We start from the raw sequence: 57,671 nt of genomic DNA on the forward strand, positions 1-57,671 counted from the left end.
TTGTTGTGATCGACGAAGATTTTTTCGAATTGTTTCGCGCCTTCGTCGCCATAGACTGAAGCGATTGCCGGTGTCATGTCGAGTGCGTTCTGTTTGAGTGCCGCTTCATAATACTCAGCATCTTTTGAACCGTCATATTGTTTTTTCATGTCCATGACAGCAAGCACGAAGTGCTCAGAAAGCAATTGGTCGAGTGTCGCACGAAGATCTGCTGCTTTCGTTTTGACCGTGACGTTTTTTGCTTTGTCCTCATGCATCATCGTGTCGTCCGATGCGCCGCCTGATGCGAATGCCGCCGTTCCTGGTAATACGAGTGCTGCTGCCATTGCTGATGCTGCGAATTTTTTAGTATGTTTCATCTGTAATCATTCCTCTCAATTTTTAGTAGTTTTGGTAGTTTCTGTTTCATCCTTCTGAAAAGCCTACGAAGGAGTGAGGCATTTGGATTTAAAAAAGTTTTAAAAAGTTGAAAAAATCTTAAAACGTAATTTTGATGCGTTTCAGTAGTCGTTCTGTTTGCCGTTCTGTGTAGCTTACGCGCAAGGATATGAATTGGATTTAAAATTTGTGAAAGAATATCGAAAAATATGGGGAAGTGTTTTTTCTTTCCTTATATACACAATGCGAAATTTTTTTATATGTTGTTTGATTCCTCATGTTACACTTGGAAAAAGAGCAAACTTGTAGCTAAATCGGAACTATTTAATACCAGGTACTAATGTGCTATACTGTTCTTTAGACTGACTCAATGAAAGGTGATCAAGATGGTACAAAACCAAGCAGGAACGGGTCAACCGACACGTGAACGTCTGAAACGGCATCAAAAAGAGCCGAATCAGGAACATCAAGAAAACCCGGAGCAGAAGCAGCGTAAACGTCTTCGCGAGTATTCCTCTCGTCGTGTACCGATTCTTGTACGATTACTGATAGTATTGGTTCTCGTCGTGATTGCACTCGTCGTAGGCGCGATGGTTGGATACGCGACGTTTGGTGGTGGCGAAGCGATGGATGTATTGAAGCTCGATACGTGGACCCGCATCACCGATTTTTGGATGAAGGCTTAGATTAATCAGTGATTGGAGCTGTAGATATGTATACGATTGAACAGATAAAAGAAGTGATTCCGCACCGTTACCCGTTTTTACTCGTTGACCGGATTCTTGAAGTCGAAGAAGGTAAACGAGCGGTTGGCATCAAGAACGTCACGGCGAATGAAGAATTCTTCAATGGCCATTTTCCGGATTACAATGTCATGCCTGGCGTACTGATCGTCGAGGCGTTAGCGCAAGTCGGTGCATTCGCTGTACTGAAAATGGAACAAAACCAAGGAAAACTCGCATTTTTCGCAGGTATTGAAAATTGCCGTTTCAAACGTCAAGTCGTACCCGGTGATCAGCTCCGACTGGAAGTCGAATTGACGAAACTGCGTGGACCGATCGGTAAAGGGCGTGCTACAGCTACGGTCGATGGGGAAGTCGCCTGTACTGCTGAACTAACTTTCGCGATTAAGTGACCTGCTGATGAAACGCTGGTTGATCCCCCTTGCCATATCCTTACTCATCATTCCGGGTTGTCAGCGTGCTGACGTGGTGAAGACGGCTTCCCCGACGGTCTTCATTGATCCTGTCAAACGTGCCGGACAAACGGAAAACATTTCCGCTCAAGTCTCCTTGACGGAAAAGGACCGGATGCGCTTGACGATTCGAACGGCGAATGACATTCGTCTTGACGATCAACAAGTCGACATCCGACTCGATGTCGCCAATCAATCGATTCCGTTCCCGTTCGTCTCGTTCGAAGCGAAGAAGATGGGCGAAGTTCGGACCTATACGGCAGATACGACGATTGAAGAGGATATCTTTGATGAAGAACGACTCCCTGTGTTGATTATTGATGCGGGAGCCGGGCGTGGCATTGAGATTCCGCTCGAAATCGTCCGTTAAACCAAATGAGAAGCATACGAGAGCCACTTTGGATTCCCCGGTTCTCGCATGCTTCTTTTTTGATGTTTGTGATGAAGATGTTAGGGAAACTAAATAAGAGTAGTACCTACTATACGTATAGGGAGGACTTGGATGATGTCTGAAAACCATCAAGCTGTCTTAACAGAACTGAATGCTTGCATCATGGCCTGCAACGCGTGCTTCGATGCCTGTTTGAATGAGGAACACGTCGCGCATATGACGGGCTGTATCCGACTCGATCGGGATTGTGCCGATATATGTGGTCTGCTCAGTCAAGCGATTGCTCGAAACAGTTCGAACCTATCTGTACTCGCGAAAGCCTGTATCGAGATCTGTCGTGCGTGTGCGAAAGAATGTGCCGGACATGATCATGACCATTGTCAAAAATGTGCTGAAGCGTGTGAAGCATGCGCGACAGCTTGCGAGCGACTCGTCTAAACGTCGAGTGAACGGGACTGCTTTCTTCCTGAAGGGAAGGGGCAGTCTCTTTTTTTGAAAAAAGATAATGCAATTTAAAGTTTTAGGTGGTTTATTTTTCCTGTATTGTTTAAAATTTAGGCAGAACATATTTTTAGAATGGAGCGAATACTTACATAATGCGAAAACTTAGCATGTATCTTATTGCACTGGTACTGAGCTTTAGTGTCATTCTTCCGGTACAAGCAGCACCGGTGAGTTGGGACGTCACGGGAACGGGGACGAATCCGTACACCCTGACCTTCACAGGGGAAGGACTCGTCGATCTCGAATCAGAAATGATGCTCGTCTTCGAAGGCGAAGTGACGGGGAAAAACATCGATATCGCGAAAACACCGGTCGTGACGTTCACGGCTGAAACGGCACCGACGATCAATATCGTTGCGGTCGATCAATCGAAGAACATTCTCGTCGAGTTCGGACGTGTCGTGACAGAAGAGCCGGCAGCAGAAAAACCGACGGCGGAAGAGCCGGTAACGGAAGAGCCGACAACAGAAGAGCCACAAGTCGATCCTGCGACTGAAGAACCAGTAAAAGAAGAGCCAACAAAAGAAGAGCCAACAAAAGAAGAGCCGACTAAAGAAGAACCAACAAAAGAAAAGCCTGTCAAAGCAACAACGGGAACAATCAGTGGAACCGTCTGGTATGACGAGAACATGGACGGGATTCGTCAAAGTGGCGAGTTGTTACTCGATGATATTCCTGTATTGCTGTTGAATCATGATGAAGATGTCGTCGAGGAAGTGTATACGAAGGAAGGCCGCTACACGTTCTCGAACCTGAAGCCGGGTGAGTACGACGTCGAGATGGACGGATTTGACATGGGGTATTACTACAACTCGCCTCAAAACGTCGGTGACGATCGACTGATCGATTCGGATTTAGATGAAGAGGACGGTTACCTTTATTTAAGGCTGAAAGCCGGTCAAACGGCAGAGATTGATGCAGGGCTGTATGGCGGTGAGGAAGAAGAAGACTTCTCAAACCTTTTGCTCGTCACAAACTTCTTTGACGCGGATGCGAATCAACGACCGGGCTATACAGAAACAGGCGTGCCTGCGACGTATACGGTGACGGACACGATTACGGGAGAAGACGTCTACAAAGAAACAGTCGGTGCGAATGAAGCGATGATGATTGAACTCGAACCGGGGACGTACTCGGTTAAAACAGAAGTGAAATCAGGGTATCTTGTAAAAGCGATGCATCATTTGGATTTAGATGCGTTGCTTGACTTCGAAGATTTTTCAGGTGCCATCACGAAAGCGGACATGAAAGCGATGGCTGAAGATCAGGGCGAAGAACTCGACGAAGAATTCCCGGAGCTCGAGGAATTCATGAAGTTGTTCAAACGAAAGCCGGTCGAAGCCACCTTTACGATGACGGAAGAAACGCTCGGCTTTTTCTTGGCGGCTGAAGTCGTCCGTGCTGAACCGGTCGAACAAGCGAAACCGACGCCGGTCAAAGCGAAAACGGAGCAGACGCCGGACGTGACCCGTTCGACCAAAATGTCTGGAACGTTGCCGCAAGCAGGGGAAGAAACACCATTCCCATTTGCTGCGACAGGTGCCGGACTTGCAGTTGTCGGACTGTGGTTTCTCTTACGCCAAAACGGATAAAATGAAGGCCTTCTGAACGATTATGTTCGGAAGGCTTTTTCATGTGTGTATCGGTTGACACACACGCACACACGTGTGTATAGTTGTAGTATCAAATGAACAGAAAGAGGGATGACGATGCTAACGACGAAACAAATCAGTGAATTGTTACGTGTATCGGAAGAGACGGTCCGTCGCTGGATCCGGACAGGCGAACTGCATGCGGAACAGGATGGAAAAGGTTACTTGGTCGATGAACTGGCGCTGAAACGACTGGTCGATGAAAAGTCACAAATCCCGGGAACGGCGATGAATAAAATCCTCCCGATCATCAATGACATGTTTGGTCCGGAAGCAGCGAAGTTTGCGAAATCGAACTTGTTCGACCCACTCCGTCAATCGATGGATCAGACGCAAAGCGAGTCGGTGCCACCAAAACAGGAAGCGACGGCTGAATCAATTGCTGAACAAATCAGTCAGCTCAAACGTAAAAAACGTCGCCTTGAGCTTGAACATGAACTGAAATTGCTGGATGTTGACGAAAAAATCGCCGCACTCGAGCATAAAGCGAACGGTTTATAACCAGGAAAGACTACCTTCTACGCATGAGGTAGTCTTTTTTTGACGAAAAAAAGACAAAGTTCACGAGCTCGTGAGCTTTGTCGGCAGGCTAGTCCATCATGAGGAAGATGGCGGTGTCGTTGTGTTTTGTTTTTTCTTACGGCGCCAGTACCAATACCCGAGTCCGAGTGTGATCGGAATCGCGGCTAGATACGGATTGGCTTCTAGATAACTGATGATCTCAAACAGCGCGAACCATCCACTGAATAACCCGAGGATGAGTAAGATCGTCCGGATCGCTTCAGGAAGCTTCCGGATACGATATGCGAAGAGACAGACGAGGCAAAAGATGATAATCGCCACGGACATTCCTCCCATTCCCATGACTAGTATAGCGTATTCGAAAAGCTTTTTCGATGCACAAATCTTTCGTCCTCCCGTATAGTGAAGACAGAGAAACTAACGAAGGAAGTGATTGTATGCATTTGACGGTGATTGGGACCGGTTATGTCGGTCTTGTGACAGCGATTGGACTAGCGGACACGGGACATGAAGTGACATGTGTCGATTTGAATAAAGAACGGATGGAACAGCTCAAACGGGGCATCGCGCCGATTACGGAGTATGGCATTGACGAAGCCTTGACGATAAATCAAAGTCGATTGACCTTCACGACGGAGTACCCCGTCTCGGACCTCTACCTCGTCGCCGTCGGTACTCCGGAACGGGCGGATGGCAGTTGCGATCTTTCAGCCGTCGAAGCCGTCGTCCGGTTGATTGAATCGATCAGTCCCGGCGCATCGGTCGTCTTGAAATCGACCGTTCCTCCGGGGACGACGGAGCGGTTAAGTGCGGAGCATCCGTCCCTCCGCTTCGCGATGGTCCCGGAATTTTTGCGGGAAGGAACGGCACTCGCCGATATGCGTCAACCGAGCCGGATTGTCATCGGGACGCGTGACGCGCTACTTGCGCCCCGGCTCGAGGAATTACTCAAGACGACGGACGCACCGGTCGTCCATGTCGATCCGACGACAGCCGAATTGACGAAGTACGCGGCGAATAGTTTCCTGGCCGTCAAAATCAGCTTCATCAATGAAATCGCCCGGCTTGCCGACCAGGTCGGGGCGAACGTCGACGACATCGCCCACGGGATCGGTCTTGATCCACGGATTGGTCCAGCCTTTCTCCGGGCAGGGGCCGGCTACGGCGGATCCTGTTTCCCGAAAGACATCAAAGCCTTGACGACACTTGCACGCACACATGATACGCACCTTCACGTCATCGAAGCAGCGGACCGGACGAATGAAGCCCAGCTCGCATACGTGCTCGAAAAGATTCGTCCCGAGCGTGACATGCATGTCGCCCTGCTCGGACTTGCCTTTAAACCGGGCACGGATGATTTACGGGACGCACCGGCGTTACGATTGGCCGAACGCCTGCAACAGCTTGGGGTGAAGGTGACAGGCTATGACCCGGCAGCGAAGACCCTGCTCGACCAAAAAACGACGATGGCTGAAGCAGTAGCGGGAGCGGACGTCGCCGTCATCATGACGGAATGGGATGACATCAAGTACGTCTCACCGCAACTCTTGCAGGAACACATGCAGACGCCGCGTTTGATTGACGGACGGAACTGCTGGCAACATCTCGAGGCACCGGGTGGCGTCCAGTATGAAGGCATCGGGCGACCGCACCACACATTTTCGAACAATCCATCTAACTGACCTGTTATATAGGGTGAATCCATCAGTGGGTTCATCCTATTTTTTTTGTGGAGGAGACGGATGATGAAAATTGAGTATTTCACGGTGCAACCGAGTGGACCTAAAGGAAAGCTTGAGACCGTACCGTTGATGAACGGGTGGGAGCAGCATGTCGACGAGGAGTGGTCGCGGGCGATTCATTACGGCGCAGGGTTGATTCGGGTGACGGACGACGGCGTCGAGCTCCGGATTCCGATCGAGTTTGGATTCGGATACGTCTTGCAATACATCCGTCAGTTCGTCGAAGCGGAACGAAAGACGAAGCGGGCGCGTCATTTGTTGCAGCGGCAACTGGACTGGATCGGGCGTGGCTTACCGATTCAGCTCCGACGAGTCGGTGAACGGATTGAAGTCATGGCGGATTCGCGACATCAGTTCGATCGGACGGATTTTTTGGAGGCGATGGACGTCAGAAACCGGAAGCGGATGTAGTACGGACGAGATTGAGACAAAAGCCGGTCACGCTCGTGCTCTGAAAACCAGCTTGAGCGTGGCTACGTTTAAAGGTTCATCTTCGTCTGTGACCCTCGCTAATTATTTGACCAGGGAGAGTGTTGTTTTTTAATTTTGTAAGCGTTTTCAAATTTAGGGGAGTTCAGATTTTTAATTTCCATATACAACCTATTAATATATTTATCATGTTACTACTATTCCCCTTTTTTTTACATAAAACCTATTGTCCTCTGATTCTGAGTTTTGTATATTTGACCTGTAGCTTACTTACTCACGTATATTAAGCAGTGAGAAGGAGCACGGACCTACAGCACGGGGAATTGTTTGAATAAAGGAATTTCAACAGTTTTCTCTTGTTCATCCCGAACTGGATACATATGAATCACTGACGATCGCCTCGACGTTAGGCGAAGGTCGACGTGTGAAACAGAACGTACTCCTCCAAAGAAGAATAGAGAATTACTGCGTGTTTTTAAGTAAATATATTGAAATATTTTACTTAAAATGTAGGTTATCTAGTTGGGGTTGTCACATTTGGTATTGAAAGATAAGAGGAGGAATCGTAAAAATGGCTCACACGAAAAAATCGAACAAATTGTACGCTGCTGCCGCTGCCCTCGCAGTCACGGCATCTGTCGTCGCACCGGTTGCTGCTGACGCAGCTTCGAAGGTCTCTGTTAAATACATCTCTCCCATCTTGATGAAGCATGCAGGTGGTTCGAAGTATGCGACTAAGAAATTAGTCTTACCGACGAAAGTCAAAGTCAAACTTTCAAACGGTAAATACGAAATGCGCTCTGTCAAATGGAGCGGTTCAATCAAGTTCGAGAAAAAATACATCAACAAATATCAAGTCCTTTACGGTAAAGTCGCCGGAACGACGAAAAAAGCCATCCTCAAAGTCGAACTTCAAAACTATCCAGTCGACGTCCTCGAACCAGAACTCGCACCAGTCGCTGTTGGCGAAAAAGTCGTGCTTCCGAGCACGATCAGCATCCGCTACAAATCAGGGATCATCGTCAAGCGTCCAATCAGTAAATTCAACATCAAAACACCGGATACTTCTAAACCGGGTAACTATAAAATCGCCTATACGTACAAAGGGGCAAACTCAGTCGTAACCGGTTCAATCAAGTATGAAGTCAAAGCGGCCGACATCTCGAACGTCATGGGAAGCGTTGATGATCAGACACTTTCTGTTAAAGCGGACGTCATGTATGCTTCAGCTGACGCGATGGCAGAACTCATGATTTACCCTGGTAAAGACATGTCAGCGACACCAATCGTCGCGAAAGGGATGCTCAAAGACGGTAAATTCATGGCTTCCCAATCTGGTATTCCTGAAGGGACACACAGTTACGTCGTTAAAGTCGGTGATATGAAGTCTCCGGCAATGGAATTCACAGTCGCGAAGACGATGTTGACATCTGCTAAAGCAATGGGCAAAGAGAAAGTCGAAGTCTCCTTCTCACGTGCCGTTGATGGTGTCTCAGCCGACAACTTCAAAATCGCAGGTGGAACGGTTACTTCAGCGACACTCAGTGCTGACAAGAAATCAGCAGTTCTTGAAGTATCAGGTCTTGAGTATGATAAAGACTACACGGTCGATGCGAAAAACATCATGATCGGTGGCGTCGCGCGTGACCTCGGTTCAATGAGCTTCATGACACAAGGTGTTGAAAACATCTGGATGCTTGAAGTCTCACCAAAAGCATCGACAATCGTTGCGAACGGTGGCGACAACACGGAAGTGACGTTCTTACTCAAGAACAAAGCGACAGGTGAAGTCGACATGAACGCAGACGACATCGTTCTTAAATTATCAACGTCGTTCGGTGCACTTTCAAAAGAACGTGTGACGATTCAGGACGGGAAAGCAACGGTCATCCTCACATCTGAGTTCAGCAACACGGACCTCGATGCGATGATCAGCGCGGAAATCATCGAAACAGCGAACGGCGACTACAAAAACCTCATCGGTAAGATTTCTGGTGAAGCGAAAGTCAAGTTCAGCACGATTGCCGTCACGCCGGCTCCGATCGAAATGATCAACATGCTCGCAGCGGAATCGAACCAAGCAGATCGCATCACGATCTTCCTTGATAAAGCCGTCTCGCGTGAGTTACTCCTCAAATCGTTCGGACTCGATAAAGTCCGTCCTTCGCTTCATGAAGAAGAGTATATGGCGAACGACAACATTCAAATCGAACAATTCGATGGTATGAAAAATGTCATCGGCGTCAAAGCGATTCCTTCGAATCCAAAAGCGTTCGAATTGATTCTTGATAAAGAAACACCACTTCAAGACAACGCAGTTGTTAAAGTGGTAGCGAAAATCACGAGTAACACGGATACAGAAGTGAAATCAAAAGCAAGCTTCAAGTTGACGGATGCACGTCCTGCTGAAGTAACGTCTGTCAAAGCAATTGGCTTGAACCAACTCGAAGTGAAATTCTCTGAAGCAATCGATACAGCGAACTTTAAAATCGATGGCCAGTATGGTGGTAAGTACTTCACTGTCATTCCTTACGGCTTCGATAACAAAATGGGTGTCGATCGTCGCGATACAGTCAAAATCATGTTGAACGACAACTACCCAGGAGTGAAAGAAGGCTACTTCGCAGCCGGCAAACATTCACTTCAAGTATGGGATACGATGGACTTCGCAGCGCGTTCGGATGAAATGAACATCGGTACGACACAAAACCTCGACTTCACAGTCGCAGCAGATACAGTCAAACCGACAGCTGGCGTCGTCGTCGAGTCGCCTGAGCAGTTCCGCGTCATGTTCAGCAAGAACCTGAAAAAAGCAGACATCGAAGCTCTGTATGGTTCGAAAATGAAGCTCGAACGCTACAACTCAACATCTAAAAAATACGAAGACATCAGCGAATATGCTGAAGTGACATCGTATGATGCAATGACTGGCGAAGCGGTTGTCGAGATGAAACAAGACTGGACAGTCATCTACGATACCGTCAATACGAAAGAGAACTACTACAACGATAAGTTCAAAATCACGCTCGAAAAAGGTGCGATCCAGGCAGAAGCGAACGGTGAGAAAAACGATGCCCTTGCACTCGACTTGAACTATGACGGATCGCCACTCAACACTCCGGATGTGAAGAGTGCTGAAATCACAGCAATCGATCGTGTGATGATGTCAACAGACTTCCACGTCATGATGAGTGAGCCGGTGAAATTGCTTGGGAAAGATCAAGCAGATACACCACTCGAAAATGCTGACGGCTTAGTCAACCCGCCGAAGACGACGGTTGAATTCATCGGGAAAAACAAAGACGGCAAAATCGTCACAGTCGACGGTTCGGTTGTCGGATATACAGATACAACAGATAAGAACTTCCGTGTTAAAGCGAACGAGAGTCTCCAGTATCTCGTCGACATGAAAGGGTACGGCGAAGACTGGAAAGTCGTCGTTAAATCACTTTCAGATGATGTCGGTAACACAGTTGCGACAGCGACACATGACTTCAAACTCATGAAAACACCTGTCACACCGGTCGCTTCACCATTCGAAATCGAAAAAGTGACAGCGAACGCGAAGGATGAAAAAGACGTCATCCGCATCAAGTTCTCTGAAGGCGTCCAGTACGCAGGTATGTATGATGCGACGAGCACGGCGCAATACATCTTCAATGGAAAAGCCCTTCCGGTCGGCACGAGCATCTCGCTTGCTGACTCGGATAACAACGTATCAAACGGACTCGACATCGTGAAAATCAAAGTTCCAGCAGGGACGATCAAAACATTGTCGAACGTCATCACAGTCAACAAAGATCTTCAGTCGTATGACAACTCTGTCTTGACTGGTGGTTACGAGAAAGCAGTTCTTCTCGGATTAAACTAATCACGACACGGACCCTCAATTCAGAAATGGATTGAGGGTTCTTTTATTTGTTGAATCAAGTTAGACAATAATCTTTTAGTAAAGCACAAAATAATATTCAAATAGATGTAAAAAAAGCGAGAATAAGCTAGAAAAATAAATAGATTTTATAAAATTTTCCATTATAATTATACGTGAGGGAGATCCTAAATAAAGGAGTGAAGAGATGCAAAAATGGTTACTCAGTCTGACGATTGTCGGACTGCTTGCAAGTGGACTACCGGTACATACAGAAGCGGCGGGCACGGGCGCGAAAAAAATGCCGACGCCGGGTGCGAAAACGCATAAAGGGTACTTGAAAGGAACGTTCGACCAAAACGGAAAAGCGTTATTTTATTTCGACTCAGCGAACTATGTTAATGAAGGAACACATATCAAATTCGCAGCGGACGAGACAGAAGACGTCACGGTCTACGAAACGCAAAGTGATTACTTGAAACAACTGGTCTACGAACGCTATGACGCAGTGAGCGGTGAATCATTATTCTTCCCACTGAGTTGGAAAGGGCGGCAATACATCGAAGTCAATGGACGTAAAAACACTTCGTTCACGGTCCCGTTCAAACTCGAACGCTTGCAACCGATGCGTGATGTCGTCGCGAAGAAAAAAGCGACGGGACAATCGACGAGCTTGATCGTCAAGATGCGCACGGCGGATAGTGACCATGCGCAGTTGTCGCGCAATACGAAGGCAATCGCCAGTGAGACGATTGATGCAGGACTAAAGATGGAGAAGTTCACGTATTCGTCCGTCTATCAAGCGCTTGCGGCGAAGGCGAAACTTGCGAAGTCAGCGGACGTCACCTACGTCGAACTTGACGGACAGATGCAGGGACTCGGAGTGGACCCGTTCAAGAAATACCAGTGGTCGCTGAACAATACCGGGCAACGCGGCGGCGTCAAGGGAGCCGACATCAACTTTGAGGCGATGAAACGACGGATTGCCGGAAAAAACTTAACGACGACGCGCGTCGCCGTCATCGATACGGGCATCAATCCGACCTATGCCGATTTCGCAGGACGGGTCCGGATGGATCTCGGTTATGACTTTGTCCATAAACGGAAGCTTGCCATCGACGACCATGGTCACGGCACGCATGTCGCAGCAATCATTGCAGCGAACAGCAACAATACGTATGGGATGTCGGGCATCAACGCCAAGGCATCGATCATTCCGATTAAAGTCATCGCGTCGAACAATACGGGCTCGAACTCGAACATCGCGAAAGGCATCATCTATGCCGTCAAGAAAAAAGCCAAGGTCATCAATATGAGTCTCGGTGGCGGTTTCTCGTCACTCGCGATTGAAGATGCTCTCGCCTATGCGAAGAAACAAGGTGTCCTCGTCGTCGTCGCGACGGGAAATGACGGGACGAACCGCCTGTCGTATCCGGCACGGTCGAAGTATGCCTTGTCGGTCGGTTCGACGAATCGGTTTGATCGCCGGTCGACATTCTCGAATTATGGCGACGGACTTGACCTCGTCGCACCGGGGCAAGACATTCCGAGTTACCTCAGTGACGGCGAATCGGCCTTTTGGAGCGGGACATCGATGGCAGCACCGCATGTCGCCGGTGTCGCAAGTCTCCTCTACAGCCTGAAGCCGACGCTCAAAGCAACCGAAGTCGAGTCGGTTCTAAAAAAATCAGCCCAGGACCTCGGGAAGACCGGTTATGACAAAGCGTACGGATACGGACGACTTGATGCCGATAAAGCCGTACGCTATATCAAATAAAAACAACTTAAACAGAAAGTGGGACAGATTCATGAAAACAACATTTGCTAAACTGACACTCGCCACATTGATCGCCGGTTCGACATTGATTGCCGGAACAGCTGAAGCGGCAACGACAACGGAAACGAAGGCGACGACACAATACAATGCATTGACACCAGGGATGACGATTGCCCAGGCGGCAAAAGTCATTTACGGGAAAGACTACAAAAAGCAATTGACGAAAAAGGGCAGTTCGACGGTCTTGAAACAAAAGGCAGAGGCGACGAGCACGTCACAAGGACAAAAGACGACACTCTACAGCATCTACGATAGAAAAGCAGACTTCCCATCCGCGATGACGACGTTGATGTTCATGACGAAGAAAAATGATTCCGTCTACCGGCTGACTTCAAAATCGCTCGATTTGTATCGCGGGACGACAACGTCAGGTGCACGGGAAAGCAAGATGAAGCTCGCGAAGGGTGCGAAAATCAAAACGGGGATGACAGAAAAACAACTCGATGCGCTTTTATCCGGAAAAGGTCTTGGGGAGTGGACGGGTCTTGATACGATTGATTTAACGTCTGTTCAAACGAAACAAGAACTCGAGTTAGGTCTTGCGATTAAAGGTAAGTCGAAAACGTACGTCTTCCAGACGGCAACGAAAACAAAAAAACTCGTCATACTCGATTACAATGCGAAAAAGAAAACGTATGTCGTTTCTGGACAAGCATCGTTATAAAGATACGTGAGAGTCTGTAAGCAGCCTTTTTAGCGTATAGACAGTTGTAGTTTATAGCTAATGTAAACGCATGTTTCTTCTCGTGCTTTCCTCGGGCGAGGCGCAAGCCGTTGCTCCTTGACTCTGACGAACAAGGAGCAGGGTCTCGCCTGCCTCTGACAGCGCGAAACGCGCTTTTCCCGTAGGAGTCACGAGAAGCAATGCGTTTTTCGGGCAATTTTTTTTAAATTCGGAACACCCGTTAATAATACCAACGACGAGTAAGGGATAAATAAGCTTTTAGAAGGTCCGTCAATCGTTTAAAGAGTCTGTCAATCAGGCTCTTTTTTTCATTTTTTTCCGTTTTGACAAAAAGGGAGTTATTTTTTGTATACTCGACTGTAAGAGCGCTCATGCTGAACCGATATAAATGAGAACTCATAAGTACGATATAATACGCAAGACAAAAAGGAGAAATGATAGAGTGGAACGCGTCAAAAAGAAACGTAAAGTCAAAAAACGGTGGACGCCGCTGAAGGTCATGCTGTTGATTGCCTTGGTCCTCGTCGTCGGAGTCGGCGGATTCATCGGCTATACATATTACCAAGTCGATCAGACGGTCAAGAAAATTCAGTCACCGGTCAAAAACACCGGTGACGCTGTCGTCGAAAAACAAAAACCGGTTTCGGTTCTATTGCTTGGGGTCGACCAACGTCCGGGTGAACGGGGTCGGAGTGACTCAATCATGGTTATGACACTGAATCCGACACGGAATGAAAGTCGTCTTGTCAGTATCCCTCGGGATACGAAGGTCGACATCATCGGTAAAGGGACGAACGATAAAATCAACCATGCGTATTCGTTTGGTGGACCGGAAATGGCAATCAAGACGGTCGAGAACTTCCTTGATATTCCGATTAACTACTATGCGGAAATCAACATGGAAGGATTTACGTCACTCGTCGATGCCGTTGGCGGGGTGACGGTCAATAACGACTTAGATTTCAAAGTCGGGGACAAACAGTTTGAGGTCGGAAAAATCAACCTGAATGGAGACGAAGCACTGAAGTATACACGGATGCGCTATGAAGATCCACGGGGGGACTTCGGTCGTCAGATGCGTCAACGCGATGTCATCGGACAAGTCGTCTCGAAACTTTCGTCAGATGTCTCAATCAGTAAATTCAATGCAATCATGGATGTCGTCGGGGACAATGCGCAGACGAATGTCTCATTCAAACCGATGCGGACACTCGCCTTCGACTACATGGATGCCTTTAAAAATCAGGAAAACTTGAAGCTTGAAGGAACGGGTGGAAAAGAAGCGGATGGTATTTATTATTGGCATCCGACGAACGCTTCGCTTGAACAAACAAAAACAGCATTACGTTATTCGTTAGGACTAGAGTGAATCAAAAAGAGTGAGCCGTTTGTGGCTCACTCTTTTTGTTTAAAGGTTTTGTTCAGCGAGGCGGACGCGACTCAAGTCGGTCCCATCTTTTGCAAAGCGTTGCAAGCGGTAAGAGTTACTCATGACGAGTCCCGTCGTCTCCGATTCGAGTTGCAGTGGAGCGAGTGTCGCTAACTTGTCATTTGACACATCGGCTTCAGACCAGTCGATGGCGATGACACGATCATCTTGTAACGTAAAGAAATGATTTCCATAGAACAGATAATCGTTGACGTCGTCACTGAATGTTCGGTCAGGCGCTGCGTAAAGACTATTCAACTCTGCGCTTGATTTGCCGATAAGGTCAATGAGCGTCTCAGTAACGAAGCTCGTATCGAGGTTATCGTTGACCCATGTCAGTAATGTTTCGTCGGCAATGGCATCACCTGACAGCTCTTTCGTCGTATCGGTATTTTTGATGTAGCCCGTCCATTCGTCAGTCAGTTCAACTTTACTAATCGAGTCGGACGCTTCAAGGATCCGGTAGCCATCCCCAAAGTCAGCTTCGTATAAAACGTCCGTCAAGGCTTCATCGCGGTAGATGTTACTGTTACGTGTGTTGACATAAAGGACATTAGCTTCCGGTTTAGCTTCCGGCTTGTCGTCTGTTTTTTCATCTGCCGTTGATTCTTCGACGGCGACCGGTTGTTCGACTGTCGCATCCGGTGCAGACGACTTCGGACTTGCGAGGTAGTTCGAGTAGACATACGTTCCGCCGGCTCCAAGCAAGAAGCAAAGAATCAATAAAGCAATCCAGCCCCACGGCAGTTTCCGTTTTGGACGTGCTGGAGCAATCGACTTCGTTTTTTGGCGGCGTGGTGTATCGTCACGTTGCGACCGTGATAACGTCGCAGGTGCTTCCGGCTCGTCATCTTCGAGCGGACCATCTTCAGTAAGAATTGGACGGGCGACGAGCATGCCATAAAAATCTGCCAGACTTTCATGGTGTTTCCCTGCTAAAAAGTTTTGCCATTCGTCGACTGTGACTGTGTCCTGCTTAAAAGGAATAAGTGGTGCATCTCCCGTCAGACGAATCATCGTGTCTGTCAACGACTCGGTCGAAGCGAGACTCGAACGGATGCGTTCATGGAGACGAATGATGTCGTCCTCGGAGTGCGATGTATAGTATTGGAGTGCTTGCAGAGAGCGGTGCATAAAGAAAATTCCTCCTATGTAGAATTCAGGTAATTCATGTAAAAAGAAACATGTATGTCTCTATTATACGCAACCTTTTTCAATAAACGTATGTTATTTCCTAAAATAATCTCAACCATTTCCCAATTTTTTGTTATACTGATTCCTAGTTGATAAAAAAGTCACTGCATTAGACAAATAAAGGAGAATAATTAACCCATGAATGAAACGATTAGCTTACAAGAGTTATTTTCAGTTTTACGGAAGTCGCTTTGGCGGATTCTCGCTCTGACAATCGTCGCAGCGGTCATTGCATTTGCCGTCAGTAGCTTCTTGATTAAACCGACCTATCAGGCAGGAACACAAATTCTCGTCACACCGCAAAAACAAGAGAACAGCGTTATCGATGCGTCACAAGTGCAATCATCCGTCACGCTCGTCAATACATATCGTGTCGTCATTAAGAGTCCAGCTATCTTAGAAAAAGTCCAAGCAGAAGTTGATAATGCACCTAATAGTCTTGATACATTGAACAGCATGATCACCGTCGAAAGTGAACAAAATTCGCAGGTCATCAATGTCTCTGTCCAAAGTACAGATGCAGCCCTGGCATCAAACGTTGCCAATTCAGTCGCGAACGTCTTTAGTGATGACATCACTGAATTGATGGATGTCAATAACGTCAAAGTTTTATCCGTCTCAGGGATTCCAACCTCACCGGTCAGTCCGAACATTATCTTGAATACCGCGATTGCAGCTGTTGTCGGATTCTTACTCGGAGTCGGTCTTGCGTTCTTACGTGAAGTCCTCGACCGCCGTATTCGGACAGAGGATCAAGTTCAACAAATTCTTGATCTGCCGGTCTTAGGTAGTATCCCGGATATCGATAGTAAGGTCTTTAAATCGTCAGCAAAGGCAGCAAAACGAGAGGCGGCAAAACAATATGGCTAAGAAAAATAAAATGAATAAAGACGCACGGAACTTGATTACGGTCACACAACCGAAGTCACCGATTGCTGAGCAATACCGGACGATTCGGACGAATATCGAGTTCATGGCTGTCGATAAAGAGATTCAAGTCATTTTGATTACCTCGGCGACGCAAAGTGAAGGGAAATCGACGACGTCGTCGAACCTAGCGGTTGCCTATGCCCAGCAAGGAAAAAAAGTCTTAATCATTGATACCGACATGCGTCGCCCGACCGTCCACTATACGTTTAAAGTCGCGAACGGTCTCGGTTTATCGAGTCTCTTGACACGCCAAGCGGAACTTGAAAAAGCTGTGTTACCAACAAAAATCGATAACTTGTCAATTTTGACAGCAGGTCCGATCCCACCGAACCCGGCAGAGCTCTTATCGTCGCGATCGATGGAAAACTTGATGTTACAACTCCGTGAAGCGTATGACGTGATCATTTTGGATGCACCGCCATTACTTCAAGTCGCCGATAGCCGGATTACATCGAAATTAACAGATGGTGTTGTGTTAGTAGTCGGCTGTACGACTTCCGATCGCCAACGTGTCTTAAAAGCAAAAGAACAACTCGAACTGGCAGAAGCGAAAATTCTTGGCGTCGTCTTAAACCGTCGCGAGCTGACGGACGATTCCGCATACCAATATTACTATTCTTATGAGTGAGGGGTTCAATCATGGTTGATTTGCATTGTCATCTCTTACCACTCGTTGACGATGGTCCGGCGAGTGTCGAACATACATTACAACTCGCAGAACAAGCCGTTGCGGAAGGGGTATCGCAAATCATCGCGACACCACACCTCTATCACCCGCAGTTCGAAACGGAAGACGTCGATGTTCGCTTAACGGTTGCCGAGTTAAACGTCTTACTCAAGCAACGCGATATTCCATTGACAGTCTATCCGGGACACGAGATTCGTTTGACGGGTGATTTGATTGAAGAAATCAAATCGGGAAAGGCTTTGCCACTCGCTGATTCACGTTATTTACTGATTGAGTTTCCGTCGAGCGGCATTCCGTCGTATGCCCGACAAGTCTTCGCGGAGTTGATTTCCGATGGGTACATTCCAATCATCGCCCATCCGGAAAAAAATAAAGCAATCATTCAAAATCCACAATTGTTGTTCGAGTTGATTTCGAACGGGTCGATCAGTCAAGTGACGTGTGCGAGCTTAATCGGCAAGTATGGCAAAGACGTTCAACGGTTTGCGGTTGCCTTACTTGAAAACGGCTTGGCCCACCTTGTTGCGTCAGATGCCCATCATATCGAAAAACGCCCTTTCTACTGGGAGCAGTGCCGAAAGTATTTGGCGCAAGAACTGGAAGACTGGTTGTATGACGAAGTGTACGAAAACAATGAAGCGATTTTATTGAATCAACTTGTCACGATCAATCCACCGAGTCCAGTCGAGAAAAACTGGAAAGGTCAGTGGGTATAACATCAAACCTGTTAGTAATAGGTAAAGAGAGTGAAATAGCACTCTCTTTTTTCTATGTTAACGCTTACATTATTAAAATATGGAAAACTTTATGGGAAATAAGGTCAGTGATGTGGTATCTTAATCTACATAAAGAATCCCAATCTAATTATATTATGGAAATCTGAAATTATACTTAGGAGTGAATTTCATGAAAAAAGTAAAAAAAGCCGTCATTCCGGCAGCAGGTCTCGGGACACGTTTTTTACCCGCGACTAAAGCGATGCCGAAAGAAATGTTACCAATCGTCGATAAACCGACGATTCAATATATCATCGAAGAAGCAATCGAATCGGGAATTGAAGATATTCTGATCATCACCGGTAAAGGAAAACGGGCGATTGAAGATCACTTTGATTCGGTCCCAGAATTGGAAGCAAATTTAATCGCCAAAAATAAGTCAGAGTTATTGCATTTAGTTGAAGCAACAACGAATATCAACATTCATTTCATTCGCCAATCGAAGCCGAAAGGTCTGGGGGATGCAATTCTTCAAGCAAAAGCCTTCATCGGCAATGAGCCATTCGTCGTGATGCTCGGGGATGATATCGTCCAAGCCGACGTTCCATGTACACGCCAGTTGATTGAACAGTATGATATCACGAACAGCTCAATCATCGGTGTGCAACCGGTCGCTGATAAAGACACACATCGATACGGGATCGTTGATCCAAGCACAAGCATTTCAGAGAACTTACATAAGGTAAAATCGTTTGTCGAAAAACCGGCACCTGGGACGGCACCATCGAACTTAGCCATATTAGGACGGTATTTATTAACACCGGAAATCTTTAAGTACCTCGAAACACAAGAAGTCGGATCCGGCGGCGAAATCCAATTGACGGACGCAATTACGCGCCTGAACGAAATGCAACGCGTCTTTGCCTTTGAATTCGACGGGAAACGCTATGATGTCGGTGAAAAGCTCGGCTTTATTCAAACGACATTAGAATTTGCATTGAAGCGTGACGACCTTGGAGATGATGTTGCGAAGATGATGGCAAACCTGCTCGCAGAGCGGGCAGAGAACCAATCACTCGTCTAACTTCCACCTGTGAAATATGAAGAGAAAGGAACTTCATAGATGAAATTTTATTATTATTATCGGACGCTGACGTTAGCCTGTATTGATGCAGTTGCGCTAATTGTCGCAATGAGCTTTGCATATTTTTTCCTGTATCCGAAGGAATTATTCTCATTAGTTGATACACAACTTTTATTACGCTCAGCTGTGTTATTTGCCGTATTATTCGTGATTGTCGCATTTTTAATGAAGCTGTACCGTGTCAACTGGAAGTATGCGAGTATTCAAGAAGCATTAACGCTTTCTTTATCACTAGGGATTAGTTCAATTTGTTTGATGATTTATCAAAAATTTATCTTCGGACAAATTTTAGAGCGGATTACAATCCTTAGCTTTTGTATCTCACTGTTGTTACTCGGAGCAATTCGTGTTGCGCTCCGTCTACTCGGAATCGGCCAGCACTGGCGGAAATATGCGTTACCACGACGAATGGTCAAGTCACGGAAACGGACACTCGTAATTGGTGCCGGTCGGGCCGGGCGTTCGCTTGTCCGCCAATTGTATGCTTCACCGTTCCATGAGTTAAAGCCGGTTGCTTTTGTAGATGATGATCCCAAAAATATGCATTTCATCATTCAAGGGATTGAAGTCGTAGGAACAACAAACGATTTAGAAACAGTGATTGAAAAACATCGAATTGAAGCAATCGTCCTTGCGATTCCTTCACTGTCGCAACAACGTCGGATTGAATTGATCACGGAAGCAAAAACGTTATGTAAAAATGTTCAGACGTTACCGATGATTGAGGAACTTGTCACAGGGAAAGTTTCGGTCAATGCAATTCGTGATGTTTCAATTGAAGATTTACTCGGACGGGAAGCTGTTGAACTCGATATCTCGGGGATTCGCTCAGAGATTGAAGGGCGGACAGTCCTCGTGACAGGAGCCGGAGGGTCGATTGGCTCAGAGATTTGTCGGCAAATCGTTCAGTTTAACCCAACGACGATTTTGTTGCTCGGTCACGGGGAAAATAGCATTTACCTGATTGAACGGGAGTTACGCGGATTACAGTTGCCAATCAATTTGGTGCCAATCATTGCCGATGTCCAGGATCGAATCAGACTAGAAGAAGTATTTGTAACGCATAAACCGGAAGTCATTTTCCATGCGGCAGCGCATAAACACGTTCCGTTGATGGAAGCAAACCCCTATGAGTCGGTCAAAAACAATGTCTATGGGACAAAAAATGTCGCTGAAGTCGCAGATTTGTTTAAGGCAGAACGGTTCGTGATGATTTCGACGGATAAAGCTGTTAACCCGACAAATGTCATGGGTTCAACGAAACGCATCGCAGAAATGATTGTCCAAGATCTAGGGCGGCGTAGTCAGACGAAGTTTGCCGTCGTAAGGTTCGGTAATGTACTAGGAAGTCGTGGGTCAGTTATTCCATTGTTTAAATCACAAATCCTAGCTGGTGGACCCGTCACGGTGACCCATCCCGAGATGACGCGGTTCTTCATGACAATTCCGGAAGCAAGCCGTCTCGTCATTCAAGCGGGTATACTAGCGGATGGTGGCGAAGTATTCGTTCTTGATATGGGCGAGCCGGTTAAGATTGTTGACCTTGCGAAGAACATGATTGAACTGAGTGGGTTTACGGAAGATGAAATGCCAATCGTCTTCTCTGGGATTCGGCCTGGGGAAAAAATGTATGAAGAATTACTAAAAGACGGCGAAGTGGATCCGGAAGCCATCTATCCGAAGATTTTTGTTGGCCGAACACGCCAGAAGGAACAGGTATCAGAAGTATTAGCTCTCGTCAATCAACATAAAGAAACACCATTGCAGTTACGAAATGTCTTACTCGATATCGCGAATGATGTAGCTGTCCGTGAAAAAAATCTAATTTAAATGAATAAGGGAGGACCTATCGTGAACTACATGTCAATCAAGCGTCGGCTTGGTTTTTCAATTGCACTTGTTTCTTTTATCATTTTAATCCCAGTGTTTGCTTTGATTATGGCAGCGATTAAAGTGGAATCGCGTGGACCAGTATTTTTTAAACAAAAGCGCGTTGGTCTGAATAAAACTCATTTTAACATTTTAAAATTCCGAACGATGTACATTGAGACGCCAAACGATACTCCAACACATTTACTTGCTGATCCAGATGTTTATATCACACGTGTCGGTAAAATTTTACGGAAAACAAGCTTAGACGAGTTACCACAACTGTTTAATATTTTAAAAGGTGAGATGGCGTTTGTCGGACCACGTCCTGCTTTATGGAACCAGTATGACTTAATCGACGAACGCGATAAGTATAAAGCAAATGACACATTACCTGGACTAACAGGCTGGGCACAAATTAATGGTCGTGATGAGTTGCCGATTGATATTAAAGCCAAACTTGATGGGGAATACGTTAAGAAAATGAGTCTATTTATGGATGCACGTTGTTTTATAACAACGGTATTTAGTGTATTGAAGAGTGATGGGGTAGTAGAAGGTGGAACGGGCACAATAACTAACAAAGAAGTAGCGAGCACAAAGGAGTAAAAAAATGAAAAAAATACTTATTACAGGTACTAGAGGCTATGTTGGTACTAATTTTAAATTATGGTTAAAAAAATGGCCAGAAAAGTACTCTGTCAAAAGTGTTTCTTTGAAAAATGACGACTGGAAGAAGATGGATTTCAGCGAATTTGATATAGTTTTGCATCTCGCAGGAATTGTACATTCAAAAAAAATACGCTTAGAACAATATTATAAGGTAAATAGTCAGTTAACTGAAATGGTTGCACAAAAAGCTGCTCATGATGGTGTCAAACAATTTATTTTTTTAAGCTCTATGAGTGTATATGGAAATAAATCAAAAATCATTGATACCTCTACTAAGTTAAGTCCTAGTACAGATTATGGTAAATCTAAAAAAGAAGCAGAAGATAAATTATTAAAGCTGAGTAATACTCATAAAAATTTAGTTGTAACAATAATAAGACCGCCAATGATATATGGAAAAGGATCTCCAGGAAATTATCAAAGATTATCTAAACTAGCTTCTTTTATAAAAATATTTCCTTATATTAAGAATGAACGAAGTATGATTTATATTGAGAACCTAAATATTTATATCAAAAATATAATTGATTATGAAAAACACGGAATACATAATCCGCAAAATATAAGTTATGTAAGTACAGTAGATTTAATAAAGGAAATTGCTAAAATTAATGAAAATAAAGTAATATTTATACCTATTCCAAAAATTATTGCAAAACTGATGCTAAAATCACCAACGTTAAATAAGTTGTATAGTGATTTAAAATACTCATACGATTTTTCCTTAAATAATAATTTTAAAGATGATTTTATTGGTTTTGAAGAAAGTATAAAAAGAACTGAGGAGAAATAAATGGCGAAAAATAATGAGAGTTTAGTTAGCATTATAATGCCAACTTACAATTCGAGTGATTATATCAAAGCAGCAATCAATAGTGTGTTTTCCCAAACGTATGAAAATTGGGAGTTGATAATAGTAGATGATCATTCTACAGATGGTAGTGAAGAATTGATTGCTAAATTAATAATGAATTATAAAAATAAAACAAAATATATAAAAAATAATAAAAATTTAGGAGTATCTAAATCTAGAAATATTGGAATCGAGGAATCTAAGGGAGAATGGATTGCATTTTTAGATAGTGATGACGCATGGAAAGAAAGCAAATTGCTAAAGCAGTTTGAGAAAGTGAAAGAGTTAAATGAAGAATTTATATTTACAGGTTCATCCTACATTAATGAAAAAAACGAAAAATATTCTGGTGATTTTATTGATATAAAAAACATGAGTTATAAAGAATTGCTTAGGAATAATTCAATATCTTTATCATCAGTTTTAATAAAAAAATATTTGTTAGAAAAAAATAATTTTGAAAATGATCGTGTTCATGAAGATTACTTATTATGGCTGAAAATTTTAAGAACTGGTATAAAAGCTATAGCTATTAAAGAACCCTTATTAATTTATAGATTATCTAAAACCTCAAAATCAGGTAATAAATTAAAATCTATTAGAATGACTTACGGTGTGTATAGAGATTTAGGAATTAATATAATTAGCTCAATTTACTATACTTTAAACCACCTTTTTAAAGCCTCTAAAAAATATAAAGAAATATTTAATGGGAATAAGGTGTAAATTATGATTAGAGTACTACATATAGTTTCCTCGGTAAATAAAGATAGTGGAGTAATGAATTTTATAATGAATTATTATAAAAACCTAGACAAAAAGAAAATTCAATTTGACTTTTTATTTTGGGAGGAAGACTATAAAAAAACATTTGCAAATGAAATTATTGATTTTGGAGGAACTCTTTATAAGATTTCTAAACCAAAAATCAGTAGGAATTCTTTTCAGATTTTAAATGATAATATTGTTAAATTTGCTGAGACAGGTCGCATAATTCATTTGCATGAATTGTATCTAAATTCTATTGTTAAAAAAATCTTAAATAAACAAGAAGTATCCTTAATTTCTCATGCCCATACAACTAAATATTCTGATAAACTTGTTAGTTCATTAAGAAATAGAATTTTATGCTTTAACATAAATAAAAACTCAGATTATTATTTTGCATGTTCTTTGGATGCAGGTGATTTTTATTTCTCGAAAAATTTTAATGTTAACTCTAAAAAATCTAATATTATTAGTAACGCAATTGATTTAGATCTTTACAAAAATAATAATGAACTAAGAGAGAAAAAAAGAAATGAAATGCAAATAGTGGACAAGACAGTATTTGGACATATAGGTAGGTTTAATCATCAAAAAAATCACAAACTTTTAATAGACATATTCTATGAAATACAAAAAAAAATTGAAAATGCCGTTTTAGTCCTCGTGGGAGACGGGCCTTTAAAAAAAAATATAGAAGAAAAAGTAGAAAAACTTGGGATAAGTAAAAAAGTATTATTTATGGGCACAAGAAATGATGTAAATGAAATTATACAGTCAATAGATGTATTCTTACTTCCCTCCCACTATGAAGGATTAGGTATAGTATTAATTGAAGCTCAGGCTTCAGGCGTGCCTTGTGTTGCTTCAGACGTAATTCCAAAAGAAGTTACTATTAGCGAAAATATTTATTTTGAAAAAATAAATAGTAAAAATTCAATTAGAAATTGGTCTGAGAAAGCTATTTATTTAACAAAAAAATCTTCAAATAGAAAAAAAAATATTGCTAAAAGTCATAACTATAATATAAAAAAAGAAGTAAAAAAACTTGAGGATATTTATTTAGAAATTTACAAACATACTAGGAGATAATATGAAAAAAATATTAATTATTTCACATTGGTATTATCCGCACAATGTTCCAAGAGCATTTAGAGCAAAAGCGTTATATGAAGACTTAATAAATAAAGGACACGATGTAGACTTATTAATTGGAAACCAAAAAGTCTTTTTAAAAAAAGATGAATATGATCTAGAAAAATTCGAAATCCCCAAAAAATCTAATACATTAAATAAAAAATTTAAAGGAAGATTATTTGAAAAAATAAAAGAAATTATATTTTATTTTATAGGAGATCGATTTTTATTCACGTCTGGTAAACACATATACAAAAATATTGATTTCGAAAACTATGATGGTGTTATTTCTTTAGGGTTACCATTCTATATTAATTTTATCACTGCTTTGAAAAAGAAATTAACAAAAAGCAATACGACTTTAATTACAGAATGGAGTGATCCTTTCTATGGTACTAAAGACATAAAAATAGCGCCGTACTTTAATTATATTCAAAAGAAAGTATGTTCCATATCTTCTTATGTTGTAATTCCTACAATTGCTGCCTTACCTTATTTTTTAAAGTATAAAGATGAAAAAAAAATCAAAATAATTCCACAAGCTTTTGATTTTTCTAATATAAAAATATCAGATTATAAAAAAAATGAAGTACCGACTTTTGGGTTTGCTGGGCTGTTCTATAAGGATATAAGAAATCCTGAAAAATTACTTGAAAGTTTATCTTCGATAGATATTCCTTTCAAATTTGTAGTATACACTGTAACTCGCGGTAGAATTTTTGACGAGGTGCTTTTAAAGTATAAAAATATTTTAGGAGACAAGTTAGAAATTAATTCATTAATTCCCAGAGAAGACTGCTTGAAAAAATTAAGTGAAATGGAATTTCTTATAAATATTGATAATTTAAGTTCTAATCAAGTTCCTTCTAAACTAATTGATTATGCATTAACAAAAAGACCAATTTTATCATTTAAGCAGGATGAAATTGATATAGAAATTCTTAAAAGCTTTATTGATGGTGTATACGATAACTCTTTATATTTAGATATTGAAAAATATAATATCAAGCATAGATCAAATGATTTTTTAGAATTAATTTAATATAGAATTGAGTGGCAATCTATTATGAAATTAAAATCAAATAATTTTAAACTATTTATTTATATAATATTTTTTAGAATAACACTGGATTTTTTATATGTTAATGTATTATCTAAATATTATACAGAAAGTATTTTGCTTTCAAGAGGAATATTTAATTTAGAAATAGACGTAAATAAATTAATTGTTTCGTATATAATTTTCTTAGTTTTTTCATACTATGTGGTTAATAATATTATGATAATGCATAATAAGCCTTCCGAAATTATGTTTTTAGGATTGTATCTAATGAGTTTTACACCAACTGTTTCTTTGTTTGGTTTAGCTAATTTATCGTACAACTTTATAAGTTATTTTTTAATTTTTTGGGTGATATTCTCTTTTGCAATATCATTAATGCACAAAACTTTTTTGTCAAATACAAATAAAAGGAAAATTTTAAAAATAAATGATTATCAAAGATATTTAATTTGGATTATGACAACAGCAGTATTTTTAATAATGTCTTTGATTATTTCTATAAAAGTAAATGGATTGAATTTAAATTTTAATTTAAATTCAATCGACATATATAATTCAAGAAGTAATTTCAAAGAAAAACAATTAAATGTAATTTTTGAATATTTTAGAAACAACGCAATGTACGTTATTGTACCCTTTACTGGTGTATATGCATTTAAAAAGAAAAATTTCATATTACTATCTTTGGTTGTAATTACTCAACTTTTTCTTTACGGGATAGACAATCAAAAAGCGGCGTTATTTTTATTGCCTGTATCAATTCTTGCTTATAAAATCTATAAAAACCATATGATGGAGAAGGTGCCCCTAGCATTATTTTTATTAAATATATTAATTTATTTAGAATTTACTTATAGTAAAACAACCTTTTTAGTAGGTAATATTCTTGAACGAGTTTACTATTTACCTGCAATCTTAAGTAGTTTATATTATGATTATTTTTCTGTGAATGAAAATGTAATACCTTTCTCAGGAGTATTTAATAAATTAGGTTGGATCCACAACAATAATTATGGAGAAGGTGTTCCATATATTTTAGGTGGCATATACTTCAAAAATCCAGAAATTAGTGCTAATACCGGTATGTTTGGTAGTGCATTTTCTTATGGAATTCAAGGTGTAGTTTTAATACCATTAGCTTATGTAATGCTATTTTATCTTTTAAATGTAGCTTCTTCTGGTATTGAAATAAATACGTTTATTTCGATACTTATAATTCAAATTTTTGTAATAACAGGTACTACAATATTTGTAGTTATATCGGCATACGGATTAATACTATCTTTATTTATATTATCATTGTTAAATAATAATAATAAATTTAATGATAATGCTATGAGAATAACTATTAAAAGGAGAAAACAATAGATTTACGAAAAGGAAATGTTGAGTATGAATAATATAGAAAAACTAAAAAGAAAAATTCCTATGGATTACGCTACAGTTTTTATTTATGATAGCGTGTCAAGAATTTTTATGTTAGCAGTAACAATAATTTTAATTAGAGGAATGACAGAATTAGACTATGCTGATTATGTTAAATTTTCATCAGTTTCAAATCTTATTTTAGGAATGGTTGGCGGTTCTATATCGCTTGTATATATAAAATTTGCAACGGAAAGCAGATCTAGAAACATTGACAATTCCAAAACAATATATTTAACGTCTACTTTATTAATTGTTTTTGTCAGTATTTTGGTATTTCCTTTTATTAATATATTGGTATCAATATATGATTCTAATTATAATATCGTTATTTTTTCTGTGTTCTTTGGACTATTGCTCTCGTTGTTAAATTTAAATCAAGCTTTTTACCAATCTAAAGAAAATTACAGAAAGGCTGGCTACTTTAATAATTATAAAAATATAGTTTTTTTAGTTTTTCTATTATGTCTTCTCTTAATAGGTGGAAGTTTAGAGGTCAAATATATAATTGCGATATCTTTTTTATCAGTTCTTCTAGCTTTTTATATAAGTTTTAAAAATATTAATTCTGAAATTAGTATCTTCAGTAAAGGTTTAAACTTTAATTTTAAAGAAATAGATAATTTAACAATCATTAAAGAGAGCTTTTGGATATTAATATATATGTTTATTTTAAACATATTTAATCAGTTAGACATCATAATGATTTCTAGTCTTTCTAATGCTAAAGATTTAGCTCAATATGGAGTTGCATTTAAATACTATTCGCTGCTCTTGACGTTATTACCATCAATTAAAGCTGTTTTAAGAGTCAAAACATCGAAAAAAGATTTCTTAGATCAAAAAAATATTAGAAGAACTGCAACGATTGAATGGTTAAAAAAATCTTCTTACATCGTAATTCCGATTTTTGTTGTAATCATTTTTACAAGTGATTACTTTATGCATTTGATAAATGGAGAAAAATATGATGAATCAATAATGACGTTCAAAATTCTAGCAATAGGAGTGGCATTTAGCTATATATTTGCTACAAGTGTAAACATGATGATTTCCGCAAGAAAATATTATAGTTTGATTTCTTTAAGTGTTATAGCTCTCTGTTTTAATTACAGCTTTAACCTTTTGTTAATACCTTTATATGGAATAGAAGGAGCAGCAATTACAACTATTATTTCACACATGATTATAAACATTGGAAGTACATTTTTAATTATAAAAAGGGGAAAAAATGAATAAAATAAAATATACATTCAATTTTTTTAAAATGAAAAAACGCCATAAAATTATTTTCTTTAAAAAATTTTTAATCAAATATAATTTTTTTATTTTTTTAACTTTATTAGATAAAATAAATAAAAAAAAGAAAATAAACTATACTTTTGTTAACAATCTTATTGATATAAACAGTTTAGACATGGACAAGGTAGATCGAAAATTAGCGGATTATTTATGGAATCAATATTCTAATCACAACTTTAACTTGCTAGGTAGTGGTTGGCTGAATGCTAATAAAAACGACAGTTTTAAAAATATAAATAATCAAGATAAAAGTTATCAAGAAATAGCGTGGAATAAAGATTTAAAAAATAATTATACATTTGAAAATTTGTATTCTTATAGGATTGTTAATATTCCATCAAATGTTGATATAAAATTTCCATGGGAATTAAGTAGAATGTATCATCTTCCTCAAATGGCTATCTTATCTCGGAAGATAAAAAATAAACAACCAGAAATAATTAATGAATTTAAAAATCAAATTAAAGATTTCGATCAAAATAACCCAATAGGTTTTGGAGTGAATTGGAAATCTACAATGGATGTAGCTATTAGATCGGTAAATATTCTGATTTCTTATGATTTATTTCGTTCGCAAGATACTAACCGAATATTGAATGATCAATTTGAGAAAAATATAGTTAGAATGATGATACATCACGGTAGGTTTATTTATTCAAATTTAGAATTAAATTTTTTGAATCAAAAAAGTGGTAATCATTATCTTTCGAATTTATGTGCTTTATTGTTTATTTCAAGTTATATTTCGAATGATGAAACAAAAAAATGGTATGAATTTTCTAAAAAAGAAGTCATAAGAGAATTTGATGAACAATTTTTTAAAGACGGGAGTAATTATGAGTGTTCCACTGCATATCATAGATTAAGCAGCGAACTTATATTTTATTCTTTCGGAATTTTAATTAATAACAATGAGAAATTAAATGAAAATATTATACATAAACTATCTCAAATATCAGTTTTTTCTAATATGTATACATATGAAAACTTAGTTTTTTCTCAAATTGGTGATAATGATAGCGGTAGGTTGCTGAAAATTTTTCCTGAAGGCGATTTTTACTCAGTAAAAGACTATAAAGAAAAATATTTTTCCAAAGACAACACATTATTAATCAATGAATCAAATAATGTGTTTGTTGAAAATGAACTAAGCTCTAATATTTTATTTATTGCATCTCATGTTTTTGGATTTGAGAATGATGAAAAAATTATTAGAAATGTCCGTAAAGTAGTCGAATTTGATTTTTTCAGTGAGTTTATAAAGAAGAAAATAATCACAAAAGATTTTAAAGAAAATACTGTTTTGAAAGGAATTACAAAAGAACAATATTTGTTAGAAGAAAATAAGTCGCTTTTCTATGACAAAACTGCAGAATTCCAAAGTAAGCATAAAATTATTTTTAATCGAGCTACGAACATAGTAAACAAAAGTAAAATTGAGTTTTCTTCAAATTTTGGATTAATAAAGGTCTTAAATGATAACTTTGTTTTACTAATTAGGGTTGTTCCAGATGTAAATAAAATGTTAAAAGCTCATCTGCATGATGATTTTCTTAACTTTGAAATTTTTTATAAAGGTAAGTCTTATTTTCAGGATCCTGGTAGCTATGTCTATACAGAATCAAAAGAGCAAAGAAATTATTTTAGAAGTTCTAAAGCACATAACGTTCCTGAATACGAATCGGATTTTAATGATTTTATTAATGTATTTAATGTCAATTCAACGGTTCGAGGAGAAATTTTAAAATTAACCAAAGAAGAGATAAAAATAAGAATGATTTTCAAAGGAATTACACATGAAAGAACTTTTTATTTATCCGGAAATGAGTTAATTGTCGTAGATGAGTCTACACATCCTTTTAAGTTTGAATTAAATGATCGAAAGGTCTATTCAGAAGGATACGGAAAGTTAATTAATAGTGGTTTTAATACAAAGAACACAGATGTGTCAGTAGAAAAAATAAAATAGATAAGGGGTTTTAAAAAATGAAATTAAATGTTATAGGAATGGGATACATTGGTTTACCAACGGCTGCAGTTTTTGCTAAATCAGGTGTAGATGTTGTTGGAGTAGACATTAATAAGAATATTGTCGAAGGTTTAAATCAAGGAGAAATTCATATTGAAGAACCTGGATTAAGCGAAGTGATTTCTGAAATGGTTCAAAGCAAAAAATTTAAAGCATCTCTTTTCCCTGAAAAAGCGGATGCTTTTATTATAGCTGTGCCAACACCTAATAATGATGATGTAAATAAGTCATGTGACCTCAGATATGTTTTAGAAGCTACCAAACAAATTGTACCTTATTTAGAAGTAGGAAACTTAGTAATTGTAGAGTCTACAATTGAACCAAGAACTATGGAGGATTATATCAAACCTTTAATTGAAAAGGCTGGTTATGTTGTAGGAAAAGATATTTATGTAGTTCATTGTCCAGAAAGAGTTTTGCCTGGTCAAATTTTAAAGGAATTAGTAGAAAACAACAGAATAGTGGGGGGGGTAACACCACAGTGTGCTATCAAAGCTGCTGACCTATATAAGATCTTTGTAAAAGGTGAAATTGTTTTAACTGATTCCAAAACAGCAGAAATGTCTAAATTGATGGAGAACACTTTTAGAGATGTAAATATCGCCTTAGCTAATGAATTAACTAAAGTCTGTAACGATTTAAGTATTAACGTTTTAGATGTGATTAACATGGCTAATAAACATCCGCGTGTAAATATACATACACCAGGTCCTGGAGTTGGAGGGCACTGCTTAGCTGTTGATCCATACTTTATTATTGCGAAGTCACCTGAAAATACTGATATAATAAGAAGTGCACGTGAAGTAAATAACTCAATGCCTAAGTATGTTGTTGAAACTGTGGAAAAAATGATTATTAATATTAACGAACCTAAAATTACTATATTCGGTGTAACATACAAAGGCAATGTGGATGATACAAGAGAAAGTCCAGCTTTTGAAATAATTCAACGATTGAAAAATTTGGGGATAGAAGTTTTAATTCATGATCCACATGTAGATGTTGAAAAATTAAAAAATAATATTTTGGAAGTTGAAAGATCAATCGAAGGATCAGATTTGATTTTGGTATTAACTAATCATAATGAGTTTAAAAATCTTGATTTAGATAAACTGTTTGGTTACATGAGAACACCACAAATTTTTGATACTGTAAACATAATAAGTTCGTCTGTTAGTGAGTTTGGGAATTTATACAATTATGGCAATACATTTAGCATAAATGATTCGAAAAAAGAAAAAGTCCGCTCTTTTGAATACTAATTATTGGAGGCAGTAAATTGTTAAAAGTAATGACTGTGTTTGGAACACGTCCAGAGGCGATAAAGATGGCTCCATTAGTTTTAGAACTAGAAAAATATAAAGATATCGAATCGATAATTGTTGTTACAGCACAACATCGTCAAATGCTAGATCAAGTTTTAGAACATTTTGAAATTGTCCCTGATTTTGATTTGGATATAATGACTAAAAATCAGACACTTGTAAGTGTTACAGCGAAAGTTTTAGAAAAAATGAATGAAGTAATTTCTTCTGTAAAACCTGATATCGTATTAGTACACGGAGATACAACGACGACATTTGCTGCTTCATTAGCAGCCTTTTATAATCAGGTTAAAGTGGGTCATGTGGAAGCAGGCCTTAGAACGTATGACAAATATTCACCATATCCAGAAGAAATGAATCGTCAACTAACTGGAGTGATGACTGATTTCCACTTCGCTCCTACGGAAACTGCTGCAAATCATTTAATCCAAGAAGGCAAAGAAAAATCAAAAGTTTATATTACTGGAAATACGGCTATAGATGCTTTGAAAACTACAGTTTCTGAAGACTATGATAATTCATTGTTAGATTCCATAGTTCGACGCAAAAACCGATTAATTCTTCTTACTGCGCATCGCAGAGAGAATTTAGGTGAACCTATGCGAAATATCTTCAGAGCGGTTAAAAGATTACATGATAAGTACGAGGACATAGAGATTGTTTATCCCGTACATATGAATCCTGTTGTACAAGAGTTGGCCAACAGTGAGCTATCTGATTTGGATCGAGTCCATTTGATTGATCCTTTGGAGGTATTTGATTTTCATAACTTTGCTTCTAAGGCACATTTGATATTAACTGACTCTGGAGGGGTTCAAGAAGAGGCTCCATCTTTAGGAGTACCTGTTCTTGTCTTAAGAGATACTACCGAAAGACCGGAAGGCGTTGAAGCTGGTACTTTGAAATTAGTAGGTACTAGTGAAGAAAATATCTTTACAGAAAGTAATTTATTGTTATCTGATTCTATGGAACATCAAAAAATGTCGTTAGCAAATAATCCTTATGGAGATGGAAATGCCGCTCAAAAAATTGTAGAAATATTAAAAAAAGAATTAATTTTTTCTATTGATGAAATTAAAGTATAATTTTTCTTAAAAGCACCCTATTTAATCATTAGTAGAATACTATTTTTATACGATAAGATGTAATGATTTTTCTAAAATATGTATTGCAAATACAACAGCGGTTAGAAATGAAATTATTCGTCAATCAATTCTGTAATCTATTGTCTTTTTTGAATTAATCATTTAATAGGTCTTCGATTTATGTAGGTCAGTTTGTTGTTAATTGAAGTCACTAAATTCGATTCCTTGACGGAAAAGAGCAGATGAACGATTTACCGTGATGAAAGTACTCCATATGAATAAATGAATGAGATGAGGAAAAAGAGGTCCCAGCGATAACCATCGCCTGGACCTCTTTTTTACGTTCGATGTTTCAATTCGTTGACCTGCCTCTTAAAAGTGACACGTTTTGCTTAGTACATCCTGTATAATTGTGTCATGCAAAAGCAGTCATAATTGGAATTGAGTAATCGGTTATGAGATTATATGCAAGTGGATTAGAATTTATTGTAATTCAGCGTCTTGTTTGATTTTAAGTGAATGAACCCATTCTTTTTCGCATACTGCGCACTTTTCGCACCTTGTTTAGAAGAAATCGTCAATGTCTTGATGTCTTCTTCTTCGTTCAACTCCTGAAGATCTGCCATCCGGTCTTTTGACCATTGGTCTTTTGCGACCGTCGAGTAGTTGAAGCTTTCCCACATGATGCCATCGATGTACGGGTACGTATGGTATTTTAATGTCCCGAAGCCCCAGTTTTGAATCAATGAGAGATCCGCATGTTTCGTCTTGACGCTCTTCAAGAAGTTCGTCATCGCGACTTGCTGCTGCTCAAGGATCTTTGGTTGGTCGGCATGTTCGTTGTCGATGTCGCCGACTGTATCCAAGAAGACACCGTCGAGTCCTTTATTGACGACTTGCTTTTCGACTTCTTGCATGAGGACCGCTTGGTAATGCTTCGAGTTGATGTCCATTAAGTATGAATCCCATTCCGCGTAGTGAACACGTTGTCCAGCACGGTGGAAGAAATCTGATTCCTTTAATTGTGCCATCAAGTCTGTGTTCCAGTTGTCGGCTTCCATCGTGTTGATGTAGCCATAGACTTTCGTGCCGTACTTTTGAATTTCTGCGATTTGTTTCGCTGAGTAAAAGACCGGTTCGATGATCATGACATCGTACTTTTGCATCTTCTTGATTTTTGATTTCGTCGGTGCATCGTAGTAGACCTTATACGAGCTGACGGAATCGAGTGGATTCGTTGATTGAGCTTTGCCCGTGATTGGTGTCATTAGTAACACTCCTAAAAAAAGAATGCACAAAAAAGACGTCACGCGTTTGAGTGAGATAATACCCATGGTTAGTAGCCTCCTGATTTTTATCAGAGAGCGGCTGCGGCATTGCAGACTGGCGATCGGTATCCGAAGATCGACGACCCATGTCTTTGCGCCCTTACTTTTCAGTAAGTTTGCCCTTCTCGATATTTAGTTGTAATTGCCTGTTTGACTAAATCTTACCACTGCTAATAAAAATGTAAATAACTATTTTAAGGAGAGTGTGCCATGATTTACACACAGCATAGAAATACAGTCAAATGGATAGAAATGCTAGCTAGTATTTTACTTATCGGTATTCTTGACTATATGTTTAGCCTTTCGGTCTCGAATTGGGCAATTGATCCGTTAATCTTTTATATTTTATTGTTCGCCCTCCGCTATGGTCTGCTCGGGGCGTTCGTCAGTTTCACGATGACGATGCTGTACCACCTGTTTTTCCTGTCGGTCGAAGGTTCGGACATTCTCCTATTTTTATACGACCGGACGGAACTGAGCTGGATCATCTTCCACTTCCTCGTCGCGATGGTCTGCGGGATTTTTAGCACCTCGTTCCAGGAACGTTATTTATCGTTACGACTCCGCCACGAAGAAGTCGTCGAAGAAAACAACCACTTGCTCGAGACGGTCGAAAAGCTCCGACTGTCGCAGTCGACAATGCAAAAGAAGGTCCTCGACTCGGATCATACATTAACGAAAATCTACCAAGTCGGACTCGAGCTCGACCAAACGGCGGCCGATATCGTCCGCGATCGCCTCGTCGATGTCTTGAAACGTTCGTTCAAGGCAGAGAATCTTGCCATCTATCACGTCGATGCGTCCAAACGGACGTTACGACTCCACGTCCGCTTCGGTGAGAAAGAGGTCTTGCCGCAAACACTATTCATCGATCCGTCGACCGGCATCTATCAACGGATGTTCAAGACGAATGCGATCTCAATCCGGACGATGGACGAGACGGACGTCCCGTTACTGATTGCACCAATCCGCTACGACGGGAAGATTCAGGAAGTCGTCGTCATCCAGGCGATCGACTTCAACCGCCTGACGAGTTACGAAATGAACATCATGCAGTTGATTCTCGACTGGACCGGGACACGAATCGAAAAAACGTTGACGATGGAATGGAATGCGTCGCGTGGTGATTTGATTGAAGGGACACGGATTTATCAAATCGAGCCATTCAATAAAAAAGTCGCACTCCAACAACACCGAGCTGAACAGTACGATCAGCCGTACAGTACAGTCGTCTTGCCGGTCGAACAGGTCCGGCTGTCGTTGATTGAAATGGAATTAATCCTACGCCAGTCGATGCGGGAAATCGACATCATCGGCTATGACGAGACGAATCAAATGCTCCACTTCCTCTTACCGGGAACACCGCAAGAGAACGCTGAAGGATTCGAGCAACGGATTAAAGAGTTGTTCGCACGAAAAGGAGGGAATCTTGGATGATTTTCTTCGTCCTGTTATTTTTTCTGATTCATGCCGTCATCGTCTTTCTCGTCGCGAAACTGATCACGGCACGGATGGATCCGGCACAGCGTGGTCTCGTCAAATGGATCGCCCTGATTTGTTATTTCGTCCCGCTGCTCGGTGAACTGTTCGGTCTCGTCAGTTGGCTGATCGCAAGACGATACGCGTCAGACAAGACGTTGCTCGACTACGATGACTACATCGAGTTCGACGTCGTCAACCTGGAAGGACTGCAACAACAGGCGGCCGACAACATCGATTTGGTGCCGATGGGCGAAGCGATGGCGATGGACGCGAAGGAACGGAAACAATCGATCGTCCGCTTGACGACGACATCGATTGCCGATTCCGGGAAGTACCTTCAGTTCGGGCTCGACCATGCCGACTCGGAGACGGTCCACTACGCCGCGACGGTCCGCAATACGTTATATGACCGGTACGAAGCGACGATTAAAAGTCGGGAGGAACAACTGAATCCGGGGCATGTCACGACGTATTACCACTTGATTGACGCCTTCGAAGCCTTCATCGAAAGTGGACTGCTCGACGACAGCATGCAAAAACGGATCTTTGATCGGTTCGGATCGTATTTACAAGACATGCGGATTCAGTATCCGACGGACGCGACGTGCTTGAAGGCGTGCGGCAAGCTCGCCCTCGCGAAAGGCGACGTCGCGGACGGACTCGGCTACTATGAACGCTTGATCATGCACTACCCGGAGCAAGCGGACGGCTACCTGCTGGCAATCGAATATCACTTCACGAGAGGTGACTGGACGAAGCTGGCACCGCTCGTGACACAATTGAAAACACACGTCGCACCGGACGACATTCCGGACGAGAAACGCTACATTTTGGACCGGCTGGAAGGAGTGGAACTATGAAAAAATCGATCACGACCTACGTCGTCGCCGTCTTCGCGATTCTGCTCGTCACGATCGGCGTCGTCCAGTTGTTACGTCTTGATTATGGACATCGCCTGATTCCGACCGAGGAGACGCAACAAAAGACGTTTCAGACGATGTCGGGCAAGGAGGGACAGATGGACGGAGAACCGTTACAAGTCTATATCCATCAGGATAAAGGCGAGCTCTCAAAAAGTGTCTTGACGAACTTTAAATATGCACTGAAGTATGCGAAAGTCCCGTATACGAATATCTCAATCAAAGAAATCGAGCAATTGGAGCCGTCCGAGCGGACCGTGCTTGTTTTAGCGGGAGAGCACTCACGTGACTGGCCCTACGAAACGATTCGTCAATTCGTCAAGGACGGCGGACGGCTTTATATCGCAGCACGCTTCATCAATCAGGACTGGGCGGAGCTCGTCGGGGTGAAACAGTTCGGTGATTTCAAAGACGGCATCAACGGATTGACCTTCAAGGAAGAAATCTTCCCTGGTTTCGTCGATCTGCCGGACTCGTCGAACTTGTTCGCCCACAGTATCGCCGACGTCGAGCTGCTACCGCAAGCGGACGTCAAAATCACGGCGTCCGGTGAACCGATTCTTTGGACATCAGCGTACGGCAAGGGAACAGTCCTGTTCTGGAACACGACATCGCTCGCTGAGAAAAACTCACGCGGTTTAATGCTCCAGACGTTATCGTTATTGTTCCCGTCATTCGTCAGTCAACAGGCGGCGATCAAAGTGACGCATCTTGATGACTTCCCGTCACCGGTCCCCGGGAATACGAACGCCGCAATCGAGAAGACTTATAACCGGACGATCAAGGAGTTCTTTAAAGAAATCTGGTGGCGTGACATGAAACGAATCGCCGACGAACAAGATGTTACCTATACCGGGTTCATCATCGGCAGCTATAAGAATACGACGGAAGAGACGACGGAAGACTTGTCGGAGAAAATCCGCACCCCGATGCTCAACTATGGGCGGGGTCTGCTGAAGATGGGTGGCGAAATCGGACTGCACGGCTTTAATCACCAGCCACTCGTCGTCGCCGGTGAGACGCTTGACCCGAACCTCGGTTATGTCCCGTGGAACAACCGTGATCAAATGGAGGAAGCATTAAAGAAAGTCATCGGGACGCACGACTATTACTTCCCGAACGAGTCGATTCAAAGTTATGTCCCGCCGTCGAACATCATCAACGAGACCGGTTTGACAGCACTCAACAATGTCTTTAAAGACAAGTTGATCGTCGCCTCACTCTACTCGGGCGATCCCTCGATGGGTAGCTACATCCAGGAGTTCGGACCGGATCCCGTCCATCAAAATCTCTACAACTTCCCGCGTATTTCGAGCGGCTACAACGAAACGGCAAACGATACGTTCGTCATGGCGGATGCCGTCGCGAACTTCGGAATGTTTACCCACTTCATCCACCCGGATGACGTGCTAGACGAAGACCGGTCGAAAGGGAAGGGCTGGGCAGAGATGGAGAAGACGATGGAAGAGATGTTCCGCGACGTCAAGACGATGTATCCGTACCTCGAGAGCTTGACCCAGTACGAAGCGTATGAAAAATACGTCCAGTACCAACAGTCGGACATCAACGTCACCTATACGGACAAGACGATTGAAATCAACGGGACGAACATGTTGAAGCCATCGGTCATGCTCGTCCGTGTCGCTCCGGGTCAACACCTCAAGACAGGGACGTTCGATTTCGGGACGGTCCGCGCGCTTGCAGGCGAGACGTTGTATCAAGTCACGTTGACGAAAGCAACGGTCACGCTACCGATCGAGGAGGGAACAGAATGAAGATTGGTTTAGTCGTCGAAGGCAGCTATCCCTACGTCAGCGGTGGTGTCGCGAGCTGGGTCCACATGGTGATCCAGCAGATGCCGATGCATCAGTTTGAAATCATCGCCATCACACCGACGCAACTGACGGAAGCGGATTATAAATACAACTTACCGGACAATGTGATGGGTGTGACGAACTTATCACTCGATCTCAAATACGACCGTCCGAAACCGAAGCACGTCCTGTCGGCAGAACAAGGGCGGTTGATTCAACAATGGATGACGTTCCAACACGTCGAAGCCCCGGTCTTCCCGATCTTCGAACAAGCGGTCGGGACGTCGGAGCACTTCTTCGCGAGCCGGCTCTTCTTCGAACTCGTCAAGACGAGTTATGAGACGGAAAAACAATCCGGCTCATTTATCGATTACCTCTGGATGTGGCGGAGTATGTATACGCCGGTCCTCGAGTTACTGCAGGCGGAGTTACCGCAAGTCGACTTGATTCACTCGGCGTCGACCGGATATGCCGGACTCGTCGCGAGTGCGATCAAACAACGCCAAGGCGTGCCGTACATCTTGACGGAGCACGGCATCTACTCGCGGGAGCGGGAAGAGGAACTGTTACAAGCGACGTGGATTCCAGTCGAATACCGGGCGCACTGGATTCGCTTCTTCCACCATTTGTCGGCGGAAGCTTATCAGGAAGCGGATGACGTCATCACGCTGTTCGACCGCAACGGTGAACTGCAACAAGAACTCGGGGCACCAGCGGCGAAGCTGCGGATCATCCCGAACGGTATCGATGCCGTCCGTCTGTCGAGTTTACCGGTCGTCGAGAAGGGACCAATCCTGAAGATTGGTGCCATCGTCCGCGTCGTCCCAATCAAGGACATCAAGACGATGATTCATGCGGCGAAGGTCCTGCAAGAGATGGACGTCGCGTTCGAGCTAACGATCATGGGACCGCTCGACGAGGACGAGGAATATGCGACCGAGTGCCAACAGTTGATCGAACAGTTCGAACTTGATCCGTATGTGACGCTCGCCGGCAAGGTCGACATCGCCGCCTACTTGCCGACGTTTGACGTCTGCTTGTTGACGAGCATCTCGGAAGGGCAACCGCTCGCCGTCCTCGAAGGCATGGCAGCCGGTGTCCCGTGGATCGTGACCGATGTCGGGGCTTGCTCCGAATTGATTAACGGACGCGAAGACGACCCTTACGGACCAGCCGGTTTCGTCGTCCCGCCGGTCAATCCCGGACGGATCGCCGAGCGCTGTGCCTGGTTCGCTACACATCGCGCGGATGCGAAAAAACTCGGGGAGAACGGCAAGAAACGGGCCTTGAAATACTATCAGACACACCAGTTCATCGCCGAGTATGTGGCACTTTATGAAGAAAGGGGGCTGGCATATGGCGGGCATCGGGTTTAAGCTCCAAAAGCTGTTCCAGGAAGATTATTTTTCAGCACGTCTGAAGGCGTATGCCTTCGCAGGGCTCGTCACATCCGGTCCCTGGTTGATCGTCATCGTCACGATTGCCTTGACGCAGTGGTTGACGACGTACTTATCGATTGCTTCGTTCGAGGAACGAACGACGTTCAACTTGACGATTTCCTACTGCTTCATCTTTTCGCAAGTCATCCTCGGGATTCAGCAACTCGTCGTCACGCGGTATCTCGCCGATTGTTTTTATGAGAAGCGTTACAAGGAAATCTTCCCGACGTTCATCGGGATGACGAAGATGACGATCGCGATCGCCGCCGTCTTCTACGTGATTTTCCTGACGTTCTCCGAGTTGCCGTTCCTGTCGAACTTGTTGATTTTGATTCTCTTTTTGACGATCAACCTGATTTGGGTGCAGTTCTTATTCCTGAGTGCGGCGAAGTTTTATCAAGCTGTCGCCTACAGCTTCTTAGGGGGAGCGGCAGTGTCGATCATCTCTGTCCTCTTGATCGACCGCTTCTTAATGCCGTACTTGACGGCACCGTTCGCGACGAGCATGGCGTTGACGGCAGGCTTTACGCTCGGGATGCTCGTGACGTTGTTCGGTCTGTTCACGGCGATGTTATTGACGTTCCCGAACCGGGAGACGAAAGATCCGTTTAGTTACCTCAGTTACTTCGACCGGCATCCGGCATTGTTTTGGACGAGCTTCCTCTACAACATCGGCGTCTGGGTCAGCAACTGGGTGATTTGGTTCTCGGAAGGCGGAGCCGTCCATCTCGGGACGTTCCGGTATCACCCCGTCTACGATACGGCGATCTTCCTCTCGTACTTGACGGTCATCCCGACGATGACGATCTTCGTCATCTCCGTCGAGACCCGTTTCTATGAGCGCTACCGTGTCTTTTACGGTTACGTCAATGAGGGCGGGACGCTCCAGCAAATCAACAAGGCTAAGGGGGCGATGTTGCTGATCTTACGGCAAGAGCTCCAGCGGCTCGTCCGCAACCAGGGACTGTTCACGTTGTTCGTCCTGATTTTTGCCTCGACCTTGCTCAGTAGTCTCGCCTTGTCGAAGGAGACGATCAGCATCTTCCAGATGACGACGATCGGTGCTTTCTCGAACGCGATGGTCCTCGTCCTGACGCTGCTGTTGCTCTATTTTGAAGATCAGCGCGGTGCCTGTATCACGTCACTGCTGTTCTTCGCCGTCAACGGCGTCTTCGCGGTTGCGTTAGCACCGTTCGGATATGACGGATTCGGTCTGAGCTTCGCGTTAGGGTCGACGGTGACGTTCGCCTACGCCTTGATTCGCTTGATTCAGTACGTCAATGAGATCGATTACCATACGTTTTGCCGCTATGAGCCGCGCGAGCGCTCAACCCGCTTCACCCGCGTCGGGGAACGGTTGAACCGACGCTCGGCCTAATATAAAAAGCCTGAACCGAAGTAGCATCTCGCTACTCGGGTTCAGGCTTTTTTGTAGACGGTCATCAGCGGCGGTTCATTTCACGCGGATAGCCTTCCGGATTTTGTGACTGCCAGCGCCAAGCATCTTGGCACATGTCATATAACGTTTTTTCAGCTTTCCAGCCGAGGAGGCGTTCGGCTTTTGACGCATCCGCATAACAGGCGGCGACGTCACCCGGACGACGGTCGACGAACTTGCGTTTGACGTCGATGCCGGTCGCTGACTCGAACGTCGTCACTAAGTCGAGGACGCTTGAGCCGGTCCCTGTCCCGAGGTTAAAGGCTTCAATGCCTTGGTGCTTATACTCAAGTGCTTTGAGGTGTCCTTTTGCAAGATCGACGACATGAATGTAATCCCGAATCCCGGTTCCGTCCGGCGTCTCGTAATCCTGTCCGTAGACGCTGAGTTCATCCAAACGTCCGGCTGCGACTTGCGTGACGTACGGCATCAAGTTGTTCGGGATGCCGTTCGGGTCTTCCCCGATCAATCCACTGATGTCGGCACCGATCGGATTGAAGTACCGTAACAAGGAAATCTCCCAGTTTGCATCGGACGCCGCGACGTCTTCAAGCATCTGTTCAATCATCAGCTTCGTCGCGCCGTACGGATTCGTCGTCGAGCGTGGTGCCGACTCGTCGATTGGTGTCGTTTCCGGCACACCATAGACGGTCGCGGATGAACTGAAGACGAGTTTTTTGACGTTGTGTCGCGCCATGACTTCAAACAAGACGAGTGAACTGACGAGATTGTTCTTATAGTAGGACAGCGGTAAGGCGACAGACTCACCGACGGCTTTCAAACCGGCGAAGTGAATGACGGCTTCGATGTCATGCTGCGTAAAGATTTGTTCGAGCGCGTTCATGTCCATCACGTCGTTTTCATAAAACGTGACCGGTTTTCCCGCGAGCTGCTCGATCCGGTCGAGGGCGATTTTTTGACTGTTGCTCAAGTTGTCGATGACGATGACTTCATATCCTGCTTGGAGCAGTTCAAGACACGTGTGGCTACCGATATAACCGGCGCCTCCTGTTACTAAGATTCCCATAAAGATTCTCCTTTTTGTTACAATTATTGGATAAGCATAGCATGAAAGTTGGGCTCGTTGTAGAGATAATTATAAGGAAACTGGTATCACCTTGATACGAGATGGAACAATCCGCTAAGTACTAGAAAAGTATCTGCTTGTCTCAGACAAAACGTTACGATAAGACCATAAATGAAACAGGAAAAAGTATTCGGAAACGGCAAAAGAAAATTTTTGAAAAATTGACCTAAATCATGAAACAACAGATTTTAATTTTCAATTTATTGTAAAATAAATTAAGGGTCTAAATGATAAAATTGGGAGTGTGTATGTTGGGAAAATCGAATTTTGGCTTATCGAAAATGAATGAAGTTCTCGATTGGGGTTATGAAAAAGCAATCCAAGGCGGGATGGGGATTGAATCGGCATATGAACTTGCTGACGAGTATCAAGGAAAATACGGTGTTGAACAAGGTATCAATAAATTAGTGAATGTCCAGTTGGCAAAGTGCGGGACAAGCGGCTTCTTAAGTGGATTAGGTGGAATTGTTACGTTGCCGATTGCGATTCCGGCAAACGTGTCTTCTGTCATCTTTATTCAACTACGAATGATTGCAGCAGTAGCTCACTTACGTGGCTACGATTTAAAAAGTGATGAGGTGCGTACCTTCGTCTATACGGCACTGACCGGTAAAGCAGCAACTGACATATTAAAAAATGCAGGTATTCAAGTCGGTAGTAAAGTCACGGTTAACCTGATTAAAAAAATACCTGGGGAAGTTATACTTCGAATCAATCGGGCGGTCGGTATGAGGCTCGTGACGAAGTTTGGTGAAAAAGGTGTCATGAACCTTGGAAAGATGATTCCGTTAGTTGGAGGAGTTATCGGTGGAACATTTGATGTTGCTTCAACAAAAACGATTGCTGAAGTCGCGAAAAATATGTTTGTTTCAGTAGAACGAACAGTTGAAGTAGAAGACTTTGAGGACTATGAAGATTTTTCTGATGATGGGCTTAAAGTATAAGGCTTAAATAAAATTACATACAGATTGGGACGAACAGAATTGTTTATTTTACTTTATTATGGATTCATCATTATGTTGGCATTAATCACATGGACTTTACCGCTCGGTGGAAAAATCATTGCATTTGGCATTAACTTTTTCATACCGGAAGGACTTCCGTTTGTCGATGAGTGCATTCAAATTGTAGGAATCGTCAAGCATTTATCAAAGTAAAGTCAAGTTATCAAGTAGATGTATTAGAAGGAGATGAGTGAAATGCCGTTTAGAAAACCAGTTTCAACGATGGGTGGATTAAACTTTTGGAAGAACGTTGAACAAAATGAGCACTTTATCATGCAACAACATAAAACAGGATTCTGGCCGTATTCATACCGTATTTTAATGCGGGCGACTAGCAAAGAAATTGCGAATTCAAACGATCTTCAAACGATTCTGGAAGATTGGAGATATTTAGAGAAAAATGCGGTTCCACGGCTTGATGAAACAGGATTTTTAGAGTTGTCTAAATTGGAGAATTTAGATGAACTTATCCTATCATTGTTGAAGTCTAAATTAGGCTGAAACTAAAAGCAAACAAGTTGCCGAATGTGATGTTGTATAAATTTTAAATCGACATTTTAAATGAATTATCAAGCAGACGGGTCTCCGCTTCATGGAGGCCCGTTTGCTATTAGGAAAAGAAGTATTTACATACAAGTGTCTCAGCCGAATCTAGTCTATTGGAATTGATTCAATAGGTAGATGCTTCAAAGAACGGAAACAGGGAATCCTTCTAGTACTATAACTAGAGGAGGACCAACCATGACCCACTTCGACTATCTCGAGCAGTACCTTAGCACGCACGCGACGTATTCGGCGCTGACGATTAAAGCCTACCGCAGTGATCTGCGGCAGCTGAAGAAGGCATGTGGCGAGTGGTCGGTCAAGTCCCTCCAAACGTATTTTGATCACGTCATCGGACAGTATAAACCAGCGACGGCACTGCGACGGTACCATGCGTTGATGGCACTCGGAAATGAACTCGTCCGGGTGAAACGACTTAAGGTCAATCCAATGAAACAAGTCCGACCGATCGTCCATCAACACGTCCGGCAACGGGATGGTTATCCGTTGCTTACGGCAATCGATGTCATCCGGCAAATCAAGCATCCGACGTACCGTATCTTTTTCGAACTCATCAGCCAAACGGGCCTCCGCTTCGTGGAGGCCCGTTTGTTGTCGATCGAGGACATTCAATTTACGACGGCGACGTTACTCGTCCGCCATGGAAAAGGACGACGCTTGCGGACCGTACCGCTCGGGAGCCATTTGGTCACGAAGCTAAAAGCGTTCATTGGAGATCGCGTGACAGGGTACGTTTTTCGCTCCGTCCGTGGCAAGGCGATCCATGAACAAGGAGCGCGGGACGCGTTACGCAACCAATCACTTGACCAGTCGGGACGGATGCTCCGTCCGCATGATTTACGTGTCGGCTACGCGACCTACCTGTACCAAACAGCGGGCTGTAAGTTACTCGAGATTCAACGCCTGCTCGGACATGCCCGGTCGGAGACGACGGAAGGCTATATCTTGAGTGAGGAAACTAGACTCAGACGAGTCGTCGATGCCTTGTCGGCGTAAGGCGGTTGATCGACGAACGGGCGACTTCAGCCGACGGCAAAATGTACTGTTGCGTCGTCTTCGCGTCACTGTGACCAAGCAGCCGCATGACCGTCAGTAAGTCGGTCTGGTGTTCCCGGTAAAGGGTCGTCGCGAACGTCACCCGGAGGTCGTGCGGACGTAACGTCCGTCCGAGCAAGACTTCGCTCGCCTGGCGCAATTGTTTCCGTGTCGTGTCGGGACGTAACCGCCGTCCTTGATCGGACAGGAATAAATATTCCCCGTTCGGTCGTTCCGTCTCGATGTACCGCAACAGGACGTCCGTCAATTCGTCGTTCAACGGGACGAAACGGGATTTGTCGCCTTTACCGTGGCGGACGAACAGTTGGCGCTCCGTAAAATCAAGATCGGCACACGTCAATTGGTGGGCTTCACTGAACCGGAGTCCGGTATGGAGCAGTAAAAAGTAAAACGCATCCGTCGCTTCATCGGTCAGCGTGTCGATGACACGACGGGCATCCGGATAGCTGAAAGCCGTCCGTAGTTTCGGACTCGGACGAGCCGGTTTCTTAATCTGCTTGAGAGGATTTTTCGCAAGTGACCGTTCCGCGACGAGGGCATCGAACAAGGTCGCTAAGGCATGGATCCGCCGGGCGACTGTTGTCGGGGCATAGGTGGTGTGGAGCAGTGTGATGTATCTTCGGAGTGATGGAAGATCGAGGGCCGTCGCATGACGACAGAGGTGGCGGACGTCCGAGCGATAGGCTTTTTTCGTCAGACGGCTGTAAGTGGGGGAAGCCTCAATCAAGGCGAGTAAGCGGTCGAGGTAGAACGTCATCATAGGAGGATACCTTCGACTTTCCGCTTCAAGTCTGACTTGAGGGAGCGCAGACGGGCGTCGGAGTAGCCGAGTGTTCCTTCCGTTCCAGCAATCATTGCCTGGAGGAAGGTGAATTCTTTCGGGGAGAGGGCGTGTTCGAGTTCGTTCAGCAAATAGGGGAAGGAGACGCTTTGTTGACGAGGCAGTTCCGGAAGGGTTTCGACGGCGACTTCGGTCGTCAGTGTGCGAGTTCGTTTAGCGAGATAGTCGAGCATTGCGCCGCGCGCCCGAATACGGACGAACGTGATGGATAATTCCTTACCAGATTCGATGGATGTCCAGAGACGGAGCAACGCTGCTTGTCGGCATTCATCGTGTTCGTTCGGGTGGATCGAGAGGCGGTGCAGGAGTGAATTAATCAGAGGGAGCCAGTGGTGTAAGGCTTCATTCATGGGAAGGATCCAATCTTTCGGATATGCATATCGAAGGGTATTCCGCGGTAGTTTTAGTATAAGTAGAGTTATCCTCTCTTTTCAAACCATCTTTTTTGAATCATGCCAACGGTTTTCTGAGCTTTCAAAAGTTGTTCGTCTCGTTTTCCAACTAAATATCGACGATTGACCGAGGCAAACCCTTGTCTTGTCGCGCGTCGCTTCAGGATAACTCTACTTATCCTCGGGGGTGTTCGAAAGAAAATTACTTTTTTGTTTTAGGAATAGGTCATTCGTAGGGGAAATTGTTATAAATATTTATCTCTTTCTACCTGATTTGAAATCGAAAATAAATTCTATAATAAAGAAAGTAATCAAACTGCATGATTTTTTAAAAGTTAATTAATCTTTTTCAATAAAAACCGACTTAGTAATTAAGCGAATATTCAGATAAATAAAATTGGTAAAATATTACGTTATTATAAGGTTGTTAACAACACACCGGTGATCGGCCGATGACCTACTCTAATTAAAAGGTGGTCATTCAACATGTTCAAGTTTAAAACAATCGCAGCAGGAGTCCTTGCGCTAGGTCTTCTTGCCTCTAACTCAACAGCATTCGCTTATTCAAGTTCTGGTCAAACGTTTACAAAGTCATGGGAAAAAAGTTCAACAGGTACAAACTGGGTCATTAATTACGGTTTCAATGACTTGTTCATCAATGAAGATTACACACATACAAAACACATGACACGTTCACACATAGCACAAGTTGTGAATGGTAATGGTTCACATGCAGATAGTGATAAGGCTGGAAACTGGGCTGGCATTGAAGTAACACATAAGGGAAGTACGATTTACTATTACATCAAGTGAGTGAAAAAGTGGGGGAATGAACGTGAAGCAATTAAAAGTGTTGATGGTGACGTTGATTCTCGCGTTGAGTCTGTTCATCATTGGTGAAAGTCGAATGCTGAAACTGGAAGGATTTTCTGATCCGTTCGATACGACGACACTATACCCGAATTCGAAAAAATCGGAGAAACAGATGATTGCTGATATCTATGCCGCTGCCGAGCGAAATCAGATGGATGTCTTTACGTATGAAGAGACGCCGAATGGCAGTTTCTCAAGTACAAAGACAATTTATGGAACGGAAGGTGTGGAGAAACACCTTGCGAACCAACAGATTCGAAGCGAAACATACGACAGTGTTTTCCTTGGTGACATCACCTTCACGTTCAAACCTTTATACGAGCATCCTCGTCTTGCCTATACACCTAACTTTTACGGGATCGGATCTTCCGATGCCGTAAAAGCATTTAAGATGGACTTGATTGATACATATGCGGGAAATCACCTGCAACTTGGTTACAACGAACATACTGAGCGAAATCGCGTCCTTGGCATCTGGTCGCTCGTCATCATTATCACCGTCCTAATGACATTTTATGAACTATCTATGAATCGTAAAGAACTGTTGGTTCGCTTATCGATGGGAGAACGGCTGTCGCTGATGATTGGCAAGTCCATCGCCTTTGATTCCGTGATTGTGCTTGGTATTTTCGCTTTCAGCTTCGGTCTGTTGCGTCAAGTCACGCCACTTGACCCTTATTGGCAGTTCCTGTTGCTGTTAGTGTTTATCTTGCTCGTCTGCAATGGACTCGTTTATCTGTTGATCGGTCGCTTGCAGATCAAAGAAGCGTTTGCCAACAGTTATCGTTCACGGACGCTCCTGTCGATGACCTATGGGTTAAAGTTCATCACGGCGTTGCTGACAATCTTAATGTTATCGAGTACTATCACAGTTATTACGGAAGCTGTGGCGCTTTATCAGCAACGGGACTTTTTTGAAACGAAACAGACCTATGACTATACCTATATCGGTCACAAGATCACTTCTCCGAATTATTCGGACGAAACGAGTCCTGCACTGTCGGAACAGATTCAGACTGAGCTGTATCGACGCTATCAAACCGATTTCTCGGGAACACTCGTGACACCACTTGCGAACTTTTCGACACGTGATCAGACGGCCTTGATCTTGAACCGGCAAGCATTCGAAGAGATTAAAGAGCGACTTCCGGAAGTAACCGATGTCTTCACGAATAAGTTGACGATTATTGCACCGGAGCAAGCGACACCACCAAGTAAAGAAGAGCTCGATAATACCCTGCAATCACTTGGATTAGGCCCGTTCATCGAACAACAGTATGAGACAATCCGCTATACGACACCGCTCGAACTGACGGCGATTGATCAAAACCTCGTGAGTGGCAGCCTACTCGTCGACGAACCGACGCTGATTGTCTTGAATGATGATGCGAAGACACGGATGAAACTGAAGCAGTTGTCCTCTGTTTTGTTGAGTGACATCATGTACGACGTCAATCCACCGACGTTTGATCGTTTCGTTGAGGAACAGGCGATGACGGATGAATTGTTCATCCGGACGAATGTCTGGGATAAGTACATCGGTGCCTGGGAAACGGCCAAACGGTTAATGAACATGAATCTGATTTTTGCTGCACTGATCATCAGTCTGGAACTGTTGATTATCGTAACTGTCTTGAAACTCGAGTACCAAGTCAACGCGCTCGAGTTATCCGTCAAAAAAGTCATCGGTTACAGCATCTGGCAAAAAAATCGACGGTTGGTCCTCTATACACTTGGTATTACGTCGTTCAGCACTTTAATCGTGACGCTTGCGGCCTACTTCTTTGCAATCGGCCATCCCTTGTGGTTGCTGAGCGGAGGCGGTCTGTTGGCCTTACTTGAAGGAATAGTTTTGGTCGGGCTGATCCGTAAGATTGAACGAGCTAACATCCAGCGGATCCTAAAGGGGGGAAATGTATGATTCAGATTCAAGGCGTATCAAAAACGTTTGAAGGTAAAAGCTTGTTTGAAAATCTGTCGTTACAGATTGAGGCAGGGGATTTCGTCATATTTTCCGGACCGAGCGGATGCGGGAAAACGACGTTGTTAAACATGGTGGGCGCTTTGGAACCGCTTGATGCGGGGAAAATTCTTGTTGATGGACAGGACATCACAAAAAAACGGAATCAACTGGACTACTTCCGAACGAAGATTGGATTCTTGTTTCAAAACTTTGCTTTGGTCGACCAGAAGACAGTTCGACAAAATCTGGACATCGTCCAAAAGAGTTACTGCTCTGGGCGAACGATTGAAGAGGTCTTGTCAGCCGTCGGTCTTGAGGAAAAGATCGATAAAAAAGTCTATATGCTGTCTGGAGGCGAGCAACAACGGGTCGCACTGGCTCGACTGATGCTAAAGAAATGTGACATCATTCTTGCTGATGAACCAACCGGCTCACTCGATCAAGCGAATGCAGAACGGGTCATGACGATTTTGCAGGAGTTGAATGCAAGCGGCAAGACCGTCATTCTCGTCACGCACGATGAAGCAATCAAAAAACAGGGGAACAGGTTGGTGGAACTCGGATGAATCCAAAGAAAAAAGGTTTGCGCATTGCGTTTGGTTTAGTGGCCGGATTCCTATTGCTGAATCTTGTCTGGTACGGGGTGACGACGATTCAGTACAAACCGTTTTTAGCAGCAGTTCCGGAGCACGTTACAGGTGTTCATGCTATGACGAAGAATGGTCTATCGTATAATGTCAAAACACCTGATTATTTATCGTATGTCGGAAACTTAGCGGTTTCGGACGATAAAGCAGGTATTTGGCTTATCATTTGGCCGACCTTGTTCGGAGATGACGAATACGGTGTACGAATTCAAGACAAGCAAACCGGTTATGAACTGATGGTTAACGATCAATTGAAACTGCTCGAACCGGACGCGGAACTACAAGCCATCTTGGATCGAAATAAACCAGAAATCACGCGTCTTGTGGAACACGCGAAGACCGTATTTCCACTTGATTGATTAGTGAACTGTTTCCTGATGAGGGGAGCAGTTTTTTTGTATGAAATCGGCGAGAGAAAACGAATAATCGTATATAACGCGAAAGAAGATAGCGCTGTACTAGATAGTTTATTTTCTTTAAAAATATAGAATATGAATGATTTTGTGATGTGAGGGTAAAAGTAAATGTTAGTTATATGAAAAGAAACCAACACTTACGGAGGCGGAAAAAATGAAGCGACTTGACGGATTTCCAACATCATACTGGCGCACTTCGATTGAACATACGATTTATCCGAAATTAGAAACAGACAGTACGACGGACATCGTCATCATCGGTGCCGGCATTGCAGGACTCGTCGCAGCGGTCCAGTTGATTGATTCCGGATATGCCGTGACACTGCTTGAAGCGGATCAAGTCGCGAGCGGGACGACCGGGTATACGACGGCAAAAGTCTCATCGCAACACGGTTTGATTTATGATCAATTGATTCAGACAATCGGCCAAGAGAAAGCACGCCTCTATTTTCAGGCGAATGAAGAGGCGATTGAGTTTTTACGTGAGCAGGTCGAACGACTCGGCATCGACTGCGAGCTTGAGACGCAGGATGCGTACCTGTACGTCGCGTCCTCAAAAGAAAAGGCCAGTCAACTCGAAAAAGAAATCGAAGCCTATGCCCGACTCGGAATGGACGGGGGAGAGGCGACGGCGGAAGTGCAAGCGAAGTTGCCCTATCCGGTTGAAAAAGCAGTCGTCTTACGTAATCAAGCCCAGTTCCATCCAGTCAAGTACTTACAAGGACTCGCCCGGTACTTCACAGCGAATGGCGGTAAGTTATACGAACAGACACGGGCCGTATCGGTCGAGACAAAACGGACGCCGACCGTCGTCGTTGAGAACGGACGTAAAATCGAAGCGAAAAAGATCATCGTCGCCTCGCATTTCCCGTTCAATGATTTAAAAGGGCTCTATTTTTCAAAACTCGAAGTCCACCGATCGTATATCGTCTCCGGCTTCGTCGATGCAACGTTTCCGGACGGTATGTTCATGAGTGCCGATCAACCGAGTCGCTCACTCCGGCATGCAAAGACGGCAGATGGACGAACACTCGGTTTCTTCGGTGGGGAAAACCATTTGTCGGGACACGAGACACATACGAAAGCCAATTATCAAACGTTGGCGCAGTTCGCGGAAGCCGAGTTCGGGGTCGAAGCAATCGAACAGTTTTGGTCGGCGCAAGATTTGATTTCGCTCGATAAAGTCCCGTATGTCGGTCAAATGACGAGTGACGATTCGAACCTGTTCGTCGCAACAGGATTCGCCAAGTGGGGGATGACGAACGGGATTGCGGCAGGTCGTCTCTTAGCCGATCTATTGACCGGGAAATCAAACCGCTACCTGTCCTTGTTCGATCCGAACCGGTCGAAGTTGAGCAAGCAGGATGCGAAACAGTTCGTCAAAAACAATGCCGATGTCGCGCTCGAACTCGTCAAAGGGAAAGTCGCACGTGGCGAGAAAGAGGCGGAGGCGTTAGCACGCGACGAAGGTGGGCTCGTCCGCCACGACGGGAAGACGGTCGGCGGATACCGGGACGAGACGGGTGAACTGCATCTCGTCAAGACGACCTGTACGCATCTCGGTTGCGACGTCAAATGGAACGACGGCGAACGGTCATGGGATTGTCCGTGTCATGGCTCCCGGTTCGATTACGAAGGAAATGTGCTCGAAGGGCCAGCCGTTAAGCCGCTGAAAAGAATGTAACGACAGCCAAAAGGCTCACGATGCGTCGTGGGCTTTTTGCTTGTATCTTCATCAATTTGAGAATTCCTGCTTTATTTTTTATAACATGTGCTATAATTACCTGGTATAAAAAATATTTAAGCGTATAACTATATCGGTCGGGTCGAGTATCATGTGGATGTTACGAATTCACCGTCACGAACGCCGTTTCCTGGTTTCATTCAAGCACATCATCTCATTAGCGTCGTGAACGCTGTAACTGAATTCGAGGAGGAAGCAACACATGAGTAAAGAAAAAATCGCCCAGCTTCGTAAACATGTCTCGCCGTTTGAAAAGGCAGACATAAAAGCGAGTGTCAGGCAGATGATCAACACGATCCTACCGTTTCTCGTCGCTTGGTTTCTCGCCTACCAAGCACTCAAAATCTCAGTATGGCTTGCGGTTCCGCTTGCGATCGTCGCAGCCGGGTTCGTCGTCCGGACATTCATTATCTTCCATGACTGTACGCACGGGTCATTCTTCAAAAACAAGAAAGCAAATGCGATCGTCGGGACAATCACAGGAATCTTGACGTTATTCCCATACGAAAAATGGAAACGCGAGCATTCAATCCACCATGCGTCGAGTGGTAACCTCGATAAACGTGGCGTCGGTGACATTTGGGTCATGACGATCGAAGAGTATGTCGAAGCATCGAAATGGACACGGTTGAAGTATCGTCTCTACCGGAACCCGCTCGTCATGTTCGGTCTCGGACCATTGTTGTTGATTCTCGTCGTCAGCCGCTTCAATCGCAAGGACGCACGGAAAAAAGAACGCATCAACACACACGTCATCAATGCGTCACTCGTCGTCTTGTATGCGGTCATGATTTATGTCGTCGGTTGGCAGGCCTTCTTGATCATCCAAGGAACAACGATGTTCACAGCGGGCGTGCTCGGGATCTGGTTATTCTACGTTCAGCATACGTTTGAAGACTCGTATTTCGAGGATGAAAGCGAATGGGACTACGTCAAAGCCGCGATCGAAGGAAGCTCGTACTACGAGTTGCCGAAAGTTTTACAGTGGGTGACAGGAAATATCGGCTTCCACCACGTCCATCACTTAAGTCCGCGTGTCCCGAACTATCATCTAGAAAAAGCCCATACGGCGACACCACCCCTTCAAAAAGCAACGACGATCGGCTTATTCTCGAGTCTCAAGTCGCTTCGTTATAAACTATATGATGCTAAAAATAAAACGTTCGTGACGTTTCGCGAAGTCAAACATCTGTTGCGTGAACCGAAAACATCTATATCCTAAGCAAAGTGCTCACCTGTTAAACGGGTGAGCGCTTTTTTGTCTCCGTCTTTAGGCGTAGGTTCCAAGTCGTTTTTCATGGTAAGCTATTCCGATAGTAGAAGGAGGGATGCTACATGCGTCGGATACCGATTGCCTATGTCACAGGAGGTGCCATCCTGTTAGCATTGTTTGGTTTTAGCTCGATGACGTATGAACAACAATCCTTGATTCCATTTTTGACGAACCATGTCCCGCTCGGCTGGGTCGATGCGTTTTCGTTCGTCTCGTTTCATTATGAAGTCCCGATCAGTGTCGCAGCACTCGGACCGGCCGCATTCGTCGAGTTCTTCATCCGTAAAGGCATGCACGCGGGTCTGTTTTTCGTCTTCGGTATCAGTCTGGTCCACTTGTTGCGGATGCGACGTTATCGCCCGGTCCCTGCTGCCTTTTTTGCTTTTACGACAGCAATGACCGTCGGCGTGCTCGATGAGTTCCATCAACTCTTGACCGGTGGACGGACGCCGCTCGTCGGTGACGTCTTGATTGACGGGAGCGGGGCGTTCGTCGGGATCCTGCTTTACACGGGACTCCGGCTTTTCCTGAAGGCGGACCGGATCGTCAAAAGGGACTATCAACGAACGAGCTAACCAAAACATCCCCCGTTCTCTCAACAACAGTTGAGAAGACGGGGGATGTTTTGATTCAGTTAAAAGCGTTGGACCCACTCGATTTTGTATTGTGTCCGACCGTACTCTTTTCGAAGCATGTTGTCTGCTTTTTTGCGGGCAGTCGTGTGATCACTCGCCCGGATGATCAGGCGATCGGTTTCGATGATTTCTTCGCGTTCGATGACATGGTATTGGATGGTATATTCTTTGTTGAACCGATTCAGTAATCCCATGATATTCACTCCCATATTCTTCATTCTAGTAGTTATTATATGGTATTTACAAAATAATGGCAATCTAAAAGAGTGACTTTCGTCTCACTCTATAATAAATAGTATATGGGTCGAATGGTTTATTGATTTTTTCGATTAGAATGACGATAAAGCCTTATAAAATGCGAAATTATTTTAAATATTATTATTTTTGAATACTTTGTGAAATAAATTCCTGAATCATTCAAACCATTCAGAAAGTCTCATACTCTAAGTGGAAAATATATTTAGATAGTTTGTTTAACGATTAACAATAATTAACTTGGAATCCGTTTGGGATTATCGGTATGATAGAGAAGAGTGGTGAAGAGGCCATTCGTGAAGAAAGGGGTCGAAGACTGACCATGCACGACATCAATGAAACGAATCAATCAACCCGTCAAAAGGAACCGGTTGTAAGACGCGAGCATGTGTATTTTTGGTTGCTGCTCCTGACGTCAATCGTGACGGCATGCGGCATACTCGTTCTCGTCATCGAATTTCCGATGAGTGGACTGATGATAGTAAGTGGAGTGGTTGTAGTACTCGGACTGGTTGTGATGAGAAAGTGGATTCAGCTGACGGCGTTACGGAGTGAACAAGTTCGTGTGAGTGACGTCTTGTTTTACGATCTTCAATCCCGAGTCGCGCATCAGGCGAAAGAACTCGGACTTTGGCGGATGCCGGAGACCTATTTGATCGACCATCCACAGCTGACGACACCACGAATCGTCTATTTTTTGCAAAAGTATACGCTGTTGCTTCCCGCGTCGTACCAGTCGCTTGACGATACCGGTGAATTTTTGATCATCCGAGAACTCGCGCACGTCAAACGGAATCATCATGAAAAACGTCTTGTCCTCCTGCTTGGAAGCTGGGTGCCCTTTTTACGCGCGGCCTATGTACGTGCCTGTGAGGAAACAGTCGATCGGATGGCGCTTCGACGGGTCCCGCGTGACGTTGCCGTACGTGGCATCATCAGTTCGACGGTCGGTCGGACGATAGTGGAAAATCTTGATATGAACGTCTACATAACAGAAAAACAAGCAGGGGCATCACTCGCGACAGAAATCGCACAACTGTTTCGGAAGCAACCGGACGTCTTACGGCGTCTACAAGCGACCGGAATCGATGCTGCACATCGGCAGACGATGCGTTGGATCGTCCGAGGGCTCGTCATGAGCGGAACGCTGGTCGCGCTCTTCGGGCTTGCTGTCGTCGGTCGACAAGTCTCGCAACTGTTTGCTGACTTGACGACATTCGTCGAACAAGAAGCCGGAATCGAGCAGGACTTAGGTGAAACGGAACTGATGGCGGCGATTCAAAAGGGGACGCTCGAGGAAATCGAACAGCTGTTACCGACGAGTGATATGCAGGCCGTCGATGCTGACGGTGATACGGCCCTGCATTACCTCGGATACCGAAAGTCGAGTAAGGGGCTTGAAGGTGTGTTTGACGCTTTGATTAAAGCCGGCAGCGACGTCGATGCGATTAACGACTTCGGGGAGCGACCGTTTATCACGGCCGTCTACAGTAACAATCAGGAACTCGTCGCCTTGTACTTGAAACAAGGTGAGAAAATTGATCAGCAAGATGAGGACGGCTATACGCCGCTCCACCATGCCGTTGAAGGTGAAGGCAAGCAGACCGTAAAGCTGTTGCTTGAGAAAGGGGCAGACCTGACGATTAAGAACGAGGAAGGCTATACACCGTTAATGCTTGCGGAAGAATATGAACTCGACGACATCATTCTTTTACTGAAACAAAATGTACCGCAAACGTTATGAAAAAAGACGCTCTCCCGGTAAAGGGAAAGCGTCTTTTCGTTGTGTCTTGTCTCTTATTTGAGCATCGTTGCTGTATCGACGATGCGTCCTTCAATTTTGTAATCGACTTCTTTAAGTGATGCTGTGAAGTCGCGGAGGTTCTCCCAGTCCGAGAGACCGAGATCCGTGACGCGTCCATCTGCATAAGCAGTTGCGAATGGTGTGAGACCGTCGCCGCCCTTCGCAGTGAAAGCGTTCGTCGCGATGACGTACGTCTTCGCAGGATCGATTGCTTCAAGTGTCCCGTTGTTGTCGACTTCCATCTTCGTGACACGTTCACCCTTAACATTTTTGCTGTTGTACTCGAATTTCATGCCCGATACATGGAGGAACCCACCGTTTTCGACTGGAGCGACACCGATGCTGATTTCAAGGAGGTCCTTGATTTCTGCACCTGTCATTTTCGCAGTCGCGAGTGTGTTACCGAACGGGAGTGTCGTTAAGACTTCACCGACTGTGAGTGGTCCGGCATTGATTGCTGCCCGGATACCGCCACCGTTTTGCATCGCGATGACAGCATCTTTGTTGTATTCTTTAGCTTTTTTGAGCATGCCGTCTGTGATCAAGTTACCGAGTGCCGTCTCGCTGTTACGTACACTGACTTCGCCACGCGGGTTTGTGAGTTCATTGACGATGTTCGCCCCGACTTCTTCGTTTTTCAGTTCAGCGATTTGATCCGCATATGGTTTGAGGATCTCCGCAGCTTTCGCGTCTTCTGCTGCTTTTGAGACGTCGATCAGCGAACCGTTGTACTCTGTTAATTTCCCTTTGTAGTCGAACGTCAAATCGAGATTTCCGAGGAAATCACCGTATTGATACGCTTGCGCGATGATTGTCGGTTCTGTTTTACCTGGAACGTCTTCTCCGTCGACGACGACTGGCGCTTCAAGTTTCGAGTGCGAGTGTCCTCCGACGATGACGTCGATGCCGTCAACGTTACGTGCGAGCAATTGATCATTGTCGACTGCAGCATTGTCATCGAAACCGATGTGTGTCAACGCGACGATTTTATTGACGCCACGGTCTTCAAGTTTCTTGACGGCTGTTTTTGCGCTCTCGATGTAGTTCGCGAAAGCGACCGTACCCGGACTTGAGATTTCCGCAGTCTCTTCTGTCGTTAACCCGAAGAAGCCGATTTTTTGTCCTTTGTATTCTTTAATCACACCTTGGTAAATCCGTCCTTTGTCAGGACCGGCTGTGATTGTTTTCGATTGGAGTCCCGCAAGCAGTTCGTTTTTGCTGAAATCGACGTTCGCTGAGATGAACGGGAACTTCGCGTTCGTAACGAAATCCTGAAGGGCTTGATGGTTGTCCTGGTCCCCGAGATCGAACTCATGGTTACCGAACGTCATCAAATCGTATTTCATGTAGTTCATCAACTCGAGGTCAGCTTGACCACGGAATTTATTGAAGTAGAGTGAGCCTGAGAAGACATCTCCTGCGTCAAGTAAGAGTGACGGTTTGCCGGCTGCTTTGTAGCTCGCACGGAGCTCCTTGATGACAGTTGCACGTTTCGCTGCTTTGTCGAGGTTCGCGTGTGTGTCATTCGTGTGGAGTAAACCGATTGAGAAATCATCCTTGTTGACGTCGAGGACATTGATTTTTGCTTTGAGTGTGATTGTTTTACCGAGACGTGTGTATTTTGCGACCGCATATTTGACGCCTGCTTCATCTGTATCGACTTTTGTCCAATGGACCGGTTTGTCATAGACACGGCCTGTTGCATAAAGAACAGCCAGTGTTTTCGGTAAGACCGGTTTTTCACCGACGTAGATCGTCTGTTCTTTCACGCTCTCGACGAACTTGACGGCATAGTTTTGGATATAAATCTTCACTTCGATTGGTGATTTCTTCTTCCCGTATGTCCCTTTTACCGTTTGGAAACGGT

At 43.6% G+C, this 57,671-nt stretch carries 52 protein-coding genes, 1 pseudogene and 1 riboswitch (1 of these 54 running past the window's edge); of the genes and pseudogenes, 44 read left to right on the forward strand and 9 right to left on the reverse strand.

The genetic code is table 11. The features are described 5' to 3' along the window. Positions 1 to 359: pseudogene (locus KNP98_RS00005) on the reverse strand (copper amine oxidase); the annotation flags it as partial. Positions 360 to 764: 405 nt separating this feature from the next. Here KNP98_RS00005 and KNP98_RS00010 point away from each other — a divergent pair. The 6 genes from KNP98_RS00010 (at position 765) to KNP98_RS00035 (ending at position 4,621) form a co-directional block, all read left to right on the forward strand. Beyond that, positions 765 to 1,064 (forward strand): DNA-directed RNA polymerase subunit beta, encoded by a 300-nt coding sequence (locus KNP98_RS00010; RefSeq protein ID WP_029331713.1) that lies wholly within the window; start codon positions 765 to 767, stop codon positions 1,062 to 1,064. Positions 1,065 to 1,090: 26 nt separating this feature from the next. Then, the gene (gene fabZ / locus KNP98_RS00015) at positions 1,091 to 1,513 is read left to right on the forward strand and encodes a 3-hydroxyacyl-ACP dehydratase FabZ (RefSeq protein ID WP_012371522.1); all 423 of its coding nucleotides are present in this window, start codon (positions 1,091 to 1,093) and stop codon (positions 1,511 to 1,513) included. Between the two features lie 7 nt (positions 1,514 to 1,520). Next, positions 1,521 to 1,943: a hypothetical protein gene (locus tag KNP98_RS00020; RefSeq protein ID WP_088837943.1), complete on the forward strand. Its 423-nt coding sequence runs from the start codon at positions 1,521 to 1,523 to the stop codon at positions 1,941 to 1,943. Between the two features lie 132 nt (positions 1,944 to 2,075). Continuing rightward, positions 2,076 to 2,402 carry a four-helix bundle copper-binding protein gene (locus KNP98_RS00025; RefSeq protein ID WP_214810501.1) on the forward strand — a complete coding sequence of 109 codons (327 nt, stop codon included), beginning with the start codon at positions 2,076 to 2,078 and terminating at the stop codon, positions 2,400 to 2,402. A gap of 158 nt (positions 2,403 to 2,560) precedes the next feature. Next, complete coding sequence (locus KNP98_RS00030; protein ID WP_214810503.1) at positions 2,561 to 4,060, forward strand: SdrD B-like domain-containing protein; 1,500 nt, start codon at positions 2,561 to 2,563, stop codon at positions 4,058 to 4,060. Between the two features lie 117 nt (positions 4,061 to 4,177). Further along, on the forward strand, positions 4,178 to 4,621 hold the full coding sequence (locus KNP98_RS00035; RefSeq protein ID WP_088837940.1) for a helix-turn-helix domain-containing protein: 444 nt from the start codon (positions 4,178 to 4,180) through the stop codon (positions 4,619 to 4,621). A gap of 96 nt (positions 4,622 to 4,717) precedes the next feature. Here the strand turns inward: KNP98_RS00035 and KNP98_RS00040 are convergent, their stop codons facing one another. Continuing rightward, positions 4,718 to 4,969: a hypothetical protein gene (locus KNP98_RS00040; protein WP_251132049.1), complete on the reverse strand. Its 252-nt coding sequence runs from the start codon at positions 4,967 to 4,969 to the stop codon at positions 4,718 to 4,720. Positions 4,970 to 5,079: 110 nt separating this feature from the next. On the opposite strand from KNP98_RS00040, the gene KNP98_RS00045 reads away from it, so the two are divergent. The 6 genes from KNP98_RS00045 (at position 5,080) to KNP98_RS00070 (ending at position 14,572) form a co-directional block, all read left to right on the forward strand. After that, positions 5,080 to 6,324 (forward strand): UDP-glucose dehydrogenase family protein, encoded by a 1,245-nt coding sequence (locus KNP98_RS00045; RefSeq protein ID WP_214810504.1) that lies wholly within the window; start codon positions 5,080 to 5,082, stop codon positions 6,322 to 6,324. A gap of 60 nt (positions 6,325 to 6,384) precedes the next feature. Next, entirely contained in the window at positions 6,385 to 6,795 is a 411-nt protein-coding gene (locus KNP98_RS00050; protein WP_251135115.1) for a hypothetical protein, read from the forward strand. A 589-nt stretch (positions 6,796 to 7,384) separates the two neighbouring features. Then, the gene (locus tag KNP98_RS00055; protein ID WP_214810505.1) at positions 7,385 to 10,684 is read left to right on the forward strand and encodes a hypothetical protein; all 3,300 of its coding nucleotides are present in this window, start codon (positions 7,385 to 7,387) and stop codon (positions 10,682 to 10,684) included. A 205-nt stretch (positions 10,685 to 10,889) separates the two neighbouring features. Next, entirely contained in the window at positions 10,890 to 12,458 is a 1,569-nt protein-coding gene (locus KNP98_RS00060; protein ID WP_214769040.1) for a S8 family peptidase, read from the forward strand. 31 nt (positions 12,459 to 12,489) lie between these two features. Beyond that, the gene (locus KNP98_RS00065) at positions 12,490 to 13,182 is read left to right on the forward strand and encodes a hypothetical protein (RefSeq protein WP_214810506.1); all 693 of its coding nucleotides are present in this window, start codon (positions 12,490 to 12,492) and stop codon (positions 13,180 to 13,182) included. Between the two features lie 463 nt (positions 13,183 to 13,645). Further along, positions 13,646 to 14,572, forward strand: a complete 927-nt coding sequence (locus KNP98_RS00070; RefSeq protein WP_214810507.1) for an LCP family glycopolymer transferase — start codon at positions 13,646 to 13,648, stop codon at positions 14,570 to 14,572. 39 nt (positions 14,573 to 14,611) lie between these two features. Here KNP98_RS00070 and KNP98_RS00075 read toward each other — a convergent pair whose 3' ends face one another. Then, positions 14,612 to 15,766 carry a hypothetical protein gene (locus KNP98_RS00075; RefSeq protein ID WP_214810509.1) on the reverse strand — a complete coding sequence of 385 codons (1,155 nt, stop codon included), beginning with the start codon at positions 15,764 to 15,766 and terminating at the stop codon, positions 14,612 to 14,614. Positions 15,767 to 15,964: 198 nt separating this feature from the next. Here KNP98_RS00075 and KNP98_RS00080 point away from each other — a divergent pair, with 198 nt between their 5' ends. From KNP98_RS00080 to wecB, 15 genes are all read left to right on the forward strand, one after another. Further along, complete coding sequence (locus KNP98_RS00080; RefSeq protein ID WP_088837932.1) at positions 15,965 to 16,696, forward strand: YveK family protein; 732 nt, start codon at positions 15,965 to 15,967, stop codon at positions 16,694 to 16,696. Beyond that, positions 16,689 to 17,384, forward strand: a complete 696-nt coding sequence (locus tag KNP98_RS00085; protein ID WP_214810510.1) for a CpsD/CapB family tyrosine-protein kinase — start codon at positions 16,689 to 16,691, stop codon at positions 17,382 to 17,384. The genes KNP98_RS00080 and KNP98_RS00085 overlap by 8 nt, the downstream gene beginning before the upstream one ends. A gap of 11 nt (positions 17,385 to 17,395) precedes the next feature. Continuing rightward, entirely contained in the window at positions 17,396 to 18,160 is a 765-nt protein-coding gene (locus KNP98_RS00090) for a tyrosine-protein phosphatase (protein WP_088837930.1), read from the forward strand. Between the two features lie 190 nt (positions 18,161 to 18,350). Further along, positions 18,351 to 19,244, forward strand: a complete 894-nt coding sequence (gene galU, locus KNP98_RS00095) for a UTP--glucose-1-phosphate uridylyltransferase GalU (RefSeq protein ID WP_088837929.1) — start codon at positions 18,351 to 18,353, stop codon at positions 19,242 to 19,244. A 39-nt stretch (positions 19,245 to 19,283) separates the two neighbouring features. Next, positions 19,284 to 21,134 carry a nucleoside-diphosphate sugar epimerase/dehydratase gene (locus KNP98_RS00100; protein WP_214810511.1) on the forward strand — a complete coding sequence of 617 codons (1,851 nt, stop codon included), beginning with the start codon at positions 19,284 to 19,286 and terminating at the stop codon, positions 21,132 to 21,134. A gap of 21 nt (positions 21,135 to 21,155) precedes the next feature. Continuing rightward, positions 21,156 to 21,782, forward strand: coding sequence for a sugar transferase (locus KNP98_RS00105; RefSeq protein WP_088837927.1), 627 nt, complete (start codon positions 21,156 to 21,158; stop codon positions 21,780 to 21,782). A 4-nt stretch (positions 21,783 to 21,786) separates the two neighbouring features. Then, positions 21,787 to 22,638: an NAD-dependent epimerase/dehydratase family protein gene (locus KNP98_RS00110; RefSeq protein WP_088837926.1), complete on the forward strand. Its 852-nt coding sequence runs from the start codon at positions 21,787 to 21,789 to the stop codon at positions 22,636 to 22,638. Continuing rightward, positions 22,639 to 23,424: a glycosyltransferase family 2 protein gene (locus KNP98_RS00115; protein WP_214810512.1), complete on the forward strand. Its 786-nt coding sequence runs from the start codon at positions 22,639 to 22,641 to the stop codon at positions 23,422 to 23,424. A 3-nt stretch (positions 23,425 to 23,427) separates the two neighbouring features. Further along, entirely contained in the window at positions 23,428 to 24,555 is a 1,128-nt protein-coding gene (locus KNP98_RS00120; protein ID WP_214810513.1) for a glycosyltransferase, read from the forward strand. Between the two features lies 1 nt (position 24,556). Next, entirely contained in the window at positions 24,557 to 25,642 is a 1,086-nt protein-coding gene (locus tag KNP98_RS00125) for a glycosyltransferase family protein (RefSeq protein ID WP_214810514.1), read from the forward strand. Positions 25,643 to 25,666: 24 nt separating this feature from the next. Further along, positions 25,667 to 27,031, forward strand: a complete 1,365-nt coding sequence (locus KNP98_RS00130) for a hypothetical protein (protein ID WP_214810516.1) — start codon at positions 25,667 to 25,669, stop codon at positions 27,029 to 27,031. Positions 27,032 to 27,055: 24 nt separating this feature from the next. Continuing rightward, positions 27,056 to 28,327, forward strand: a complete 1,272-nt coding sequence (locus tag KNP98_RS00135; RefSeq protein ID WP_214810517.1) for an oligosaccharide flippase family protein — start codon at positions 27,056 to 27,058, stop codon at positions 28,325 to 28,327. Continuing rightward, entirely contained in the window at positions 28,320 to 30,359 is a 2,040-nt protein-coding gene (locus KNP98_RS00140; protein ID WP_214810518.1) for a heparinase II/III domain-containing protein, read from the forward strand. Before KNP98_RS00135 ends, KNP98_RS00140 begins: the two co-directional genes overlap by 8 nt. A 17-nt stretch (positions 30,360 to 30,376) precedes the next feature. Beyond that, positions 30,377 to 31,681: a nucleotide sugar dehydrogenase gene (locus tag KNP98_RS00145; protein ID WP_088837919.1), complete on the forward strand. Its 1,305-nt coding sequence runs from the start codon at positions 30,377 to 30,379 to the stop codon at positions 31,679 to 31,681. Between the two features lie 29 nt (positions 31,682 to 31,710). Continuing rightward, a complete protein-coding gene (gene wecB / locus KNP98_RS00150; protein WP_214810662.1) occupies positions 31,711 to 32,829 on the forward strand; it encodes a non-hydrolyzing UDP-N-acetylglucosamine 2-epimerase in 1,119 nt (372 codons plus the stop codon). 476 nt (positions 32,830 to 33,305) lie between these two features. Here the strand turns inward: wecB and KNP98_RS00155 are convergent, their stop codons facing one another. Continuing rightward, a complete protein-coding gene (locus tag KNP98_RS00155) occupies positions 33,306 to 34,097 on the reverse strand; it encodes a glycoside hydrolase family 191 protein (protein WP_251135116.1) in 792 nt (263 codons plus the stop codon). Positions 34,098 to 34,203: 106 nt separating this feature from the next. After that, positions 34,204 to 34,288: riboswitch (cyclic di-GMP riboswitch) on the reverse strand. A 79-nt stretch (positions 34,289 to 34,367) separates the two neighbouring features. On the opposite strand from KNP98_RS00155, the gene KNP98_RS00160 reads away from it, so the two are divergent. From KNP98_RS00160 to pelG, 5 genes are read left to right on the forward strand one after another with little or no spacing between them, the layout of a single operon-like run. Continuing rightward, positions 34,368 to 35,594: a hypothetical protein gene (locus KNP98_RS00160; protein WP_214769006.1), complete on the forward strand. Its 1,227-nt coding sequence runs from the start codon at positions 34,368 to 34,370 to the stop codon at positions 35,592 to 35,594. After that, positions 35,591 to 36,499, forward strand: coding sequence for a hypothetical protein (locus tag KNP98_RS00165; protein WP_214769004.1), 909 nt, complete (start codon positions 35,591 to 35,593; stop codon positions 36,497 to 36,499). Before KNP98_RS00160 ends, KNP98_RS00165 begins: the two co-directional genes overlap by 4 nt. Further along, on the forward strand, positions 36,496 to 38,334 hold the full coding sequence (locus KNP98_RS00170; protein WP_214769002.1) for a DUF2194 domain-containing protein: 1,839 nt from the start codon (positions 36,496 to 36,498) through the stop codon (positions 38,332 to 38,334). Before KNP98_RS00165 ends, KNP98_RS00170 begins: the two co-directional genes overlap by 4 nt. Beyond that, entirely contained in the window at positions 38,331 to 39,749 is a 1,419-nt protein-coding gene (pelF, locus tag KNP98_RS00175; protein WP_214769000.1) for a GT4 family glycosyltransferase PelF, read from the forward strand. The genes KNP98_RS00170 and pelF overlap by 4 nt, the downstream gene beginning before the upstream one ends. Beyond that, a complete protein-coding gene (pelG, locus tag KNP98_RS00180) occupies positions 39,730 to 41,190 on the forward strand; it encodes an exopolysaccharide Pel transporter PelG (RefSeq protein ID WP_214802582.1) in 1,461 nt (486 codons plus the stop codon). The genes pelF and pelG overlap by 20 nt, the downstream gene beginning before the upstream one ends. 64 nt (positions 41,191 to 41,254) lie before the next feature. Here pelG and galE read toward each other — a convergent pair whose 3' ends face one another. Next, positions 41,255 to 42,277 (reverse strand): UDP-glucose 4-epimerase GalE, encoded by a 1,023-nt coding sequence (galE, locus tag KNP98_RS00185; RefSeq protein WP_214767000.1) that lies wholly within the window; start codon positions 42,275 to 42,277, stop codon positions 41,255 to 41,257. A gap of 308 nt (positions 42,278 to 42,585) precedes the next feature. On the opposite strand from galE, the gene KNP98_RS00190 reads away from it, so the two are divergent. The 4 genes from KNP98_RS00190 to KNP98_RS00205 all read left to right on the forward strand — a co-directional run bounded on the left by KNP98_RS00190 (position 42,586) and on the right by KNP98_RS00205 (position 44,901). Then, a complete protein-coding gene (locus KNP98_RS00190; protein WP_214802585.1) occupies positions 42,586 to 43,281 on the forward strand; it encodes an EcsC family protein in 696 nt (231 codons plus the stop codon). 39 nt (positions 43,282 to 43,320) lie between these two features. Then, the gene (locus KNP98_RS00195; RefSeq protein ID WP_214802588.1) at positions 43,321 to 43,494 is read left to right on the forward strand and encodes a hypothetical protein; all 174 of its coding nucleotides are present in this window, start codon (positions 43,321 to 43,323) and stop codon (positions 43,492 to 43,494) included. Between the two features lie 42 nt (positions 43,495 to 43,536). After that, positions 43,537 to 43,842, forward strand: coding sequence for a hypothetical protein (locus tag KNP98_RS00200; RefSeq protein WP_214802592.1), 306 nt, complete (start codon positions 43,537 to 43,539; stop codon positions 43,840 to 43,842). 240 nt (positions 43,843 to 44,082) lie between these two features. Then, entirely contained in the window at positions 44,083 to 44,901 is an 819-nt protein-coding gene (locus KNP98_RS00205; protein ID WP_214810520.1) for a tyrosine-type recombinase/integrase, read from the forward strand. Here KNP98_RS00205 and KNP98_RS00210 read toward each other — a convergent pair. Continuing rightward, a complete protein-coding gene (locus KNP98_RS00210; protein ID WP_214810521.1) occupies positions 44,870 to 45,721 on the reverse strand; it encodes a tyrosine-type recombinase/integrase in 852 nt (283 codons plus the stop codon). The two genes, KNP98_RS00205 and KNP98_RS00210, sit on opposite strands and share 32 nt — an antisense overlap. Then, on the reverse strand, positions 45,718 to 46,152 hold the full coding sequence (locus tag KNP98_RS00215) for a sigma factor (RefSeq protein ID WP_214810522.1): 435 nt from the start codon (positions 46,150 to 46,152) through the stop codon (positions 45,718 to 45,720). The genes KNP98_RS00210 and KNP98_RS00215 overlap by 4 nt, the downstream gene beginning before the upstream one ends. Before the next feature lie 528 nt (positions 46,153 to 46,680). On the opposite strand from KNP98_RS00215, the gene KNP98_RS00220 reads away from it, so the two are divergent. The 7 genes from KNP98_RS00220 to KNP98_RS00250 all read left to right on the forward strand — a co-directional run bounded on the left by KNP98_RS00220 (position 46,681) and on the right by KNP98_RS00250 (position 53,685). Then, on the forward strand, positions 46,681 to 47,007 hold the full coding sequence (locus tag KNP98_RS00220; RefSeq protein WP_088837910.1) for a mediterrocin family bacteriocin: 327 nt from the start codon (positions 46,681 to 46,683) through the stop codon (positions 47,005 to 47,007). Positions 47,008 to 47,029: 22 nt separating this feature from the next. Then, positions 47,030 to 48,988, forward strand: coding sequence for a hypothetical protein (locus tag KNP98_RS00225; RefSeq protein ID WP_214810524.1), 1,959 nt, complete (start codon positions 47,030 to 47,032; stop codon positions 48,986 to 48,988). Then, complete coding sequence (locus KNP98_RS00230) at positions 48,985 to 49,596, forward strand: ABC transporter ATP-binding protein (protein ID WP_214810525.1); 612 nt, start codon at positions 48,985 to 48,987, stop codon at positions 49,594 to 49,596. The genes KNP98_RS00225 and KNP98_RS00230 overlap by 4 nt, the downstream gene beginning before the upstream one ends. After that, positions 49,593 to 50,036: a hypothetical protein gene (locus KNP98_RS00235; protein WP_088837907.1), complete on the forward strand. Its 444-nt coding sequence runs from the start codon at positions 49,593 to 49,595 to the stop codon at positions 50,034 to 50,036. The genes KNP98_RS00230 and KNP98_RS00235 overlap by 4 nt, the downstream gene beginning before the upstream one ends. 211 nt (positions 50,037 to 50,247) lie before the next feature. After that, the gene (locus KNP98_RS00240) at positions 50,248 to 51,777 is read left to right on the forward strand and encodes an FAD-dependent oxidoreductase (protein WP_088837906.1); all 1,530 of its coding nucleotides are present in this window, start codon (positions 50,248 to 50,250) and stop codon (positions 51,775 to 51,777) included. Between the two features lie 262 nt (positions 51,778 to 52,039). Beyond that, positions 52,040 to 53,059, forward strand: coding sequence for a Delta(5) desaturase DesA (desA, locus tag KNP98_RS00245; RefSeq protein ID WP_088837905.1), 1,020 nt, complete (start codon positions 52,040 to 52,042; stop codon positions 53,057 to 53,059). Positions 53,060 to 53,172: 113 nt separating this feature from the next. After that, positions 53,173 to 53,685 (forward strand): VanZ family protein, encoded by a 513-nt coding sequence (locus KNP98_RS00250; RefSeq protein WP_214802604.1) that lies wholly within the window; start codon positions 53,173 to 53,175, stop codon positions 53,683 to 53,685. Positions 53,686 to 53,744: 59 nt separating this feature from the next. Here the strand turns inward: KNP98_RS00250 and KNP98_RS00255 are convergent, their stop codons facing one another. Beyond that, a complete protein-coding gene (locus KNP98_RS00255; RefSeq protein ID WP_214802606.1) occupies positions 53,745 to 53,939 on the reverse strand; it encodes a hypothetical protein in 195 nt (64 codons plus the stop codon). A 383-nt stretch (positions 53,940 to 54,322) separates the two neighbouring features. On the opposite strand from KNP98_RS00255, the gene KNP98_RS00260 reads away from it, so the two are divergent. Then, positions 54,323 to 55,744, forward strand: coding sequence for an ankyrin repeat domain-containing protein (locus KNP98_RS00260; protein WP_251135117.1), 1,422 nt, complete (start codon positions 54,323 to 54,325; stop codon positions 55,742 to 55,744). Positions 55,745 to 55,797: 53 nt separating this feature from the next. Here KNP98_RS00260 and KNP98_RS00265 read toward each other — a convergent pair whose 3' ends face one another. After that, on the reverse strand, positions 55,798 to 57,671 hold the 3' portion of the coding sequence (locus tag KNP98_RS00265; protein ID WP_214810526.1) for a 5'-nucleotidase C-terminal domain-containing protein. Its footprint extends 223 nt past the window's final position; the window shows 1,874 of its 2,097 coding nt (coding positions 224-2,097); its start codon lies beyond the right edge, outside the window — the gene reads right to left on this strand; its stop codon occupies positions 55,798 to 55,800.

The organism is Exiguobacterium sp. s127, from assembly GCF_018618695.1.
GTDB lineage: Bacteria > Bacillota > Bacilli > Exiguobacteriales > Exiguobacteriaceae > Exiguobacterium_A > Exiguobacterium_A oxidotolerans.

Bases quoted from the DNA above. Each gene is read 5' to 3' on its own strand.
- KNP98_RS00050 (WP_251135115.1), top strand. From the start codon at position 6,385: ATGATGAAAATTGAGTATTTCACGGTGCAACCGAGTGGACCTAAAGGA.
- KNP98_RS00030 (WP_214810503.1), top strand. From the start codon at position 2,561: ATGCGAAAACTTAGCATGTATCTTATTGCACTGGTACTGAGCTTTAGT.
- KNP98_RS00025 (WP_214810501.1), top strand. From the start codon at position 2,076: ATGATGTCTGAAAACCATCAAGCTGTCTTAACAGAACTGAATGCTTGC.
- KNP98_RS00035 (WP_088837940.1), top strand. From the start codon at position 4,178: ATGCTAACGACGAAACAAATCAGTGAATTGTTACGTGTATCGGAAGAG.
- wecB (WP_214810662.1), top strand. From the start codon at position 31,711: ATGACTGTGTTTGGAACACGTCCAGAGGCGATAAAGATGGCTCCATTA.
- desA (WP_088837905.1), top strand. From the start codon at position 52,040: ATGAGTAAAGAAAAAATCGCCCAGCTTCGTAAACATGTCTCGCCGTTT.
- KNP98_RS00250 (WP_214802604.1), top strand. From the start codon at position 53,173: ATGCGTCGGATACCGATTGCCTATGTCACAGGAGGTGCCATCCTGTTA.
- KNP98_RS00085 (WP_214810510.1), top strand. From the start codon at position 16,689: ATGGCTAAGAAAAATAAAATGAATAAAGACGCACGGAACTTGATTACG.
- KNP98_RS00190 (WP_214802585.1), top strand. From the start codon at position 42,586: ATGTTGGGAAAATCGAATTTTGGCTTATCGAAAATGAATGAAGTTCTC.
- KNP98_RS00080 (WP_088837932.1), top strand. From the start codon at position 15,965: ATGAATGAAACGATTAGCTTACAAGAGTTATTTTCAGTTTTACGGAAG.
- KNP98_RS00090 (WP_088837930.1), top strand. From the start codon at position 17,396: ATGGTTGATTTGCATTGTCATCTCTTACCACTCGTTGACGATGGTCCG.
- pelG (WP_214802582.1), top strand. From the start codon at position 39,730: ATGGCGGGCATCGGGTTTAAGCTCCAAAAGCTGTTCCAGGAAGATTAT.
- KNP98_RS00165 (WP_214769004.1), top strand. From the start codon at position 35,591: ATGATTTTCTTCGTCCTGTTATTTTTTCTGATTCATGCCGTCATCGTC.
- KNP98_RS00060 (WP_214769040.1), top strand. From the start codon at position 10,890: ATGCAAAAATGGTTACTCAGTCTGACGATTGTCGGACTGCTTGCAAGT.
- KNP98_RS00125 (WP_214810514.1), top strand. From the start codon at position 24,557: ATGAAAAAAATATTAATTATTTCACATTGGTATTATCCGCACAATGTT.
- KNP98_RS00065 (WP_214810506.1), top strand. From the start codon at position 12,490: ATGAAAACAACATTTGCTAAACTGACACTCGCCACATTGATCGCCGGT.
- KNP98_RS00220 (WP_088837910.1), top strand. From the start codon at position 46,681: ATGTTCAAGTTTAAAACAATCGCAGCAGGAGTCCTTGCGCTAGGTCTT.
- KNP98_RS00130 (WP_214810516.1), top strand. From the start codon at position 25,667: ATGAAATTAAAATCAAATAATTTTAAACTATTTATTTATATAATATTT.
- fabZ (WP_012371522.1), top strand. From the start codon at position 1,091: ATGTATACGATTGAACAGATAAAAGAAGTGATTCCGCACCGTTACCCG.
- KNP98_RS00040 (WP_251132049.1), bottom strand. From the start codon at position 4,969: ATGTCCGTGGCGATTATCATCTTTTGCCTCGTCTGTCTCTTCGCATAT.
- KNP98_RS00100 (WP_214810511.1), top strand. From the start codon at position 19,284: ATGAAATTTTATTATTATTATCGGACGCTGACGTTAGCCTGTATTGAT.
- KNP98_RS00135 (WP_214810517.1), top strand. From the start codon at position 27,056: ATGAATAATATAGAAAAACTAAAAAGAAAAATTCCTATGGATTACGCT.
- KNP98_RS00200 (WP_214802592.1), top strand. From the start codon at position 43,537: ATGCCGTTTAGAAAACCAGTTTCAACGATGGGTGGATTAAACTTTTGG.
- KNP98_RS00120 (WP_214810513.1), top strand. From the start codon at position 23,428: ATGATTAGAGTACTACATATAGTTTCCTCGGTAAATAAAGATAGTGGA.
- KNP98_RS00255 (WP_214802606.1), bottom strand. From the start codon at position 53,939: ATGGGATTACTGAATCGGTTCAACAAAGAATATACCATCCAATACCAT.
- KNP98_RS00210 (WP_214810521.1), bottom strand. From the start codon at position 45,721: ATGATGACGTTCTACCTCGACCGCTTACTCGCCTTGATTGAGGCTTCC.
- galU (WP_088837929.1), top strand. From the start codon at position 18,351: ATGAAAAAAGTAAAAAAAGCCGTCATTCCGGCAGCAGGTCTCGGGACA.
- KNP98_RS00145 (WP_088837919.1), top strand. From the start codon at position 30,377: ATGAAATTAAATGTTATAGGAATGGGATACATTGGTTTACCAACGGCT.
- KNP98_RS00110 (WP_088837926.1), top strand. From the start codon at position 21,787: ATGAAAAAAATACTTATTACAGGTACTAGAGGCTATGTTGGTACTAAT.
- KNP98_RS00155 (WP_251135116.1), bottom strand. From the start codon at position 34,097: ATGACACCAATCACGGGCAAAGCTCAATCAACGAATCCACTCGATTCC.
- KNP98_RS00260 (WP_251135117.1), top strand. From the start codon at position 54,323: ATGCACGACATCAATGAAACGAATCAATCAACCCGTCAAAAGGAACCG.
- KNP98_RS00020 (WP_088837943.1), top strand. From the start codon at position 1,521: ATGAAACGCTGGTTGATCCCCCTTGCCATATCCTTACTCATCATTCCG.
- KNP98_RS00010 (WP_029331713.1), top strand. From the start codon at position 765: ATGGTACAAAACCAAGCAGGAACGGGTCAACCGACACGTGAACGTCTG.
- KNP98_RS00160 (WP_214769006.1), top strand. From the start codon at position 34,368: ATGATTTACACACAGCATAGAAATACAGTCAAATGGATAGAAATGCTA.
- KNP98_RS00215 (WP_214810522.1), bottom strand. From the start codon at position 46,152: ATGAATGAAGCCTTACACCACTGGCTCCCTCTGATTAATTCACTCCTG.
- KNP98_RS00115 (WP_214810512.1), top strand. From the start codon at position 22,639: ATGGCGAAAAATAATGAGAGTTTAGTTAGCATTATAATGCCAACTTAC.
- KNP98_RS00240 (WP_088837906.1), top strand. From the start codon at position 50,248: ATGAAGCGACTTGACGGATTTCCAACATCATACTGGCGCACTTCGATT.
- KNP98_RS00230 (WP_214810525.1), top strand. From the start codon at position 48,985: ATGATTCAGATTCAAGGCGTATCAAAAACGTTTGAAGGTAAAAGCTTG.
- KNP98_RS00055 (WP_214810505.1), top strand. From the start codon at position 7,385: ATGGCTCACACGAAAAAATCGAACAAATTGTACGCTGCTGCCGCTGCC.
- KNP98_RS00045 (WP_214810504.1), top strand. From the start codon at position 5,080: ATGCATTTGACGGTGATTGGGACCGGTTATGTCGGTCTTGTGACAGCG.
- KNP98_RS00170 (WP_214769002.1), top strand. From the start codon at position 36,496: ATGAAAAAATCGATCACGACCTACGTCGTCGCCGTCTTCGCGATTCTG.
- pelF (WP_214769000.1), top strand. From the start codon at position 38,331: ATGAAGATTGGTTTAGTCGTCGAAGGCAGCTATCCCTACGTCAGCGGT.
- KNP98_RS00235 (WP_088837907.1), top strand. From the start codon at position 49,593: ATGAATCCAAAGAAAAAAGGTTTGCGCATTGCGTTTGGTTTAGTGGCC.
- KNP98_RS00140 (WP_214810518.1), top strand. From the start codon at position 28,320: ATGAATAAAATAAAATATACATTCAATTTTTTTAAAATGAAAAAACGC.
- KNP98_RS00075 (WP_214810509.1), bottom strand. From the start codon at position 15,766: ATGCACCGCTCTCTGCAAGCACTCCAATACTATACATCGCACTCCGAG.
- KNP98_RS00205 (WP_214810520.1), top strand. From the start codon at position 44,083: ATGACCCACTTCGACTATCTCGAGCAGTACCTTAGCACGCACGCGACG.
- galE (WP_214767000.1), bottom strand. From the start codon at position 42,277: ATGGGAATCTTAGTAACAGGAGGCGCCGGTTATATCGGTAGCCACACG.